This is a genomic window from Pilibacter termitis, from assembly GCF_900167335.1.
In the GTDB taxonomy this organism is placed as follows: domain Bacteria; phylum Bacillota; class Bacilli; order Lactobacillales; family Streptococcaceae; genus Pilibacter; species Pilibacter termitis.
This window is the reverse complement of the sequence record NZ_FUXI01000016.1, coordinates 20,361-67,191: the sequence shown is the minus strand read 5'-3', so window position 1 is coordinate 67,191 and position 46,831 is coordinate 20,361. Positions and strand designations below refer to the sequence as shown.

Below are 46,831 nucleotides of genomic sequence, written 5' to 3'. Positions count from 1 at the left end.
CAGCAACAGTAACTCATCAAGCACAAGTTTGAGTGATTCAATCTCAATGAGTTTGTCAACAAGCACTAGCAACAGCAACTCATCAAGTCTAAGTGCAAGTGACTCAGCATCAACCAGTACTTCAACAAGTGATAGTACTGTGAAGAGCACAAGTGTTTCTGATAGTATGTCAGCAAGTACAAGTGATAGCAACTCAACTTCAACAAGTATTAGTGCAAATGATTCATTATCAACCAGCACTTCGACAAGCGATAGTACTGTAAAGAGTACAAGTGTTTCTGACAGTATGTCTACAAGCACAAGTATTAGCAACTCAGACTCAATTGCAAGCACAAGCACAAGTGTGAGTGAGTCAAGTAGCACAAGTACAAGTGTTTCTGATAGTATGTCCACAAGTACAAGCGATAGCAACTCAGGCTCAACAAGTCTAAGTGCAAGTGATTCCACTTCAACAAGCACTTCGATAAGTGATAGTATTTCAACAAGTACAAGTGTTTCTGACAGTATGTCAATGAGTACAAGTGATAGCAATAGCTCTTCAACAAGTTTGAGTACAAGTATTAGTGATTCTATGTCGCTTAGTTTGAGTGAGTATCAATCAGGAAGTGTTTCAACGAGAGGGGAACTTCCAGTTACTTATGGAAGTGGTACGACTACAACGTCTGGAACAACGAATCAACCGACCACGGTTTACACTCAATCAAGTGGTACAAACTATTTACCTTCAACAGGTGAAGAAACACAAAACACTGCGACTCTCTTAGGAGCAGGATTGACATTAGGTGCAGCAGCGCTTATTGGCAAAAGAAGAAAACAAGAAAAAACACAAGAGGAAGATTAAGAGACTATCTTTTGTGTAAGGAAATGAATAGGAAGAAAACAAGGATTTCCTTGTTTTCTCCTTGTTCTTTTAAAGGGATAGGAAGATGGATAAACAAAAAAAGTATCAAAAAATCGCAAATAAAGTAATGGAATTAGGTACAATGTACTCTTCTCTTACAGATGAAGAATTAAAAGATAAAACCAGTCAATTTCGTCATCGACTAAAATTAGGAGAAAAAATTGATTCACTTGTTCCAGAGGCGTTTGCGACAGTTGTCGAGGCAAATGCTCGCTTATTAGGAATGAAACCTTATTTTGTTCAAATTTTAGGAGCAGTTACCTTGTTTTTTGGCGATATTGCAGAGATGAAAACAGGTGAAGGAAAAACGTTGACTGCTACGATGGCTCTTTATACGAGAGGGTTATTAGGCAAAGGGAATTTTTTGATTACGTCTAATCCTTACCTTGCATGGCGAGATGCAGAAGAAGTGGGGAAAGTCTATGAATTTTTGGGTTTAACCTTTGCGGTAGGGGTTGCCAAAGAAAACAGTGAGGAAGAAATTGACAAAGAAATCGTTTATGCTAGTGACATCGTCTACACAACGCATAGTGCATTAGGCTTTGATTATTTGTTTGACAATTTAGCAACGGAAATTTATGAGCAATATGTCACGAAATTTCAGTATGTCTTGATTGATGAAATTGATTCCATTTTGCTTGACATGGCACAAGTGCCACTTGTGATTTCAGGGGCGCCAAAAGTGCAATCAAATTTATTTGAGTTGTCCAATTTTGTAGTCAATACATTGGTCGAAGATGAGGATTATGAAAAGAGTTTAGATGAAAAAAATGTTTGGTTTTTAGAAAAAGGGATTCTAAAAATGGAAACAGTTTTAGGTGTTGAGGGCTTGCTTACAGAGCAATGGAAAGATTTGTATCGACATCTTACTTTAGCATTAAGAGCGAATCATTTATTGAAAAATGGGAAAGATTATATTGTAGAAGATATTGGTGTGACCTTGCTAGATGAGGCAAATGGTCGAAAACTTGAGGGCAGTAAATTACAAGCAGGTTTCCACCAAGCGATAGAGGCGAAAGAAAATGTGAAAATTTCCGAAGAAACTCGAGCAATGGGGACAATCACGTATCAAAATCTATTCAAAAAATTCCCGATTATTTCTGGTATGAGTGGAACGGCTAAGACAGATGAAGAAGAATTTAAAATGACCTACAATGTGGAAGTGATTGAAATTCCAACCAATCTTCCGAACAATCGTCTCGATCATAAGGACAAAATTTTTTTAACAAACGAAGCGAAAATTCAAGCGTCATTAAATGTCGTAAAAGAGAACATTGAAAAAGGACGCCCGATTTTAATTGGTACTGGATCTGTTTCGATTTCCATGTTGTACTCCATGATTTTATTGCAAGAAAAAATCGCTCACAATGTACTTAATGCGACAAGTGTTTCAAAAGAAAAATTGATTGTTTTAGAGGCTGGAAAAGCTGGAAGTGTAACAGTTGCCACATCTATTGCAGGACGAGGAACAGATATCAAACTAGATGATGTAGCCAAAAGTCGTGGTGGGTTGTTTGTTTTGGGAACAGAGCGAATGACGAGCGAGCGAATTGACAATCAATTGCGTGGTCGTGCAGGTCGACAGGGAGAACCTGGAGAGAGTGAGTTTTTCGTTTCATTTGAGGACAAAATTGTGATTCAAAATGCACCACAATGGGTGAAACGAGCGAAAAAATCACTAGAGAAAAAAGTTGAAAAAGGAAAAATTGACCCAAGTCAACCACTAGGGGAAAAATACCGAAAGGTGATTGAAAAAATTCAGCGGATACGAAAGAATCAAGAAATTCAAGAGAGAAAACAAACACTTGAATTTGATATGACCATTCATTATCAGCGAGAAAAAATTTATGCAGTACGAAATGATATTTTAGTATCATCGGAAAAAGAGTTAGATGCTCTTTTACAACTTTCTACAACGAAAGCAATTCAACAATTTTTATCGAAAAAAGAAAATTTGAGCAGAGAAAAAGTCATTGATTTTATTCATAATTATTTGGATTACAATTTTGACATTGTTCAATTTCAGCGAAATTATGAATACAATGCAAAAGGGCTAAAAACTTTTCTACATCGAATTATTCAAGAGCAGCAACAGATGATTTTATCTAAATTTGACAATGACGTGCAACGAATGTATTACAAACGCACGATAATTTTAAAAGCAGTAGATACTATGTGGATTGAGCAAACAGATAATTTACAACAATTAAAAGCAGTCATTAGTGCAAGAAGTTGGGGACAAAAAAACCCTGTTTTTGAATTTCAAGAGGAGGCACAAAAAAGTTTCCTTGAAATGGAAAAGGAAATTTATTTAAATGTCTTACGCAATTTACTTTTATCAGATTTAACGAAGAATTTTGATGGAAGTTATGACATTGATTTCCCATAGAATGAGGCAGTATGAAAAAGAATAAAATTTTATTTCAGAGAATAATTTATAGTGGTTTGCTTTTGTTTCTACTTCAGCTAGGTCGAAATGTTCTTTTACCAGGAATGAAAGTAGTGCCATTAAGCAATAGTAGCGAGAATCAATTTTTAGAATTTATTACCCGTACAACAGGTGGTGATTTCTTCAATCCTTCTTTTTTTTCACTGGGAATGGGTCCTTATATGACAGCATTGATTATTTGGACGACCTTAACCGTAAGTGAATTTGATTGGATCAAAAATTTGAGCGAGCGTGCAAAAGGTTATTTTCAACGAGGATTGACGTTTGTTTTTGCGGTGATACAGGCGATGATTTTTTTACCAAAACTAAAAGCGGTACAAGATTTTGGACAAGACCCAACCATTTTTCATCTTTCTGCAAGTACGATGACGATTCTCTACCTTATTACAGGTGGAATGTTTTTATCTTGGTTAGCGGATCGAAATTGTGAAAATGGCATTGGAGGACAAAGTCTTTTTATTGTCCCGAGTGTAATGGCGAATATCCCAGCGATGTTGGTTTCAGGAAAAACAGGGAAAGTGAGTTTTCAACCGTCTTTCCTCCTTATTTTAAGCATTGTAACGATAGTGTTCGTTGTTGTCACTATTTTTTTATACAACTCAGAATATCGGATAAACATAGAGAGAATCGGTGTAACGAGTGAATTTACACATTCTTATATACCTATTCGGCTGTTGACATCAGGAGCCATGCCGTTTATGTTTGCGGTCACGTTTTTCTCCTTGCCGAATTTGCTGTTAATGAATGAGAAGGTGAAAGATACGATTTTTTCTTATTGGCTTTCTCGTCTGTTTAGCTATAATACGGTGGAGGGAATTTTCACTTATGGTGTCGTCATTTACTTATTGGCGTTGTCCTTTAGTTTTATCAATGTTCGTCCTTATGACATTGCAAAAAACTTACGTGAGTCAGGTGATTATGTCCTTGGTCTTCCGCCTGGAAATAAAACGCAACGTTTTTTCACTCGAAAAGTTTGGATGATTTCAAGCATTGGTAGTCTCTATTTAGTTTTGGTTTCTATGATTCCACTTTTTATAGGATTGAAAAATGATTTGTACTCCAATTTATCTTTTTACTTTGGCAGTATTTTCATGTTGATTATCATTTTAGAAAACATAACCAAGGAAGTGAAATTTATTTACCAAATGGAAAACTATACAATTTTCCAAAAAAAGCACCATTAAAATTAGGAGGAGTACGATGATTTATTTATTCCCTGCTTGGCAACAGGAAAATTACAATATGGAATACGACCCAATTTTAAAACTGGTGAAGATTTTCCAACATATGAAAGAGGACGCTCAATTACTACTCATGAGCTATATGCCATTTCTTAGGTATAAAATCGAAAATTTTAGTTTACCTTACTGGTCGGCATTTGATACGATTCAAAAAATTGACATTTTAACAGGTGTCCCTCTTATGCTGAGTGATTTGTCATTCCCGGAGGAAAGTGAATTTCTTTACACCCCCAAAGGAGTCGTGATTTTACAGGAAAAAAAGAAGTTTGCCAATGTGCAATACAATGAATATGGTTGTATAGAAAAAATATACTATTATCAAACTTCTCTTTTTAAGGTGGAAAATTTTGATGACCGTGGTTTTCTTTCTTCTGTCGAAGAATACCAAGAGGAAAAATTGAAAAAGCGGAGTTATTATAACGAATTTGGTGAGCATACCTTAACGGAATATTTCTTTCCTATTTCCAAGGTGGTAATAGAAAAGTTTGGTGTAAAAGGATTTTCAAAGGAAGTTTACTCCTCTATCAATGAAGTGTTATTAGAAGCCTTACAGCAAAAACTACAACAAAAAAAAGAAGAAAAACAGAAACTTATAAGCGTTTATCAACCGTATTTGGTTCAAATTCTTCATTCTTTAGTCCAGCAGGAGAAAATTACGTGGTTAATTCAGCAAAATCAGTCGTTCTTTTCACTTGAGGAGAATGAACACTTTAACGTGCTAGAGAAAAGTGAGCGTATTTTATGTGATACGAAATGTATGCGAGAGAAATTTTTGCATTGGGCAAATGAAAATCTTCTCTCTATCGAAGAAAAAGTCGAGAGCATTCCGTTTTACGATTTGGAACTTGATCTTGGAGAAAGTAATTTCGTGCAGGAAATGTTGCTTTATGTAAAAGTAAATAGCTTGAATGCTTTTAAAGAAAGATTTATTGACTTGTTACTAAAGAAACTAATCGAAAATGAAAGCTACTATCTCTTGATTACTACGGATAGTTTGGAACTGGAAGAAATGATTCAACAAAAAGCAATACAGCTTATTGACACTTATTTTGACATAGACAGCACTTCGTCTGATTTCAAAAAGACATTGCGATATGTTGAAACCAAGCGAATGCAGAAATTGTTGAAACAAGATGAAGAGGCAGTGGAACATTTGAGGAAAACGCCTCTTTGGAAGCAATTGGTTGCGGCGATAAATGTATATGAACGTTTGGAATATAGGCGAGTGTTCCATTTGTATCAGATTCGAGAGTTATTTAAGAAAACGAGATTGTATATTGAATTAGATGAGGCGACAAATTTTCAAATGCAGTTGCTTGCACTCAGTGTAGGGATTCCTCAGATGACGAGGAATCAATTTGACTTTGTTTTTCACAAGGAAAACGGGATTTTGTATGATGAGGAATGTGACTTGGAGCAAGAAGTAGATTATTATCTCAAGCATTTGGCAAATTGGAATCAGTCGCTTATAAGGAATATTGAGCTGTTAGAGGAATATGATTTGGAGAAAATTAGTGAAAGGTGGCAGGTGGTGTTAAATGGCGAAAAAAATTAAGGTGTTTCATTTCAGTAATCGAAATTTCACCGAAACACATCAGCTATCCTCAAGTTTTGAGTATTTGTTTATTCCGTTGAATAAAGGTTGGCAAATTCAAAAAGAAAATCGAAAGGATTTTTTTAGCGAGGATGTATTGGCGAAAGAAAAACGGTCTATTTTTATTTTCGATCAGTTGCAAGAAACGGATTTTTTTAGAAAACTTATTGAGCAGTTGCCGAATTATCAAATTCTCTATGATGTCAAACAAACTCTCTCTCCTCTATTTTTAGAAGTCTTGCACCGAAAATTTGCCATTGGTTTGGATTTTGGACAAATGGAGCGAGTTTTCTCGTATATCAACGAAGAATATGCCGTAAAGCAATCAGGGTATAAACTAAGTCATGACTTTCTCCAAGTTTCTCCGTTTTTTAAAGGAGAAGTGAGGAAAATAGGGAATGCGTTTATCGAAATTTCAAGCGAACATGAAGAAACGTTTCAGCAAGCATTTGTTTGGCGAATGACTCATCAATTGCCAAAAGGTGAGCAACACGTTTTTTTTCCAGAAGTCATGAGACTTTCTGGGGCAGTGGAAGTAGTTTTTAAAGTGTTTCTTTTACATGAACAAACACAAGAACTTCTTGATGTCGTTGAGGCAAGTTTAGAAGAAATTCAACAAGAGAAACCGATACTCTTAGAAAGCAAAGAAGAAAATGCGAATATTAGCGTTTCTTTGTACTTAAAAGGAACAGGAGAAGTGCAGATTGGGCAAGTGCATGTGAGACGAGCGATTGCCAGTCGTCAGTCGATGATTTCTGGCGGAGCCAATCTTTTAGACCATGAAGAGAATGGCGATGGCATTTTTTACTATTTCAATCCGGGGGATTTCAAACCACCTCTTGCGATTTATTTCTCTGGTTACCGTCCGTTAGAAGGATTTGAGGGGCTAGGGATGATGAGCAAAATGGGGTGTCCTTTCATGCTTATTGCAGACCCACGACTTGAGGGAGGGAATTTCTATCTTTCAACTGAAAAATTGGAAAAACGTTTGGTAGAAATTATCCAAGAAAAATTAGATTTTCTAGGGTTTACCAATCAAGAATTGGTTCTCTCAGGACTTTCAATGGGGACTTTTGGTGCATTGTATTTTGCGAGTTATTTATCTCCTAAATGCGTCATCATTGGAAAACCCTTAACCAATCTTGGTCTAATCGCAGAAAATGGTCGTATTCATCGCACGCAAGAGTTTGCGACAGCTTATGATATGATGTGCTACAACGTTAAGGGCATTTCAGATGAGAAAATAAAAGAAATGGATGAAATGTTTTGGCAGAGATTTCGTCAAGGAGATTATAACCAGACGATTTTTGCGATTGCCTATATGAAACAAGATGATTATGATGCCATTGCTTTTCCTATGTTATATGACTTTCTAAAAGAACATTCTCCAAACAGTCATCTATTGTATAGAGGATTTATCGGACATCACAATGATAATTCTCCTGCGATTAACAATTGGTTTGTCAAGCAATACCGCAATTTAATGTGGACGAATTATCAACGGATAATCGGGAAGATTGTATAAAGCTATTCTAAAGAAACAATTTACGAGGTGAACAAGGAATGGAAACATTATATTTTATCAAATGGGGACGTGATTATGTGAACAATTATAATTATGGCTCCGAAATTTCTTTTGATAGCAAGGGTGCAGTTTCTTTTTCCTCTCCCTTAATGCCTCCGGGTGAGACAATCAAAACATGGAGTTCTAAAATAGCATTCCACGCCAAACGCACTTCTCCAACTCTGCCGTTATTATCACATGACGAGGAGTATGTTTTTTTTCTTCAAGGAATGAATGACAATGGTTTTACGCTTAAAATCAAAATTGAATTTTTTGATATTCGAGATGAGAAAATTGAGGAAAAATTATTTAGTGAAAAAAAGGGGGGATTTCTTTTTCCAAATGGCACGCATTACTATCAAATTCATTTATTAAATACGAAACACGAACAAATTTATTTTAAATATTTGTTGATCGGTGAAAAGAGAATTTTTGAAAGGTATAAAATAAAGGTGAACAAAGAAGTGAATTTGTTATTTTTACAGCCGAAAACTTTCAACGAACAGGTAAAAATTGTTTTGAATAAAAAACGACCAGTTGTTAATAGTTTTTCGCTTAGAGAAGAAGTGTTATATATAGAAATGCTTTGTGAAAAAAACGAGAAGAAAACATTGAGACAACTCATAGAAATTTTTCGATTTTTACAAAGGAAAATGGGAGGAAATGGAGAAATTTTGATACAAAAAGGGGCTATGTTTCACAATATGGAAATAGCAATGCAAGAGATTTCACAAGTGTTTCCAATTCTTTTGCCAAATTGTCAAGAGCTTGAAAATCAATCAATGATAAGAGAAAATAGAGAAGAAATAAGAAGTAGTGTGAGAGTGAATAAACTTGCTTATGATGTATTAGCAACTATTGTAGGAAACATGAAGGGAAGGAAAAAGGGATGAATTTTTTTATTAACAAAGCAATGGGGCTTGGAAATTCTGGTGTTGAACACGCTCAGTTTTACCGTGCCAAATGTTTTAGGCGAGAAAAACTTCCATATAAATATGTATTTATGGAATTAGTGAAAAATTTACATGAGGCAATGGAAAAATGGAAAATTGGCGAGCAAGAAGTGATCAACATATGGGAGTTTTTTGTCCTAGGAGATGCTTATTTATTTGAGGGAGTAAAAGAGAGGTATGCGTATAAAGAAACATTGATTGTTGACTCAACGAATACGCACCGAGTAAAAGAAACGTATACGTCATCAGGTCTTTTTATTCGAGAGCATTTTGAAAAATCTCCGAATCCTAAAGATGAAAAAACGTTATTGGTGTCGAATTATAAAACGGAAATTTTTGATGCTCGTACACATGAGAAGAAAATTGTTTTTCAGTTTCTTCATCACGCACGTCGCAATCGTACGATTGGCAATATTCATTTGTATAATTTTCAAGGGCAGCACCTTTTTTTCCGTAATGAGATTTTGTTCCAGCGTTTTTTCTTGCACTATTTAGCAGAAAAATTTGAGGGAAGAAAAAATTTCTTTATTGACCGTGGAGAAGAAACGGAAGTGGCATTATTTAATCATCGTCCAAAAAATACGAAAATTATCGAATTGATTCATGCGGATCATCTTTCAGATCGTGAGGTAGTAAGTGCACCGTTGTGGAACAATTATTATGAATATTTACTAACACATTCACAAGCGGTAGATCGCATTGTCGTTGCGACCAAATTACAAAGAGAAGATTTGTTGTTAGATTTCCCAAATGGTAGGGAGAAAATTGTGGCGATTCCTGTCGGTGGCATTGATGATATTGATTTTTCCAATCGGGCGAAAGAAGAAAGAAGAATACGCAAATTCGTGACAGCCTCAAGATTAGCAGCTGAAAAGCATTTGGATCTTATCATTCAAGCAGTCGTTCAAATTTATCAAGAATTTCCTTTTATTTCCTTGGATATTTTTGGGCAAGGTGGCGAAGATGTGAAACTTCGTGCGTTGATTCAAGAATTGAAAGCAGAAGATTACATTCGACTCAAAGGTCATTCTGATAAAATCGAAGAAGAATTTAAACGGTATGATGCCTTTATTTCCGCCTCGTTTTCAGAGGGGTTCGGCTTAACGTATATTGAGGCTTTAAATATGAATTTGCCGATTCTTACATTTAATGCACGTTTTGGTGCATTGGAATTGGTGAAACACAATGAAAATGGGATTATTAAAGAATTTTCAAGAGAAAATGACACGTTTAATATTGAGCAATTAAAATCGGGAATTTATGATTTATTTTTTGCAGAATTTATGAAAGATACTCGTTTTTCAGTTGCAGAATATCAAGAGTCGGTTATCGCAAAGCAATGGAAGGAGCTTGTCAATGGACTATGAGTTGGTTACAGTTATTCACCCAGAAAATGAGAACTGGAAAAAACAGAAAAAAAGGCTAAAAGAGTCGAATGCTCAAGTGTTGTCGATTTCTCCTTTCCCGACATTTCAAAAAGTACTTAAAGAAGAAGGAGTAACAGGAGTAAATCTTTTGGATAGTCTTACTCAGCGGAGCCATGACGAGCAATCTTTCCTATTTTTCAATCAAGTAGATACAGCGGAATATGCAGAAATTTTTATGAATGAAAACTGGAGTATTTCGCTCCTTTTAGACGGAGACGAAATCGGGCAAGTTATCACTTATCCAAATACAAGACGTCATGTGAAAGAAGTTCATTATTTCAATTTGGACGGAACCGTTGATTTTATTGAGGAATATGCAGATGACGGGAAGTTATTTAGCGTACTTTCTTATTACAAAGGGAAAGTGCAAGAAATTGATTTTGTAAACGATCAGAGGCAACCGATTCTAAGCTATTATTTTTACGAAGGGACAATGCCACTCGTAACCGTTCGTAACCCTAAGAGTTTTGAGATAGAAGAAAAGTACGATGATTTGACACAATTTATTTCTAAGGAATTAGCGAAAAAATTAACAAAAGAAGATACTGTGTCATTCACCTATTTGGGCAAAGAATTAAGTGCATTAAGAGATTCAACTTCTCACAATATTTTTTATTTGGAGGAGGAACCACTAGATGAAAACGGTGAAGTCAAAGGGAATTTGAAAAGTATTTTACTAGACGAAATTCAATTTGTCCAAACTGTAAGAGTTTCTAAGAAATATGCAGAGAAACTGCAGGAAAAAGGGTTGTTAACAGAAAAAGTAGAAATTCTTGATTAGCGAGGAGACGTGAGACGAATGAAAATGATGTATCAGCAAATCAAAACGCAATATTCTGCATTTCAAGAAGAAATCAGGGAAATGTTAGAGAACGCTAAACAACAAGAACAGCATAATAGGTATTTGCAATTGTATGAAATTAAAAACAAAGTTTCACAACTTTTCATTGAACTGGAGTCGCTTTTCTTGTTAGAACGGGAAATTCCTTCAGAAGAACGCAAGAAAAAACGGATAACCAAAAGTCAAATTCGGCAATTGATTGGAGAATTTCAAGTCAGTTGCGAAGAAATTACTTCATTTTTTGAGTATTCTCAAGAAGAAAAAAAAGAAACAGGAACTTTTCAAGAGCTGTACGCTCAATTTAAAGAAGAATTTGAGCATTTAGTGAAACAATCAGATGAGCAGGAGCGAAGATTTTTTGCATTAAAAAAAGAATATTTCGAGGAAATGGAATGAATAAACAACTTTCTAAAAAAATTCGTCAGTTATATGAAGAAAATGGACAACAGCATTTTGTAGAAAACGTGGAAAAAAGAGGAAAATGGTTAATGATTTTCCTCTCCTCGCTCATCTCACTCATGATCTTAGGAGCTCTCCTCTATGCGTTGATTCTATCTTTAGGTTAAGGAGTTTTAAGTGGCATTGAAAACGGCGACCAAACTTCTGCCCATCGTAGCTAAAAAAAAGGAGTGTGAGAATATGTCAGGAACTTCTCGAATAGAAAAAGAAATTTTTCTAGAAATAGAAAAAACATTAACAAAGAGACAAGGGAAAATCAAAGAAATTCAAAAGAAGATAAAAGAAATAGAAGAAAATAAAATTTCACTTTCTTTTTGTATCTCTTTTTTCACCAGTTTAAATGATTTACAGGGTGATTATTTGTTAGTTGAGCAAAAACTTCAGTTTTTGACAGGATATATGCAATGTACTAAAAATCTAGCAAATCAAACAAAAGAAGAAGAATTTCCCTCTATTTACGAAGAAATTAATTTGCAAAAGGAACAACTTCATGAATTATCTCTAAAGATTTTTGCTATGGAAAATAAAGAATAAGTTTACTTACGTTTAATTAAGGGGAACTCTAAAAACTCACACTTATCCAAACTTGCTAGTTTTGGCTTAACCGGAGTTTTTAGAGGAGCCCTTAAATTTATATTTTGAGTAAACGTGATTTTTTTTAGATTTCTTTTAATCGTTCGGGTTTCGCTCAAATTACAGCAATTTTTATAACAAGTTGTCAGAATTTTTTTAGCATTTGTGTTCGTTATGAGGTATAATAAGAAAAAAGAAAAACGAAAGTGGTGACTTTATGAAATCAATTGTTACAGTTGTAGGCAAGGATAAAGTTGGAATTATTGCGGGAGTGTCGGCAAAATTGTCGGAGCTTGATTTGAATGTGATTGACGTTAGCCAGACAATTATGGAGGATTATTTTGCCATGATTATGATGGTGGAGGCACTAAAGGAAACCAATATTAAAGAAGTTCGAGCAGTTTTAAAAGAACTAGGAGACAATCTTGGTGTAACGATTCACATACAAAATGAAGAAATTTTTAACGCAATGCACAAATTGAACTTTTAAGAAGGAGTTGAAACCTTGGAAACAACAAATATTATTGAAACAATAAAAATGATTGAAGAAGAAAATCTCGATATTCGTACGATTACAATGGGGATTTCTTTGCTTGATTGTATTGATGCAGATATTGACAAAGCGTGTGAGAAAATTTATCAAAAAATTACTTTGAAAGCAAAAGATTTAGTCAAAGTTGGTGAAGCAATCGAGGAAGAATACGGGATTCCGATTATCAACAAACGTGTTTCTGTTACGCCGATTTCGATTATTGGTGCAGCAACAAGTGCAACAGACTATGTAAAATTCGCTCTGACTTTGGATAAAGCTGCAAAAGCGATTGGAGTGAATTTTATCGGTGGATTTACAGCACTTGCCCAAAAAGGCTACCAAAAAGGTGATGAAATCTTGATAAACTCCATTCCGCAAGCTCTTGCTCAAACGGATTTTGTCTGTTCATCGGTCAATGTCGGTTCAACAAAAACAGGGATTAACATGGACGCAGTGCGTGATATGGGGCTTGTGATAAAACAAGCAGCTGCACTTGATGATATGAGTTGTGCGAAATTGGTCGTATTTGCCAATGCGGTAGAGGACAATCCTTTTATGGCGGGGGCTTTTCATGGTGTCGGTGAACGTGATGTTGTCATTCACGTTGGGGTTTCAGGTCCCGGCGTAGTCAAGCGTGCCTTGGAAAAAGTTCGTGGCGAAAGTTTTGACGTGGTGGCAGAAACGGTTAAGCGTACCGCTTTTAAAATTACACGTATGGGTCAATTTGTCGGGGCAAAAGCAAGTGAGCGTTTAGGTGTTGATTTCGGGATTGTCGATTTGTCTCTAGCACCGACTCCAGCAGTGGGTGACTCTGTTGCTCGAATTTTAGAAGAAATGGGATTAGAGCAAGTTGGCACGCACGGCACAACAGCAGCTCTTGCACTTTTAAATGATGCAGTCAAAAAAGGTGGCGTAATGGCTTGTAATCATGTTGGCGGACTTTCAGGAGCATTTATTCCCGTTTCAGAAGATGAAGGAATGATTGCAGCGGTCAATGACGGAACGCTAAATCTTGAAAAACTAGAGGCGATGACTGCAATTTGTTCAGTTGGGTTGGATATGATTGCTATTCCGGGAGACACGAGTGCAGCTACGATTTCAGCAATGATTGCAGATGAGGCGGCAATTGGTGTGATTAACCAAAAAACGACGGCTGTCAGAATTATTCCGGCGAAAAACTCAAAAGTTGGCGACCAAATTGAATTTGGCGGATTGCTTGGAACAGCACCTGTTATGAAAGTCAATGAGAAAAAATCCGACCTTTTCATTGCTCGTGGTGGGCATATCCCTGCACCGATTCATTCGTTTAAGAATTAAAAGTAAAAGGATTTCTGTTTGTGTTCAAATGGGAATCTTTTTGTGAGTTTGCCAGCCATGACAACTAACGAAGCGGCTGAGATGCTCGCACAAATCAAAGTACCAAAAAAACTTTGGTTAAAATTGTTACTTATCATCTGGAAACAGTGGGAGAACAAAGGGAAAAAAATCGTTCCTTGATTCAGCTAGAACTTCCAGAAGAAGAGGTGAAAGTGCTAACGTATTGTCGAAAAGGATATAGATATATTGAGGCATCAAAAGTAGTACCAAGGGGATTATTCAATAAAAGACAAAAACAAAGAGGAATCCCCTTTGCCCTAGATTATTATCTAAAAGTGCATACTGCAATATAAGTTGAACCGCCGTATGCCATGTGGAACGTACGGTGGTGAGAGAGGAGTGAAAAGTTGTTTAGCTTTTCGCTCTGCTCGATTTATTTTTTCTAATATGGAGCAATGACAACATTGACGCTAAATAACGTGAATGATAAAATGAATTCAGGTATAAGAATAAAACGAATAATGAAAAAATGGAATGGACACACTCATACAGAATATTGCCCGCATGGAATGATTAGGAGCGTTGCTTACAAAATTTAAAAGAGAAGTACAAAAGTGATATAACTTTCACTATTGGCGTTGAATTAGAATATTTAGCAGATTTTGAAGATGAAACACATTATTTTTTAGATGAGCATGGAGCATATTTGGAAAAAATATTTTATCTGTTCATTTTCTAAGTGGCATAAGAAGAATATTTACACACGATGAGGAATCTGCTGGAGTGGTGAAAAAGTACCCTTAATTTTATTTATCCGGAAAAAATTGCGAGGGAATACAAGAAATTAAAAAATAAAAGCGTAATGGTGCGTTTTGAAGTCTGCAACAGTGAATCACAGCATTTACTTGCTGGAAACTAAAGTTTCCAGTGCTGTTGTGAACAGTTGCCAGACTTCAGCACCATGTCGCTAGAAAAAGAAAAGTGTAGAGGGGCGTTCAGGAGTTTGCGACAGCGAACCACGTCGTTTATTTACTACTATACTTCGTTTCGCATACAGTCTTTCTAAGAATCAAAGATTCTTGAAAGACTAGCATCGAAACGCCAGTTTCGAGCGACGTTGTGAGCAGTCGCCAATCTCCTGCCCCTCGTAGCTAGACAAATAAAAGCGTAATGGTGCGTTTTGAAGTCTGCAACAGTGAACCACAGCATTTACTTACTGGAAACTAAAGTTTCCAGTGCTGTTGTGAACAGTTGCCAGACTTCAGCACTATGTAGCTAGAAAAAGGAGCCAATCATGAAAATTACAGGAAAAACAAGATTATCAGGTTTATTCGCTCATCCTGCTAAGCAGTCGCTTTCGCCGATTGTTCATAATGCAGCGTTTGAGCATTTGGGAATTTCAGCAGTGTATCTGGCATTTGATTTTGAAGAAGAAGAGGTGGGAAAATCTGTTGAGATGATTCGCACGTGGGATATGCTTGGTGTGAATGTTTCCATGCCGTATAAAGCCTCTGTTATTCCTTATCTGGACGAACTCTCAGAAGAAGCCGAACTTATGGGAGCGGTCAATACGATTGTGAATAAAAACGGGCGATTAATTGGAAAAAATACAGACGGTTTGGGTTTTCTTCGGGCGGCAGAAGAAATGGGGGTAAAACTTAAAGATGAATGCTTGACCGTGTTAGGAGCAGGCGGAGCAGCACAAGCGATTATTACTCAGGCTGCATTGTTTGGTGTAAAAGAACTTTTCATCGTGGCAAGAAGTGGTAAGAGTTATTCAGAAATGGAGCGTAAAATTGAAAAATTGAGCGAGCGAACAGCCACAAAATTGCGAATTTCCACTTTTTCAGATGAAAATTATTTGAAAAACGCTTTGGATAAAAGTGTTCTGCTTGTAAATGCGACAAGTGTTGGAATGAATGAGGACATTTCACCGATTGACTTACATCATTTTTCACCGAAAAATATTGCAGTAATGGATATTATTTACAAACCCCTTGAAACGACTCTCCTCAAGGCAGCAAGGGAGTTGAATTTGAATGCTGTAAATGGTTTGCCAATGCTTCTTTATCAAGCGGAACGTGCTTTTTATGAATGGACAGGGCAAGAGTTGCCAATTGAATTGGTGAAGGAAAAAATTGAACAGGAAATATAACACACACACACACACTCGCCTTTTCTTACTGGTGAGTGTGTGTTTTTTAGAGGTGCCTTAATAGTATTTATAATAAGTGAACCCTACATATAAACAAAGCAAAACCAAGGCGAGAACGCCAATAGCTGCCAGAGTTCTCATCCAAAGTTTGTAGCGGTGCATATTTCTTGGCATACCGCAAAGTATTGCAAGCAATGCTCCGCCAATTGCACCGCCGAGATGTCCGTGCATATCAACAGATGAGTCAAATACATTCATCACGAGGTTTAGAGCGATGAGGAGGAGAAATTGACTTGCCAGTTGTCTGACCCCGTAATTTTCAGGGAAGAAGAAACGAAGAATGGCAAGAGCTGCAAATAAGCCAAACAAAGAAGTTGACGCTCCAGCAGCAACCACCCCGCCGTTAAAAGCAAAACTGACAAAATTTCCAAGAATACCTGCACCAAGATAGAGAAGTGCAAAACGCAAATGTCCGTAAAGTTCTTCCAATTGTTCGCCGATAAAATAAAGGGTTACGCTATTCAAAACAAAATGTGTCCAACCAATGTGAATAAAAATCGGGGTAATAAATCGCCACCATTCACCCTGTTCAATAATTGCTTGTGGATACATCCCGCCGAGCATCACAACTAATCCCCAACTCTCAGACGGATAACCTGTTGTTAACGGTGCAATAAACTGCATATATGCAAAAATAATTGACTGAATTGCTAGAAACAAATACATCATGTACGGCTTTCGTTTCCAGCGATTGATTTTATATGGATTCATTTTTTTACCTCATCTTTTTTTGTGGTATTTCACGTAATAAATACATTATATCATGTAATTCAATAAATGATGAATGGGAAAACATAGAAAATATAAGAAAATTCATTATGGAATATGGTATGATAGAGGTAAATGAATTTTGAGTAAGAATAATGGAGGCTGACAAATGGGAACAATTCTTGATGGTGCTGGATTAGCGAAGAAAATAAAAGGTGAGTTACACGAAAAAGTGAAAAAATTGAACAAGAAACCCGGTTTGGTTGTTCTTTTACTAGGAGAAAATCCTGCGAGTAAAGTTTATGTGAAACATAAAGAAATGGATGCAGAAGAAATTGGTTTCCTTTCAAAAATTGAGCGTCTTCCAGTAACGACAACAGAGGAAGAATTGCTTGATTGCATTGAACGTTATAATCAAAATGATGATTATCATGGTATTTTGGTGCAACTTCCTTTGCCAGAACATATCAATGAGGAAAAAGTGTTGCTTGCGATTCGACCAGAAAAAGATGTGGACGGTTTTCACCCGATGAATATTGGTCGCCTTGTGAGCGGTAATCCTTTGATGACTCCTTGCACGCCTTATGGCATTATGGAGTTATTGGAGGAGTATAAAATTGAGTTGAGTGGAAAAACGGCTGTTGTGATTGGACGGAGTAATATTGTCGGCAAGCCGATTGCGACTCTTTTAACAGCGAAAAATGCAACGGTGACGATTGCTCATTCTAAAACGAAAAATTTAGCCGAAGTGGCAAAAAGTGCGGATATTTTAGTGGTAGCGATTGGTGTAGCTGAAATGGTGGATAAGAGTTTTGTCAAAAAAGGTGCGGTTGTTATTGATGTCGGGATGAATCGAAATGCTGAAGGGAAATTAGTCGGTGATGTGAAATTTGATGAGGTTGCCCCGCTTGCTAGTTTTATTACACCTGTTCCACGAGGAGTGGGACCAATGACAAGAGCAATGTTGATGAAACAAACACTTGAGGCATTTGAGAGAACATTATGAGTGAAAAATATTTAACGGTAAGTGCTTTAACGAAATATTTAAAGACGAAATTCACACGTGACCCGTATTTACAACGGGTGTATTTGACAGGTGAAATCTCAAATTACCGAGTGCGACCGACACATCAGTATTTTTCTTTGAAGGATGAAAATGCAGTGATAAGTGCAACTATGTTTCAACAAGCGTTTCGCAAGGTGAAATTTGCACTTGAGGACGGACAGCGTGTTTTGGTGATAGGACGTGTAGATCTTTACGAAAAAAGTGGGCAGTACCAAATAATCATTGAACATATCGAGCCTGACGGTATTGGTGCAATGTATCAGGCGTATCGTCAACTACACGAAAAATTGGCGAGTGAGGGGATTTTTGACGAGCAATGGAAGAAAACTTTGCCTAAATATCCTAAAAGAATTGCCGTTGTCACTTCAGAGAGTGGGGCGGTCATTCGAGATATTTTGACAACGGTGAAAAGACGGTATCCGATTGTACAAGTGGTTGTATTTCCAACAGTGGTGCAAGGAAAAGAGGCGAAACACTCGATTGTCGCAAGTATTCGGAAAGTGGAGGCGTGTGGCGATTTTGATGTAATGCTCGTTGCTCGTGGTGGAGGTTCAATCGAAGACTTGTGGAGTTTCAACGAAGAAGAAGTAGTACGTGAAATTTTCCAAGCGAAAACCCCAGTTATTTCATGCGTTGGGCATGAGACGGACACGACTTTGGCTGATTTGGTAAGTGATGTGCGTGCAGCAACGCCTACCGCAGCAGCTGAACTTGCCACCCCGGTTTTGAGTGAGGAATTGCAAAAAATAACACAATTCTCTTTGCGATTAGAACAAGCATTTTCAGCGAAACTCACTTACTATCAGGAACGCATGAAACGAGTGAAGACTTCCTATGTATTTTTAAGCCCAATGCGTTTATACGAAGGAATTGCTCAACGTTTGGATAGAGAAAACGAACGATTGTTGCATTTTTCACCTGAAAAGCGATTGACAGAGTTACAAGTACAACTGCAAATTTGTGAGGAAAAAATGGTTCAAGCGATGAATCGCCTATTGGAGACGAAAGACATTCAAGTGAAATCCTTGATTCAAGCATTAGACTTGCTTTCTCCATTGAAAATTATGACACGAGGTTTCACAGTGGCAACCCTTGAGGAGAAAATCGTTAAAAGCGTAGACGAATTGAGTGAAAACGATGAGTTGTGCTTGCAATTTGCAGACGGTGAAGTACGCTCAAAAGTAGTTGAGGTAAAGAAAAAAACGGAGGATTAAAATGCCAAAAGCAAAATCATTTGAAGAGAAATTACAAGAACTTGAGGAAATAACGCAACGTTTAGAACAAGGAGATGTTCCTTTAGAGGAGGCAATGGAAGTTTTCAAAAAAGGAATGGAACTATCAAAGGAATTGGATAAATCCTTGCGAACGGCAGAAAATACTTTGACCAAAATCATGAAAGATGATAAAGAAGTGGAATTTGAATAGCATGAATGAATTTAAAGCATTTACACAAAAACATAGAGCAATCCTTGAGGAAGTAATGTGCCAAGAGGTACAGGATAGGACAGAAGTTGCGACACTTTGTGAGTCTATGCTGTATTCTCTTAAAGCTGGCGGGAAAAGATTTCGCCCGATGTTGTTTTTGGCAACGTGTGAAAGTATTGGCGTGAGGCTTTCTAAAAAGCATTATCAACTGGCTGCTGCACTTGAAATGGTGCATACTTATTCACTTATTCACGATGATTTGCCTGCAATGGATAATGACGATTTGAGACGTGGGATTCCAACCAATCATGTAGTGTTTGGCGAGGCAATGGCGATTTTAGCAGGTGACGGGCTGTTGAGTTTGGCATTTGAGCTAACTGCTGAGGTAAGTGAGAATGCACAAATAGTGGTTTTGCTTGCAAAATGTTGTGGCGTTGGAGAAAATGGTATGGTGGCAGGGCAAGTGCTAGATATTGAGGGAGAGGGGAAAACTCTTCCTTTAGCAGAATTGCAAAATATTCATGCGAAAAAAACAGGTGGTTTGATTCGCTATGCCATAGAGGCGGCATTGTTGTCAGCTCATAAAAAAAGCGAATGTTTAGTAGAATTTGCCAAGTTTCTAGGTATTTCTTTTCAAATTCGTGACGATATTTTAGACATTACGCAATCAACCGAGGAGTTAGGGAAAACTGCTGGGAAAGATATAAAAATGGCAAAAAGCACTTATCCGCAATTGTTGGGACTTGAAGGTGCAAAAAAAGCACTCGGAGAAAGTTTGATAAAGGCGGAAAACTGTTTGTCACAGGCGGAGAAAGAATTTCCAGAAGGAAATTTTACGACTTTGTATAGTCTTTTAAAGGAGTTTTAGGCGAATAAACACTCGTCTTAAAGGAAGGAGAAGGTTATGCCAAAAGAAAGAGTAGACATTTTAGCAACAAGAAGTGGCTTATTTGAAACACGTGAAAAGGCAAAACGTGCAATTATGGCAGGACTTTTAGTCAATGCAAAAAATGGAGAACGTTTTGACAAGCCGGGAGAAAAAGTGCCTACTGATACGGAATTTCGTGTAAAAGGCGAAGTGTTGCCCTATGTTTCACGAGGAGGACTAAAACTTGCAAAAGCCTTGGAAAAATTTGATTTAGAAATAACCGATAAAATAGTATTGGATATTGGTGCCTCAACGGGCGGATTTACGGACGTTTCGTTGCAAAATGGAGCAAGGCTCGTCTATGCTTTGGATGTTGGAACCAATCAGCTTGCGTGGAAACTTCGTCAAGATTCACGAGTGGTAGTGATGGAGCAAACGAATTTTCGCTATGCGAAATCGACTGATTTTTTAGAGGGATTGCCCAATTTTGCTACGATTGATGTTTCCTTTATCTCACTTTCGCTCATTTTGCCGACACTTTTTGATATTTTGGTGGAAAATGGAGATGTGGTAGCACTGATAAAACCACAATTTGAGGCAGGAAAAGAGAATGTAGGGAAAAACGGCATTGTCCGTGATAAGAAAGTGCATATTGAGGTCATTCAACGTGTCCTAAATCTTGCTTGCGAGCTTGGTTTTGACGTGCGAAACCTTGATTTTTCGCCAATTACAACAGGCGGGCAAGGGAATATTGAGTTTTTGGCACATTTGAAAAAAACATCACATCAGGCAATGATTGCTCCTGAGATTGAAGTGGCAAGTCTTGTGAATATTGCACATGATACATTGTCGTAATTCCCTTAAAACAAAAGGATTTTAGAAGAAAATGAAGAAAACAGAACGTCAACAGCTTATATTGGAATTTATTAGTACGAAAAAAATATCTAGTCAAGAAGAAATCGTTTCTTTACTTGAAAAACGAGGACTTTATGTTGCACAAGCTACGATTTCAAGGGATATTCATGAATTAAACATAGTAAAAGTAGTCTCGAAAACGGGAGGATTATGCTACGAACGAGCCATTCAGCAATCACAAACAGAGCAACAAACCATAGGGAAATCGCCTATTTTGCAAATAGAACGGCTCAATAACCAAATTTTTCTCACCACTCTCCCCGGCAACGCTTATGCCAAAAAACGAGAGTTTCGAGAAATATTAGAGGACATTTTCGCAATGATTTCAGATGACGACTCATTACTCCTCACTTTCCACACGGAAAATTCAGCAAAAAAAGCAGAGCAAATTTTATTGAAAGAGTTATTATAAAATCAACGTAAAAGACTTTGACAAGAGGAGCGTTGCGGAGTTCAAGTTTCAAGAAATCACGAAGTGATTTCGCAGAAAGGAATGATTATAGAAATGTTACAAGAATTATCAATTCAAGATTTTGCGATTATTTCCAAACTTTCCCTCTCCTTTCAAACAGGCATGACAGTATTGACAGGGGAAACTGGGGCAGGGAAATCCATTATTATTGATGCTATGAGCCTTTTAACAGGTAGTCGTGGTGGTGTAGACTACATTCGTGCAGGTGCGAACAAGGCGATTTTAGAAGGGCAATTTGATTTTCCAGAAAACAAAGAACCACTTCTTGAAGTGCTTGAAGAATTAGGCATTGAATGTGAAGAAGGGGTGATTTTAATTCAGCGTGATTTGACATCGGCAGGGAAAAATATTTGTCGTGTGAATGGTCGTTTGGTGAATTTGGCAGGACTTCGGAGCATTGGTGAGCATTTAGTGGATATTCATGGACAGCATGAACATCAAGAATTAATGGATGAAGACAAACATCTAGGGCTTTTAGATGAATTTGGTGGAAAAAAATTGGCAGAGCTAAAAGAACATTATGCTCTTGCATATCAAAAATATACAGAAAAACTGAATTTATACAAAAAACGTAGAAAAAGCGAGAAAGAATTTGCACAACGAGTGGATATGTTGACATTTCAAGTTTCTGAAATTGAAGAGGCAGAGCTTGTGCGTGGTGAGGAAGAACAGCTAGAGGAAGAAGTGAAATTACTTTCCAACTACCAGAGCATTTTAACGGCTCTCGCTGCAAGCTATGAGGCACTCTCAAGCGAGGAAGATTCTACGCTCTCACGTATCCATAGTGCAATGGATAATATGGAAAAAATCGAAGAATACAGCGACAGTTTTGCTCAAATTTCTGAGACTTTGACGAATAGTTACTATATTTTACAAGATGTCGCAAGCGAATTGTCGCAACAACTAGATTTTCAAGAATTTGACGAAGAACGTTTAAATGAAGTCGAAGAACGTCTTGATACAATTTACCAGTTGAAACGAAAATATGGTGAAGATATAGATACAATTTTGGATTATTATGAAGAAATTTCAGAGGAATTAGCTCAAATGTCTACAAGCACAGGCACACTTGAAGAATTAGAGCTTGAGGCAAAGCAACTAAGAAAAAACGCTTGGGCAAAAGGTTTGCTATTAAGAGAGGAAAGAATAGCTCAAGCCAAATTGCTCGAAAAAGAAATTTTGAAAGAACTCAAAGAACTGTACATGGAAAAAGCACAGTTTGAAGTGCGTTTCACTGAAAATGAAAAATTACGGCTTTCTCCTGAAGGGATTGAGCAAGTGGAATTTTACATTACAAGCAATCCGGGTGAGCCTTTGAAACCTCTTGTAAAAGTGGCAAGTGGCGGGGAAATGAGCAGGATTATGCTGGCATTGAAAACCATTTTCACACGTTCAAAAGGGAAAACAAGTATTGTCTTTGACGAAGTAGATACAGGCGTGAGTGGACGTGTGGCTCAAGCGATTGCGGATAAAATTTACCAGATTGCTCAAAGTTCACAAGTTCTATGTATTACACATCTTCCGCAAGTGGCAGCTAAAAGTGACGCTCATTATTTTATCGAAAAAGAAGTCAAAAATGGAAGAACAGAAACAAACGTTCGCATTTTAGACAGCGAAGAAAGAGTGCAAGAAATCGCTCGAATGCTCTCAGGTGAAAAAATCACGGAATTAGCTTTAGAACATGCTCGAGAGTTGTTGGAGTAAGATTTATAAAGACAAAAACGCAGGAGTCCAAATTTCCTGCGTTTTGTGTATCGAAAAATTTGTTATTTCAACCCTTTTTCCACATCATCCAACATCAACTGAGTAGACTCTAAGCCCCCGCCACTTAGGTACCACACGTCAGCTTGCAATTCAATTACTCCACCATTTTTTCCAGCGTTCGTTTCCTTGACAAGTGCATTGTCTGCAATGTTATTTTTTGAACTATCTCCCCCGATTGCTTTTGTGCGGTCAACGATAAACAGAAGGTCTGGATTTTTTTGTGAAATATATTCATAATTCACTCCTTGACCGTGAGTAGAAGATTTGATTTCTTTATCAGCAGGAGCAAAACCAAAAACATCATTGATAATGCCAAAGCGAGAACCACTCCCAAATGCAGAAAGTTGCCCCTCATTTGCCATGACCACAAGAGCTGTTTTCTTACTCGCTTCCGCCTCTTTTTTCACTTTGAGAATATTTTCTTCTAAGCTATCAATTTTTTCTTTTGCCAATTTTTCCTTGTCAAAAATTTTCCCGAGCGTCAAAATATTTTCCTTAGTAGATGCCCAAACGTCTTTTTCGTCTAAACTTAGGAAAAGAGTAGGAGCAATTTTTGAAAGTTTTTCTTGAAAATCTTGTTGACGACCTGAGATGAGAATTAAATCTGGTTTTAATTGATTGATTTTCTCCAAGTCAGGTTCTTTAATTCCGCCAGCATTCTCAACTTTTTTGTATTTTTTGAGGTAAGCAGGTAAATTTTTTACAGGGGCTCCAATGACTTTTTCACCTAATCCTAAAGCATCAAGTGTATCAAGTGCTCCGTTGTCAAAGACAACCACTTTTTTAGGGTTAACCGTTATTTTTATATCACCAACAGTTATTTCTGAAGGCTTTGTTGCCTCCGCTTTTTTCTCTGTTTTCTTTTCTCCACACGCTACTAAAACAACGAGCAGAAGTGCTGGCAATAGGTATTTGAATATTTTTTTAAACATGAAGATTCTCCTTTTTCTAGTTGCATGGTGCTGAAGTCTGGCAACTGCTCGCAACAGCACTGGAAACTTGCGTTTCCAGCAAGTAAATGCTGTGGCTCACTGTTGCCGACTTCAAACCGCACCATTCCGCTTTTATTTTTTTATATAGCTACGAGTGCAGGAGTTTGGTCGCTGTTCGCAATGTCGCTCGCAACTAGTGTTGCGATTAAATGAACGACATGGCTCACTGTTGCAACCTCCTTATCGCCCCGCTCGCTTTTCTTTGTCTAGCTCCGAGGGGCAGGAGTTTGGCGACTGCTCACAACGTCGCTTGAAACTTATGTTTCAAGTAAATAAACGACGTGGTTCGCTGTCGCCAAACTCCTTATCGCCCCTCGGAGCTTTTCTTTGTCTAGCTCCGAGGGGCAGGAGTTTGGCAACTGTTCGCAATGTCGATCGCAACTAGCGTTGCGATTAAATGAACGACATGGCTCACTGTTGCAACCTCCTTATCGCCCCTCGGAGCCTTTCTTTGTCTAGCTATGAGGGGCAGGAGTTTGGCAACTGTTCGCAATGTCGATCGCAACTAGCGTTGCGATTAAATGAACGACATGGCTCACTGTTGCAACCTCCTTATCGCCCCTCTTCGCTTTTCTTTTTAAAAATACAAACAAAATTTTTGTCCGTTGATTTCTTTGATTGGAATGATGCAGCCGAATAGTTCGGTTAGTTTTTTTGATTCTATGACTTCGCTTGTTTTTCCTGTGTCAAAGATTTTCCCGTTTTTCATTGCGACAATTTCATCTGCATAGCAACTGGCGAAATTAATATCGTGTAAAACGATACAAATCGTTTTATCGTGTTCTTTGACTAATTTTTTCAACAAAGTCATGATTTCTTTTGCGTTTGACATATCCAGATTGTTCAATGGTTCATCAAGTAGGATATAAGGTGTGTCTTGAGCTAAAATTAACCCGATATACGCTCGTTGTAATTGTCCGCCAGAGAGCGTTAGAATGGATTTTTCGGCAAATTTTTCCAAATTCACTTGCTTGATTGCTCGAACTACAATTTTTTTATCCTCTTTTGTTAATCGTCCTTTTGAATACGGAAAACGTCCAAACGAGACCAATTCACGAACCGTCAGATTAAGCGTTGTTGTATTCGTTTGTCTCATGCTTGCAAGTCGTTTGGCTAAATCTTTTGAATGCCACGTTTTTAATTCTTGCTCGTCTAAATAAATTTCACCAGTATCTCGGCGTAAAAATTGGCTAATGACGGACAATAGCGTACTTTTTCCTGCACCATTTGGACCGATAAAGGCAATCATTTTATTTTTGCGAAGAGTGAGATGAATCTCTTCGATTCCGTCAGATTGTCCATATTTTTTTGAGACGTTTTTTAGAACAAGCATACAGTTTCCTCCGTTACATTTTTCTTTTGACAAGTATTTTTGACAAAAAATACAATCCACCAACAAACTCAATGACAACACTAAGCGTTGCATTGAATGAAAGAACTTGTTCTACTAGAAATTGCCCAAGCACCAAAAGCGTAAGAGTGATAAGACTACCAAAGAGAAAGAGCTTTTGATGTTGATAGGTTTTGACAAGCTGATACGTGAGATTTGCTACAATAAAACCGAGAAATCCGACAGGTCCCACGAGAGCAGTGCTAATCGCAGTAAGTCCGCTAATTGCTAGTAGTAGAAGAACTTGAAAATGCTGAATTTTCACTCCTAGATTTTGAGCAGCATCCAATCCTAAGTGCAGTACATCAAGCGTTCTTCGCACGTTCCAAAGAAAGACAAGCAACATGAAAATCATAGGAAGTGCAATGTACAAATGTGTTAGCTCAACATTGGAAAAACTTGCATAGAGTTTTCCTTGAAGTTGTAAATATTCATTTGGGTCAAGCAAAACTTGCATAAAACTACTTGCATTTTGAAAAAGCGTGCCACTTATCATGCCAATGAGCAAAATCAAATGTAGATTTCGGACTAATTTTTCCGAGAAAAACAGCCAACTAGCCAAAACTGTGCTAATCGTCATCATCAGAAGAATATTCGCCAGAAATTGTATGCCACTTATCTTTGCAAGAGCTATCTCATTTCCAAAAAAGAAAAAGAGACAGGATTGCAAAAAGACATATAAGGCATCCATACCAAGCAAATTCGGCGTGATAAAGCGATTTTTTGTGAGTGTCTGAAATGAAATCGTGCTAAATGGAATTGCCAAAGAGACAAGTACAAAAGCAATCAATTTCCTACCACGCAATTCAAGAGCAAACGCCCAATTTCCATAAGTATTCCAAGTGAGATACAAAAAAATCGAGGCGGCAAGTAGCAAAAGAAGTGCAAATGTTTTTTTCATCATGACTTCACCACGCTTTCTCGTATGAGTAAAGTGATAAATATCACTCCTCCAATAATTCCAGAGATGATACTGACATTCATCTCGTACGGAGCAATCACCACTCGTGAGAGAATGTCGCAAAACAGCAGAAAAATCGCCCCTGTTATCGCAGTTGGAAGTAAATTTTTCCTAAGATTGTCCCCGAGCCTAAGTAAAATGAGGTTCGGAATGACAACAGATAGAAAAGGAATATTGCCGACACTCACCAAAACTGTTGCATAGGCAAGAGCAATCAACGCCACACCGAGAAAACGAATGACCTCAACAGATACACCCAAACTTTTTGCCTGCATATCACCTAATGCAATCAAAGTGAATTGCTGAGCGAAAAAGTAGAGCAAAAACGCAAGAGGAATCGTTAAGTACAAAAGTTCATAGCTGTTTTTCATCACGAGAGAAAAATTCCCTTGTAGCCATGAAGAAATATTTTGCACAAGATTTAGCTGATAGGCAAAAAATGTCGTAATCGCCCCAATTACATTTCCAAACATCAAGCCGACAAGTGCCATACTTGTCATATCTTGTTCAGGAAATAAGCGTAACAAGAAAAAGAACATAAGTGTGCCACAAAGAGCGAATAGAAACGCAATTGTGGAGCGAAGAAGTACATTTGCTTGTGGGAAAAAGAGCATGACAACAAGCATTCCAACTCTCGCACTATCTGCTGTGCCGATTGTACTAGGTGTAAGAAATTTGTTTTGTGTAAGTTGCTGCATGACCAAACCACTCACGGCTAAAATCCCACCTGCCAAAATCAAGCTAAGCGTTCTAGGCAAACGAACCGTTGAAAATAAAAACCAATTCTCCTCATTCCAAGAAGTAAGACTTAAATCCTTGACGCCTACAAAAATTGAGAAAAGCACAAGGAGTATCAACGTGAAAATGACCAAACATTTTTTCATGAAAATCCCTCTCTATGTTTTTTCTCTTTTAGTAATTGATAATGAGAATCATTATCAATTAGAATTATAGAGGAGTTGTTTTGGGAATGCAAGGAATTTACTTGGGGAATTTTTAGAGGTAGTCTTAAACTGAAAAAACAAGTTTCCTTGACACCTCGCTATTTTCCGCTATAATTAAACTATTAAAGAATAATATCATCTCCTCTACTTCAAAGAAAGTTACGTCTAGGCTGAGAGCGTGATAAGCAAGTGATGATTGGCTCCCTTTATAGAATTGTTATGAAAATAACAGGTATTTCTGCCTTAAAGAATGAAGAGAAGTAATGATGTTCATTGCAAGCAAAGTGGTACAGTGGTAAAACGCCTTTGCATGTAGTGGCTTTTTTATTTGCTTTTTTGTAAAGGGTATCCCTAAAATTGAAAGGAAAAAAGAACATGAAAAAAATGACAAGTGCGGAAGTCCGCAAAATGTTCCTTGACTTTTTTGAGTCAAAAGGACACGCAATTGAACCAAGTGCGAGCTTAGTGCCAGTAAACGATCCAACACTTTTATGGATAAATTCTGGTGTGGCAACACTCAAAAAATACTTTGACGGAAGTGTTGTGCCAGATAATCCACGTATCACGAACGCTCAAAAATCTTTGCGTACCAATGATATTGAAAACGTCGGAAAAACAGCACGTCACCATACGATGTTTGAAATGCTAGGGAATTTTTCAATTGGGGATTATTTTCGTGATGAGGCAATCACTTGGGGATTTGAGCTTTTGACAAGCCCAGAGTGGTTCGATTTTCCAGTAGAAAAACTCTATATGACGTATTATCCAGATGACAAAGATACTTACAACAAATGGATTTCTCTTGGAGTTGCAGCAGAACATTTGATTCCAATTGAGGATAATTTTTGGGAAATCGGTGCAGGACCAAGCGGACCCGATACGGAAATTTTCTTTGATAGAGGAGAAGATTTCGACCCAGAAAAAATCGGACTTCGTTTGCTTGCGGAAGATATTGAAAATGACCGTTATGTCGAAGTTTGGAATATCGTGCTTTCGCAATTTAATGCAGACCCAAGTATTCCACGTAGCGAGTACCCTGAATTGCCACACAAAAACATTGATACCGGCATGGGACTTGAGCGAATGGTTTCCATTATACAAAATGCACCGACCAATTTTGAGACAGATTTGTTCTTGCCGATTATTCGTGAGGTGGAAAGAATTTCTGGAAAAACTTATGAAGTGCATAATTCTTTAAATAATATGAGTTTCAAAGTGATTGCAGACCACGTGCGTGCGTTGACCTTTGCGATTGGTGACGGAGCATTACCCGGAAATGAAGGACGTGGCTACGTTTTACGTCGATTGCTACGCCGAGCAGTAATGCACGGGAAAAAATTAGGGATTCAAGAGGCATTTTTATACAATTTAGTTCAAATTGTTGGTGAAATTATGCAGAGTTACTATCCAGAAGTCTTGGAAAATGCAGAGTTTATTGCCAAACAAATTCGCCGTGAAGAAGATAGTTTCCACCGTACGATTGATGCGGGGAGCAAAATGTTGGATGAATTGCTTGAAAAATTGAAAGCAACAGGTGCAGATACTGTTGACGGACGTGATATTTTCACGCTTTACGATACGTATGGTTTCCCGTTTGAGTTGACAGAGGAATTAGCAGAAGATGAAGGGTTTAAAGTCGACCATGAAGGATTTAAGGTGGCAATGACAGAACGTCAAGAGCTTTCTCGTTCATTTGTTGTCAAAGGTGGTTCTATGGGCGTTCAATCGGAACTTTTGACGAGTATCAAAGTTTCTTCAGAGTTTGATTACACTCGCACAAATCTTGACGGAAAACTTGAGGCGATTGTTGTAGGTGAAGAAGATAAAGCGATGCTTTCAACTGGTATGGCTCAACTTATTTTTGATAAGACACCATTTTATGCAGAAATGGGTGGTCAAGTAGCAGATTATGGAGTGATCCAAACGCTTGAAGGTACACTCATTGCCAATGTAATAGATGTGCAAAAAGCACCAAATGGACAGCCTTTGCATACGGTAGAAATTGTTGGCGAATTGAAAAAAGGTGAAATTTACCACTTGGCAGTTGATGAAGTTCGTCGCAATAAAGTGATGAAAAACCATACAGCAACGCATTTATTGCACGCAGCACTTCACAATGTGCTAGGAAAACACGCAACTCAAGCAGGCTCTCTCAATGAAACGGACTTTTTGCGTTTTGACTTTACACATTTTGAACAAGTAAGTCAAGAAGAACTTGCGAAAATTGAAGAAGAAGTCAACGAAAAAATTTGGCAAGCAATTCCAGTTGTCACGACAGAAACGGATATTGATACAGCGAAAAAAATGGGTGCCATGGCACTTTTCGGTGAAAAATACGGCAAACTTGTACGTGTAGTGCAAATTGGCGATTATTCTGTCGAGCTTTGTGGTGGGACACATATGAAAAACACTTCTGAAATCGGTCTGTTCAAGATTGTCAAAGAAGAAGGAATTGGTTCAGGAACACGTCGCATTTTGGCGGTAACAAGTAAAGAGGCGTATGCGGCATATCGTGATAGCGAAAATGCTTTACGAAAAATTGCACAATCTGTCAAAGCACCAAGACTTGAGGAAGTAGAAGGGAAAGTGGTGGCACTTCAAGAACAACTACGTTTATTGCAAAAAGAAAATGAGCAATTAGCTACAAAACTTGCCAATCAACAAGCAGGAAGTGTTTTCCAAAACGTGAAAGAAGTGAATGGTACAAGCATTATCGCCTCACAAGTGACGGTAAAAGATATGAATCAACTTCGTACACTGCAAGATCAGTGGAAACAAAAAGAACTCTCAGACGTTTTAGTGTTGGCGACAGCGAATGACGGAAAAGTGAGTTTGCTTGTTGCGATGAGTGCAAAAGCTCAAGAAAAAGGCTTGCGAGCGGGAGATTTAATCAAGCACATTGCCTCATTTGTTGGCGGTGGCGGCGGTGGACGTGCGGATATGGCTCAAGCTGGCGGGAAAAATCCAGCGGGCATTCCAGAGGCACTTTCTGAAGCTGAAAAATGGATTGAAACGAAATAGAAACTAGATGAAAAAAACATTATAAAAATAACAAAACACCTACGATTGTGAAACGTTTACAGCTCGTAGGTGTTTTTTCTTTTCATTTTTCTCTAAACGATAAAAATAAAGTATAACATTTGTAATAGCTTGTGGTTATCATACTTCTTTAAAAAAAATAAATTTCTCAAAAAAAAGAGTATTTTTGTCTTAACAACTATTTAATAATGTGTTATCATAAAAGTATATTTTTAATAACTTGCTCATAAATATATCAAAGTGGGTCAGATATAGAGCAGTACATAAGAATATATTGAATGTTTCTATGAAAGAATTTACATAAGTTTATTATGAGTATTCATTTTAAAAAAGAACATAAAGACCCTTATTTAAAAAATCAAACGAAATGGAGGAGAGAAATGGAGAAAAATAACATAGAAACATTGGAAGATGAAGAACGACAACGAGCGATTGATTTCTTCAAAGGAGATTGTGTCGATAGTTGGAAATACTTTGCTCATCACGAAAAGCAAATAAATGGAAAAAAAGGTTACGTTTTTCGAGTGTGGGCACCGAACGCTCAGCAAGTCTATCTTGCAGGTGATTTCACAAAGTGGTGGGAAGAAGAAATTCCAATGCAACGTGTAGAGGGATTTGGTATTTGGGAAGTCTGGACGGATTTGCCAAGAGAAGGTGAACTTTACAAATTCAAAGTTCGTCAAGTCAACGGTGTAGAGGAGATGAAAATTGACCCTTTCGCCCTTCGATTTGAGAAAAGTCCCGGTCTTGCTTGTGTTGTTGGCTGTAATCGAGAAAAAGATTGGACGGATATGGACTATTTATCCCTCAATTTATATGCGGAAAAAAGGCATTCAGCGATGAATATTTACTATCTCAACATCAAAGAATGGCGAAAGAATGCAACGTTTCAGACGTTAAAGGAAGAACTTGTTCCTTATTTGAAAGAAATGCACTATACACACGTGTTATTTCGGTCGCTCATGGAATACAATGAGCAAGCGGAATCGCCTGAGAGTGTGCTTGGATTTTTTGCACTTGAGGAAAGTAGTGGAACGATTTTAGAGTTTCAAGATTTTGTGGAAAGTTGTCATCTAAATGGGATTGGCGTATTTGTTGATATGAATATCAGCCAATTTTCAATGGAAAGTGGTGCGTTGAGTTACTATGACGGCACTCCTCAATTTGAATACTTGGATAGAAACCGTGCGAGAGCTTTTTCGGACAATCGGAAAAATTTTGATTTAGGAAAAGGTGCAGTGCAAAGTTTTCTTCTCTCCAGTGTGATGTATTGGATAGAAACGTTTCATCTTGACGGTGTGCGATTGCCGTTTGTGACGAAAATGATTACACGAGATATGGACGGAGGACCTTGGTCGCCCAATCATGAAGGAGGCAGAAAGAATTTTGAAGGAGTGGAGTTTCTAATCAAACTCAATGAAATGCTGAAACTTCACACGCCACACGTAGAAATGTTTGGCGACGAACTTACCGCTCGCATGAAAACGACCGCTCTTCTTAGTCATGGTGGACTTGGTTTTACAGGAAAAATCAATCAAAAGTGGTCGAGAAATCTCTTGAAATTTTACCAAATTGACCCGATTTATCGAAAATATCATTTCAATTTACTTGTTGAACTGTTTGAAGAAATGTATGACGAGAGTTTTGTCAATCCTTTGATGAATGTTTTCGAGGAAAAAGGTGAGAGGAAAACTCTCGCAACGGCGATTTGGGGCAGGGAAGATTGGAAAAAATTTTCACAAATCCGCAATTTCCTCGTTTTTCATAAAGCCTATCCAGCCAAAAATTTGCAAGAGGCAGGTGTCGAATTTGCCAGTATTCCGCAAGAAGATTGCTTGAACTGGTCGGCGTTAACGGAGAAAAAGTCAAATGAGCTACAAGAATTTACCAAACAGCTCAATCAACTTTATCTTCAATCGCCTGCACTTTGGGAATTAGACGGCACGTTAGACGGATTTGATATGGTAGACAATCACAACCGTGACCAATCCATTTTGAGCTTTATCCGAAAAGGCAAAAAGCCAGATGATTTTATTTTAGTTATTTTAAATATGACCCCAGTAGAACACCCTGAATTTCATATTGGTGTGACACATTGGGGAGAATATGAGGAAATCCTTAATTCAGAAATGAAAGAATTTGGTGGCTCGTGGACGAGTGGAAATGAAAATTTACACACACTTCCGTGGGAATTTCAAGAGCTACCGTTTCAGTTACATCTTTCTCTACCAGCTTTCGGGGCGATTCTCATTCGACCGAAAAAAATTTTTCTCGAACCACCAGAAGAAGTTCTAGAAATGAAACAAGATAGAGAAAAAGCAAATCAATATGTTGAAACTCTCAAGGGTAGTCTTGAACAAACATTTGAGTAGAAAGAATTTATTAGCAGAGATGCTATAAAGATAAGGTGAGATCTAAAGACGGTTTGTTCGTTTTTAGAAAACCCATAAACTCGATTGGAAAAACTTCATTCAATCGAGGTCTTATATAGAAGGGAGGGTTGGCGTTTTTCGCCAATCAGATGAAAACAGATATGTTAGCAATGATTTTAGCAGGTGGGCAAGGAACGAGGCTAGGAAAGCTGACGAAATCCATTGCAAAACCTGCGGTACAATTCGGCGGACGCTACCGCATTATTGATTTTGCACTTTCAAATTGTGCAAACTCAGGAATCCGAAACGTTGGAGTCGTTACACAATACGAGCCACTCGCACTTAATGCACATATTGGAAATGGCTCAAGCTGGGGTCTTGACGGTATAGACACAGGCGTTACGATTCTTCAGCCGTATTCGGCAAAAGAAGGAAACAAATGGTTTGAAGGAACAGCACACGCAATTTACCAAAATATTGATTACATTGACAGCATTAACCCAGAACACGTGTTAATCCTTTCAGGAGATCACATTTATCAAATGGATTATGATGAAATGCTCCAAAATCACATTGAAAATCACGCTTCGCTTTCAGTGGCGGTTATTCCTGTACCAATGGAGGAGGCAAGTCGCTTTGGTATCATGAATACAGACGAAAATGGTCGCATTATTGAGTTTGAAGAAAAACCAAAAATGCCGAAATCCAACAATGCTTCAATGGGAATTTATATTTTCAACTGGAAAAGATTACGTGAATTGCTCGTGAATGCAGACTCAAAAGATGTTGATATGAGCGACTTTGGAAACAATGTCATTCCAGCCTATCTTGAGGCGGGTGAAAATGTTTATTCTTATCGCTTTAATGGTTATTGGAAAGACGTTGGAACGATTGACTCTCTCTGGGAGGCAAATATGGAATTTATCAACCTTGACAACGAGCTAGAAATTCGTGATAGAAATTGGCGAACATTTTCTCGTAATTTAATATCACCACCCAACTTTATTACAGAAGAAGCCAGTGTGTGCGATTCTCTTGTGGTGGACGGCTGTTTCGTTGCAGGTGAGGTTAACCATTCGATTCTTTCGACCAACGTGCAAGTCAAAGAAGGAAGTGTTGTAGAAGATTCATTTGTTATGACAGGTGCAAAAATCGGAAAAAATGTCGTGATTAAACGTGCGATTATTGGAGAAGATGCGGTTATCGGTGACAACGCGGTAATTGACGGAACAGAAGAAATTCAAGTTGTCGGATATTCTGAAGTGATTGGAGAAGAACGTAATGAAGAGTAATAAAGTATGTGCAATCGTTGGGAATATTACAGATTATAAAAATGGTCTGGGCGGTCTCGTTGAAAATCGTCCGCTTGCGACTCTACCATTTGGTGGGAAATATCGCTTAATTGACTTTCAACTTTCTGCTGTTGCCAACGCAGGAATTAGAAGTGTTTATGCTGTATTCAAGCATAATGAAATGCGTTCTGTTTTCGACCATATCGGTAGCGGAAAAGAGTGGGGACTAGATACCCTTTTAAATCGTTATTTCTTAGGCTTTTATGAAGAACTAGAAGAAATGCAATGCAAAGGTGAAAACTACTATGCTGCAATGATTGACTATCTTGTCAAATCAAAATCAGACCAAACGGTTTTCATGTCAAGCAATATTTTGGCAAACGTAGACTTACGTCAAATTTTGCAAGTGCATAAAAATAACGGAAAAAATTTGACCGTAGCGTACAAAAAATTTGCCCCAGCGGATTTGAACGGAAGTAATATCGTCTTAGAACTTGATGAAAGTAACCATGTCAAAAATGCTCACAATTTTAAGCGTGATATAGATACCTCTGAGCGTGTGAACTTGAACATGGGAATTTATATCATTGATACACAATGGTTAATTTCTTCACTTCGTGAGGCTTACAAAACCAATTTGCCACCGACTTTGCAAAGTTGGCTGGCGGAAAAATTGCAAACGGAAGAAACACTTGCCTATGAATATACAGGCTATGTCTCCAATATTTTTGATGTTTCTTCTTATTACAATGCCAACATGGATTTATTGGACCCTGCAACATTTAACGCTTTATTCTTCTCAAGCAATAAAGTCTATACAAAAGTGAAAAATGAAGCACCAACGTATTACGCAAGTAGCTCGAACGTGAAAAATTCACAATCTGGATCTGGTTCAATCATTGAAGGTGACGTGGAAAATTCTGTTTTATCACGGAATATCCGAGTGAAAAAAGGAGCGAAAGTTTCCAACAGTATCTTGATGCCAAGCGTGAAAATTGAAGAAAATGCAATAGTGGAAAATGCGATTATTGACAAAAATGTCATCATCGAATCAGGTGCCGTTGTTAGAGGAACAAATGAAAAACCAGTCGTGATCACAAAAGGTACAGTGGTTTCTGCTCTTGTAGATTCACTGATTGTAGAATAAAATCAGGTGAAAATTCCGAACAAATCGAAGAATTTAGGGTGGTGCTTACCACCCTTTATTTGAGATAGTATAAGGTAAAATGGTAAAATAAGCATATGAATATGAGGAAATAAAGGAGGAAAACCAGAGATGAGAATTTTATTTGCTGCAAGTGAGGCTGCACCATTTTTCAAGACGGGAGGTCTTGGTGATGTTGCAGGTGCTTTACCAAAAGAGTTGGTGCGAAAAGGCGAAGACGTGCGTGTCGTATTGCCACTTTGGTCAAAAATGAAAGAAGAATACAAAAATCAGCTCGTTGATTTGTTTCACTTTGATGTTTATGTTGGCTATCGCAGACAATATTGCGGTGTCAAAGAGTTAAAACTTAACGGTGTGCATTATTATTTTATTGACAATATGTATTATTTTGATCGTGACGGATTATACGGCTATTATGATGACGGCGAACGCTTTGCATTTTTCCAAATGGCAATCATTGAAATGATGGAAAAAGTGCATTTTATTCCAGATTTAATCCATGTGAACGATTATCATACTGCCTTTATCCCTTTTCTCCTAAAGGAAAAATATCGTTGGATTCAAGCGTTTAACAACATTCGCACCGTTCTTACCATTCACAATATAGAGTTTCAAGGAATGTATAACAAATCAATTCTCTGGGAACTTTATGGTATGGGGGCTGAACGTTATGATGATGGAACGGTTGTTTGGGACAATAACCTCAATATGCTAAAGGCGGGCATTCTCTATGCTGATAGAGTTAATACAGTATCGCCAAGCTATGCGAATGAAATTCAAACGGCAGAATTTGGTAGTGGATTAGATCAAGTGTTACGCATGGAAAATGGAAAACTAAGCGGTATTTTAAATGGAATTGATTATGATTCTAACAATCCAGAAGCTGATCCGATGATTGAACATCATTTTTCAGCGAATGATTTGAGTGGAAAAGCAAAAAATAAAGCAGAAGTTCAAAAAATGATGGGCTTGCCAGTCAAAAAAAATGTTCCACTTATCGCCATGGTTTCACGTTTGACTTATCAAAAAGGGTTTCATTTAGTTTTACAAGAGTTGCACTCACTCTTACAGCAAGACGTTCAATTAGTGCTCTTAGGAACAGGGGATACGAAATTTGAAGAAGGTTTCCGTTACTTTGCCCAACGGTATCCAGAAAAAATTTCGGTCAGCATTTCATTCAATGTTAAAATGGCTCAAATGTTTTATGCAGGAGCTGATCTTTTCCTTATGCCAAGTGCATTTGAACCATGCGGGCTTTCGCAAATGATGGCAATGCGTTACGGTACACTCCCTATTGTTCATGAAATTGGTGGTTTAAAAGATAGCGTGATACCATTCAACAAAATGACGAATGAAGGCACGGGTTTTGGTTTCCAAGAATTTCAAGGTTTCGTCTTACGTGAGACAATTGAGCAAGCGATTGAAGTATTTGCTAAGCAGAAAACCGCTTGGGCAAAATTGCAGAAAAATGCCATGACCAGTGACTTTTCATGGGATACTCAAAGCGAACAATACCTTGAGTTGTATAGAGGACTTTTGGGCTAAAAACGCATTACTCATAGTGGTTGTGTGAATAAAAGAATAACGAGAACTTAGGAGAAACCAATGAAACTAACAAAAGAACAATTTCAGAAAGATTTTAAAGACCGTTTGCACCATAAATTTTCGATTGAAACGTGCGATGCAAACAGTGTAGAGCTTTTCCAATCACTCGGCTCTCTTATTAAAACGTATATTTCGGGTGATTGGCGAGAGGATAGACTGGAACAACAGAGAAATCAGCAAAAAATTGCTTTTTACTTCTCTATTGAATTTTTGCCGGGGAAAATGTTAAAAAGTAATTTGCTAAATCTTGGTATTTTAGACCTTGTACGTGACGGTTTAGAAGAATTGGGGCTTGATTTTGAGCAGATTGCTGAGGCAGAAAAGGATATGGCACTTGGAAATGGAGGACTTGGACGTTTGGCAAGTTGTTTCATGGACTCGCTGGCTTCCACAGGACTTCCCGGGTTTGGCAACGGGATTCGCTATAAATATGGTTTGTTCAAACAAGAATTTATTGACGGCTATCAAGTAGAATTGCCGGATGCGTGGCTTACGACAGGAAACATTTGGGAAGTACGCAAAGACCATGAGAAAGTAGATGTTTGTTTTGAAGGTCATGTTTGGTTGAAAGAGGACAAGCAGACAGGTAGACTTATTCCTGTTTATGAAAATCCACGGATTCTTCGTGCGGTGCCGTATGATACAGCAATGGTTGGTTTCCGTAACGAACAAGTAAACAATCTTCGTTTGTGGGATATTGAAATTCCAGAAAGTGAAGAACGCAAATATTATTCAATCAATGAACGTCGTCAAATCCAAGATATTACAGGTGTTCTCTACCCAGATGATTCTACCTACGAAGGACGAAGATTACGTTTAATTCAAGAGTATTTCTTCACCTCAGCAGGACTTCAGACGATTGTTAAACGATTTAAGAAATTGAATTTGCCGATTGAAACAATTCATGAAAAAATTGCCGTGCATATCAATGACACACATCCTTCCCTTGCGGTTGCAGAGTTTATGCGTATTTTGGTCGACGAAGAAGGAATGGAATGGTCTCAAGCATGGCTTGCGACAGTTCGCACAATGAGCTACACCAACCACACGATTATGAGCGAGGCACTCGAAAAATGGCCAGTAGACATGGTAAAACAACTCATTCCACGTGTTTACCAGATTATTGAGGAAATTGACCACCGTTTTGTAACGGAAATGTCAACGAAATTTGACGGTGATTTGGTTGAGCGAACACGCATCCTTCGTGACGGTCAAGTCCACATGGCACACCTTGCGATTATTGGTTCACATTCAACGAATGGTGTGGCAAAAATTCATTCAGATTTGCTTAAAGACGTGGTTTTGCATGATTTCTACGTGCTTTATCCAGAAAGATTTAATAACAAAACAAACGGAATCGCTCTACGTCGTTGGTCGCAAATTTCCAATGAACCATTAAGTCAAGTGCTAGACGAAACGATTGGTGAATCTTGGCGAAGTGATGCAGAAAAAATAGAGTTATTAATGGCGTATAAGGACGATAAAAACGTGCAGGAAAAACTTGCACAGGCGAAAAAACTTAATAAACAACGTCTTGCAGATTACATTTTCAAGACGACAGGTGTAAAAGTTTCAACGAATGCTATTTTTGATGTGCAAGTCAAACGACTTCACGCCTACAAACGTCAACAGTTGAAATTGCTTCACATCATGAAACTCTATCTTGATTTGAAACAAAATCCAGAGTTGGAAATCCCCCCTCGCGTGTTTATCTTTGGTGCCAAGGCTGCTCCAAGTTATTACTATGCAAAAGCAGTAATCAAAGTAATCAACGAGGTCGCAAACCTCATCAACAACGATAAAAAAATCCAAGACAAGCTAAAAGTTGTCTTTTTACCAAACTATAATGTTTCTCTTGCAGAAATAATCGTACCAGCAGCAGATGTTTCTGAGCAAATTTCGCTTGCATCGAAAGAGGCAAGTGGTACAAGCAACATGAAACTCATGTTGAATGGAGCTATTACTGTTGCTACACTTGACGGAGCAAATATTGAAATTAAAGATGCCGTAGGTGAGGAAAATATAGTGATTTTCGGAATGGATAAGGACAGAGTTTATCAATATTATCGTGAACAAAATTATAATGCCTATGAAGTCTACAATTCTGACCTAACGCTCAAGCGTGTGTTGAATACATTTGTAGACGGCACCATTCCAAATATTGTACGCGAAGGGCAAGAATTATTTGATGCATTAATTAAGTACAATGACGAATATTTCACTCTAGCTGACTTCCATAGTTATATCGAGGCACAAGAAAAAATTGATCTTCTCTACCAAGATAAAGCAAAATGGAATAAAATGAGCTTAATCAACACAGCCAACGGCGGACGATTTTCAAGTGATCATACGGTGAAACGGTATGCTGAAGACATTTGGGGAATTGTGGCGATGAAGTAAGAAGAGGAGAACAAAAATACAAGTCAAGGTCTTTTGGGAAATGACAAAGCCTTGACTTGTATTTTTTAGTTATTTATTCTGCAAGAGGAATCTAGCAGGTAATGCTTTTTTGACTGAAATAGCGACAAAAGAAGAAAGAATTGCTTTGCCTATTTCGATTGGAATGAAAACACCTGCACCTGCCCAAAATGCAACAGTCCAGCTCATTCCTGTAAAAAGTTTCAACCAAATGGTTCCGATTGTAAGTAAGATGAGAGAGCCAAGAATGTTGCTCAAAACAAAACGGATAATCGAATGGTGATGTTTTTCTGTAAGAAATCCTACGATAAATGCCATGAGGATAAATGAGAAAAGAAATCCTCCTGTTGCTCCGAATAGCGAGCTTACACCGACTCCTCCATTTGCATAGACAGGAAGGAAAAGCCCGAGGAGAAGGTAAATAGTTGCGGAAATCGTTCCCCATTTTTTCCCTAAAAGGCTTGCGGTAAGACCGACACCAAGTGTTTGAAGTGTAACGGGAACGGGTCCAATTGGTACAGAAATTTGTGCCAACACTGAAATTACACTTGCAAAAATTGCTGCTAAAAGTAAACCATGAATATTTTTGTTTCGCATATTACTTCCTCTTTTCTCTATTTTTTTTGTGAAACTATAATACACCAACAAGTATAGCTTTTTTGAAAGAGGAAGTAAAGAATTTTCTGTTAACATTTTGTTTTACACTTGTTTAAAAAAGCCTTTTTCGATACAATAAAATAAAGAAAATGAGATGTTTTTCAACAAATAGTTGAACTTGCAAAGTGAGTTCGTAGAAAGATGAGGAAATAATATATATGGAAGCAAAAAAAGTGCGTATTCAAGATGATTTGTATGAGGCAGTGAATGGTGAGGTGATTGCCAAACTTGAGATTCCTGCTGATAAAGTAGCAACAGGTGGTTTTCAACAGCTAGTGGACGACAATGAAAAATTATTAATGGAAGAATTTGCTCCAATGCTTGATGGCAGTGTTGAAATTCCAGCGGAGTTGAGTGAGTTTATCAAATTTTACAAGAAAGCTGGGGATTTTGCTACACGTGATGCCTTAGGTTTCGAACCAGTGAAAGAGAATTTGGAGAGAATTGAGCAAGCGACAGATTTTGATAAATGGAAAAAGAATCTTGCGGAGTGGATTTTAAAAGGTTTTGCAACTCCATTTGCCATTGATGTGGATCCTGATTTTAAAAATACAGATAAAAATTGTCTTTGGCTTTCTTCACCACATTTAATTTTGCCAGATAATAGTTATTACTTGGAAGAGAAAAAAGAAGAGCGTGAGCGTTTGTTAGATTCATTTCGTGCAATGATGAGCAAACTTCTTGTAATGTACGGAAAATCTGAAGAAGAAGCGGAAAAAATGATTGCTTTAGCCTTGAAGTTTGACGCAAAAATCGCTCCGTTAGCCAATACGTCAGAGGAAAGTCATCAAGTCGAAAAACTATACAATCCAATTTCTCTAAAGGAAATCGGTGAAAAATGGTCTACGATTCCATTAAAAGAAATGTTGAGCAATCTTGTAGGTGAAGAAATCAAAGATGAGGAAATTGTGATTGATTATACTCTGCGTTTTACAGAAAAATTTACGGAAATCGTCAACGCCGAACATTTTGAAGAAATTTCTGCGTGGATGTTTGTGGAAGAATTGCGGAGCAGCACAAATTATTTGTCAGAAGAAATTCGTCAAATAGGCGGGGAATACTCTCGTGCGTTGAGCGGGATAGCAGAGGCACGCAGTCAAGAGAAACACGCATTTGACCTTGCAACGAATACATTTAGTCAGGTGGTTGGTCTGTATTACGGACATAAGTATTTTGGTGAAGATGCCAAAGCTGACGTGAAACGTATGGTTGAAAAGATGATTGATGTTTACAAATCTCGTTTGCAACAAAATAATTGGTTAACGAAAGAAACAATTGAAAAAGCGATTGTGAAATTGAATAATCTCGGAGTATTTGTCGGTTTTCCAGACAAATTAGAGGAAATTTTTACGAAATTTATCGTGGACGAAGAAAAGAATTTGGTTGAAAATACTTTGTATTTCTCCTCTCTTCTTCGTGCGAAAAAATGGACAGATTATACGCAACCTGTTGACCGAGAAAAATGGCATATGCCAGCACATCAAGTCAATGCGTATTTCAATCCGACAGCAAATCATATCGTGTTCCCAGCTGCGATTTTGCAAGCACCATTTTATTCTACAAAACAAACAAGTTCTCAAAACTACGGTGGAATTGGTGCGGTTATTGCTCATGAAATTTCGCACGCATTTGACAATAATGGTGCTCAATTTGACGAACGTGGGAACATGAACAATTGGTGGAGAGAAGAAGATTTTTCAGCTTTTAAGGAAAAGCAAAAACTGATGATTGCAGAGTTTGACGGTGCAAAAGTTCCAGCTGGAGTAGCAAATGGTGAGTTGACCGTTTCAGAAAATATTGCAGACCTTGGTGGACTTCGTGCGGCTCTTACAGCAGCACTTTCCGAAGAAGACGCTAGTTTAGAAGAATTTTGGAAAAACTGGGCAACTATTTGGTGCAGAAAAGCACGTTTGGAATATGAAACAATGCTCCTAAGCATTGACCCGCACGCCCCTGCTAGATTGCGAGTGAATCTACAAGCACAAAACTTCGCAGAATTTCACGATACTTTCGGCGTGAAATCAGGAGACGGCATGTGGAGAGAAGAAGAGGAACGAGTGAGTATTTGGTAAAATAGGGGAGTTTCTAAAAGTTCTTTGAAAGTTTTTTGTATGAAAAATAAAAATAACACTTCCCTTTTTGACCGTTTTCAGATAAAATGGTTCTTGGTTGTCTGTTAAAAATGGCAACAGCTCTCTAATGCGTAAAATTTTACGCTATAATCAAATTTAATAAAGTAATTTGTAAAAAGAAAAGTTGCGAGGGGTGTTCAGGAGTTGGGGGACAGCGAATCACGTCGTTTATTTACTTGAAACGTAAGTTTCAAGCGACGTTGTGAGCAGTCGCCCAACACCTGCCCCTCACAGCTAGACAAAGAAAAGCTGCGAGGGGTATTCAGATGTTGAGAACAAGTCATCAAATTCTTATCCCTCATAACTAGCCAAAAGAAAGGAGGAAAATAAAATGTTATATGTATTAGTATTTTTAGGTGGAGCTTTAGCGGGTGTTGCAGGAGGGTTCTTCTTAGCTCGTCAACAAATGAAAGATTACTTCAAGAAAAATCCTCCGATTAACGAGGAAATGCTTAGAACAATGATGGCACAAATGGGACAAAAACCAAATGAGGCAAAAATTCGTCAAATGATGCGTTCTATGCAAAAGGCACAAAAATAATTTTGTCTCTCAAAACATCAGTTTATTCTTGAAGAAAAGTAAATCCTTTTAAAAAGAAAAGCTCGACATATTTTTAACAAGTTATTCTAGCTATTAAAAATGTCTATGCTTTAAAAGGATTGCTCTCTTACAAGAATAAACTGATGTTTTTTGGTTTAAAGGCACCTCTAAAAACTCGCACTTATCTTAAATTGCTAGTTTTAAGCGAAGTTTTTAGAGGTGTCCTTAACAAAGAAAAGCTATGAGGGGTGTTTAGGAATTTGTCGCAGTGAGTCATGTTGAAGCAAATCTTCAGGTGTCATTGCGATCAACGACTCATCATCTGCTCTTCACAGCTAAATAAAGAAAGGTAGGAGTTATGCAGATTTTTAAAAAATTATCATGGTTTTTCAAGGAAGAGAAGAAAACTTATTTTTACGGGATAGTAGCACTTTTTATTGTATCCATTCTTCACATTATTCCTCCACGCTTAATTGGTATGGTGATTGATGAAATTGCTAAGAAACAATTGACGGCTCAGATGTTGTTTATTTCTCTTGTGGCGATGTTGATTGTGGCGATATTGGAATATTTATTTCGGATTGTTTGGCGAGTATATATTTTCGGTGGTTCGGTCATGCTTGAGAAGAAAATGCGTAGTAAATTGTTCGATCATTTTCTGAAAATGGATACCTTTTTCTATCAAAAACATCGTACAGGCGACTTGATGGCTCATGCGACAAATGATTTGCAGTCGGTGCAAAATGTGGCAGGAATGGGCGTTTTAACGCTTGCAGATTCGATTATGACGGGGGGAGCGACAATTCTTGCAATGGTGTTATTTGTCGATTGGCGACTAACGATTTTAGCTGTATTGCCATTGCCACTTTTGTCACTTTTTTCAAAAATATTAGGAGAAAGAATCCATAATGCATTCAAATATTCACAAGAAACATTCAGTCATTTGAATGATAAAGTGCAAGAGAGCATTACAGGAATGAAAGCAATTAAGACATTCGGGCAAGAAAAAGAAGATATTGAGGATTTTCAGACGAAAACAAAAGAGATTGAACAAGCATTTGTCAAAGTCAATTTTTACGACTCTCTCTTTGACCCTGCGATTGCGATTATTGTTGGGATAAGTTATTCTCTTGCGATTTTACTTGGTGGGTATTTGGTTGTGCAAAAATCTATTTCTATCGGGCAATTAGTGAGTTTTATGACCTATATTGGTATTTTGGTGTGGCCGATGTTTGCGGTGGGGATGTTATTTAACATTTTCCAGCGTGGTGGAGCAAGTTTGGCACGTATTGAGGAGCTTTTAAGTCACACTTCTCATATTGAGGAAAATGAATTTGCGAAAGTTGCCAAAAAACAAGGAGCTTTTGATTTTCAAATCGAAGAATTTTCGTACGAGCAAGAGCGTGGCGTGCAAGGAAGTCTTAAAAACATTGCCATTCATTTGCCAAAAGGGAAAATGCTCGGTATCGTTGGGAAAACGGGTTCTGGTAAGTCAACGCTGATTCGCTTGCTTTTACGTGAATTTGACACATACAAAGGAACCATTTCTTTTGCAGATGATGATATTCGTTTATTGAAAAAGGATAGTCTTTTAAGTAAAATTGCCTATGTTCCACAAGATCATTTTCTTTTTTCAATGAGTGTTGCTGACAATATTCGTTTTGCCAAACCGTCTGCAACAGAAGAAGAAATTACACTTGCGGCGAAAATGGCGGCGGTTGATAACGATATTCAACAGCTTACAAATGGCTATGACACAATGGTGGGTGAGCGTGGCGTTTCCCTTTCTGGTGGGCAAAAACAACGTCTTTCGATTGCTCGAGCGTTGATTTTAGAAAGCGAGCTTTTGATTTTAGATGATGCACTTTCAGCTGTTGATGCCAAAACGGAAGAAGCGATTTTGACCAATCTTAAACATGAACGAAGTGAACAAACAACAATGATTACTGCTCACAGGCTTTCTAGCGTTATGTTTGCAGATGAGATTATCGTGCTGGATAAAGGTGAAATCATTGAACGAGGGCGACACGAGGAGTTACTGGAGAAAAAAGGGTGGTACGCAGAAATGTGGGAATTACAAAAAATCTCACAAGAGGAGGAACGTCATGGAGCATAAGGATGAAAGCAGGACACTTACTTTCCGTGAGCAATGGAGTGCTTTGCGATTTATTTTTCAATTTACGAAACGACAACGTAGTCTCTTTTTACTAGCACTATTGAGTGGATTCTTTTTGGCGGTTGTAAATGTGGCACAACCCTTTATTTTAAAGCAATTTTTAGACGTTCATTTGGCAAAAGAAGATACGACAATGAAAGTTATTTTCTTTTTTGCAGGTCTGTACTTGATTTCTAGTTTTTTCAAAGCAATCTTTTGGTTTGGGCAATGGTTTTTATTTGAAATGGGAATCGTTCGCACGCAAGTGGATACGAGAAATGCCGTTTATAAAAAAATTCACACGTTAGGTATGCGTTATTTTGACCAGAAATCAACAGGCTGGCTGATTACACGCATTACAAATGACACCAATTTATTTGAGTTTTGGTTTGTGTTTTTAATGTTGGCAACAGGGATTTTCTCCGTGTTTTCAGCATTTGTCGGTTTGTTTGCATTAGACAAACAAATTGCTGCGGTGATGCTGTTATTCTTGCCCGTTTTACTATTGGCAATTTATTTATACCAACATTTTTCTTCTAGTGCTTATCAACAGATGCGTGGAAAATTGAGTGATTTGAATACAAAATTGAATGAATACATTTCAGGTATGAAAATCATTCAGCAGTTCAATCAAGAGGAACGGTTGCAAAAAAGTTTCGAGGAGACGAATGAAGAATATTTAGCAATGAGGAGAAAAGTGATTAAAATCAATTCACTTTTGCTCAATTCTTTTGTCGGTTTGTTGAATAATTTCGGTGTAATTATTGTTTTGGCACTCTTTTCTATTCGCTCGTTTGAACATCTCGTGGTGGCAGGTGTGGTTTATGCTTTTGTTACCAACGTTCAGCAACTTTTTCAACCGATTAGCAATTTAATGGAATTTCTAGCGACTTTTTCAGACGGCTTGGTTGCAAGTCACAGAATCCGCCAAATCATGAATGAAACGGAACTTGCTCCACAGCAAAACGAAAATGCGAGCGAAGAAATAGAATTTGGGAAAATTGAATTTCAAAATGTAAGTTTCAGCTATGACGGGGAGAACAAGATTTTGAAAAATATCTCATTTACCATTCAACCTGGAGAAACGTTTGCATTTGTGGGGCATACAGGAAGCGGAAAATCCTCAATCATCAACGTATTCATGCGTTTCTATGAGTTTTACGAAGGGAAAATTCTCATTGATGACAAGGACATTCGTGATTTCCCAATAGAAGACTTACGAAAGAAAATTGGACTTGTTTTGCAAGATGCTTTCTTGTTTGTAGGGGATATAAAAAGTAATATTCGTTTGATGAATGAAACAATTTCGGATGCAGAAATTATCCGTGCCGCTCAATTTACTCAAGCACATCATTTTATTGAAGGGTTAGAGGAAGGATATAATGCTGAAGTCATTGAGCGAGGTGATAGTTTTTCATCAGGACAAAGGCAATTGCTCAATTTTGCTCGCACGATTGTTACCAATCCGAAAATTTTGGTGCTAGATGAGGCGACAGCTAATATTGACACTGAAACAGAAAGTATGATTCAAAAAGGTTTAGAAAACATGAGAAAAAACCGTACAACGATTGCGATTGCTCATAGACTTTCCACTATTCAAGATGCCAATCAAATTTTGGTAATGGATAAAGGAGAAATCAAAGAACGTGGCACACACGAGGAATTGTTGGCAGTAGGCGGATTGTACGCACAAATGTATCAATTGCAGGTGGAAAAGAAAAGCGAGCGGGGCGTTCTGAAGTCTGCAACAGCGAACACTGTCGTTCATTTACTAGAAACGTAAGTTTCTAGCGACATTGAGAGCAGTTGCCAGACTTCAGCCCCTCGTAGCTAGACAAGAAGAAAAGCAAAGAGGGGCGTTCAGGAGTTTGTCGTAGTGAGCCA

At 37.8% G+C, this 46,831-nt stretch carries 40 protein-coding genes; 32 read left to right on the top strand and 8 right to left on the bottom strand.

All coding sequences use genetic code 11. The annotated features are described in order from the left end of the window. Window positions 1-139: 139 nt before the first annotated feature. The 15 genes from B5D30_RS07660 to aroE all read left to right on the top strand — a co-directional run bounded on the left by B5D30_RS07660 (window position 140) and on the right by aroE (window position 16,006). Entirely contained in the window at window positions 140-841 is a 702-nt protein-coding gene (locus tag B5D30_RS07660; protein WP_144399531.1) for an LPXTG cell wall anchor domain-containing protein, read from the top strand. Between the two features lie 85 nt (window positions 842-926). Continuing rightward, window positions 927-3,290: an accessory Sec system translocase SecA2 gene (secA2, locus tag B5D30_RS07655; RefSeq protein WP_078807478.1), complete on the top strand. Its 2,364-nt coding sequence runs from the start codon at window positions 927-929 to the stop codon at window positions 3,288-3,290. A gap of 11 nt (window positions 3,291-3,301) precedes the next feature. Then, window positions 3,302-4,534, top strand: a complete 1,233-nt coding sequence (locus B5D30_RS07650) for an accessory Sec system protein translocase subunit SecY2 (protein WP_078807477.1) — start codon at window positions 3,302-3,304, stop codon at window positions 4,532-4,534. Window positions 4,535-4,550: 16 nt separating this feature from the next. Next, complete coding sequence (gene asp1, locus B5D30_RS07645; RefSeq protein ID WP_078807476.1) at window positions 4,551-6,146, top strand: accessory Sec system protein Asp1; 1,596 nt, start codon at window positions 4,551-4,553, stop codon at window positions 6,144-6,146. Continuing rightward, a complete protein-coding gene (asp2, locus tag B5D30_RS07640; RefSeq protein ID WP_078807475.1) occupies window positions 6,130-7,710 on the top strand; it encodes an accessory Sec system protein Asp2 in 1,581 nt (526 codons plus the stop codon). The genes asp1 and asp2 overlap by 17 nt, the downstream gene beginning before the upstream one ends. Window positions 7,711-7,748: 38 nt before the next feature. Next, window positions 7,749-8,642, top strand: coding sequence for an accessory Sec system protein Asp3 (gene asp3, locus B5D30_RS07635; protein WP_078807474.1), 894 nt, complete (start codon window positions 7,749-7,751; stop codon window positions 8,640-8,642). Beyond that, window positions 8,639-10,069: a glycosyltransferase gene (locus B5D30_RS07630; RefSeq protein ID WP_078807473.1), complete on the top strand. Its 1,431-nt coding sequence runs from the start codon at window positions 8,639-8,641 to the stop codon at window positions 10,067-10,069. The genes asp3 and B5D30_RS07630 overlap by 4 nt, the downstream gene beginning before the upstream one ends. Then, window positions 10,059-10,910, top strand: a complete 852-nt coding sequence (locus tag B5D30_RS07625) for a hypothetical protein (protein ID WP_078807472.1) — start codon at window positions 10,059-10,061, stop codon at window positions 10,908-10,910. Before B5D30_RS07630 ends, B5D30_RS07625 begins: the two co-directional genes overlap by 11 nt. Window positions 10,911-10,919: 9 nt before the next feature. Next, window positions 10,920-11,366: a hypothetical protein gene (locus tag B5D30_RS07620; RefSeq protein WP_144399530.1), complete on the top strand. Its 447-nt coding sequence runs from the start codon at window positions 10,920-10,922 to the stop codon at window positions 11,364-11,366. After that, the gene (locus tag B5D30_RS13680) at window positions 11,363-11,536 is read left to right on the top strand and encodes a hypothetical protein (protein WP_159443261.1); all 174 of its coding nucleotides are present in this window, start codon (window positions 11,363-11,365) and stop codon (window positions 11,534-11,536) included. Before B5D30_RS07620 ends, B5D30_RS13680 begins: the two co-directional genes overlap by 4 nt. 10 nt (window positions 11,537-11,546) lie before the next feature. Continuing rightward, window positions 11,547-11,963 carry a hypothetical protein gene (locus tag B5D30_RS07615; protein WP_078807470.1) on the top strand — a complete coding sequence of 139 codons (417 nt, stop codon included), beginning with the start codon at window positions 11,547-11,549 and terminating at the stop codon, window positions 11,961-11,963. Window positions 11,964-12,219: 256 nt separating this feature from the next. Beyond that, on the top strand, window positions 12,220-12,492 hold the full coding sequence (locus tag B5D30_RS07610) for an ACT domain-containing protein (protein WP_078807469.1): 273 nt from the start codon (window positions 12,220-12,222) through the stop codon (window positions 12,490-12,492). Between the two features lie 15 nt (window positions 12,493-12,507). Next, window positions 12,508-13,851 (top strand): PFL family protein, encoded by a 1,344-nt coding sequence (locus tag B5D30_RS07605; RefSeq protein WP_078807468.1) that lies wholly within the window; start codon window positions 12,508-12,510, stop codon window positions 13,849-13,851. 113 nt (window positions 13,852-13,964) lie between these two features. Beyond that, window positions 13,965-14,204, top strand: coding sequence for a hypothetical protein (locus tag B5D30_RS13195; RefSeq protein ID WP_144399529.1), 240 nt, complete (start codon window positions 13,965-13,967; stop codon window positions 14,202-14,204). Between the two features lie 941 nt (window positions 14,205-15,145). After that, window positions 15,146-16,006, top strand: a complete 861-nt coding sequence (gene aroE, locus B5D30_RS07600; protein ID WP_078807467.1) for a shikimate dehydrogenase — start codon at window positions 15,146-15,148, stop codon at window positions 16,004-16,006. A 57-nt stretch (window positions 16,007-16,063) separates the two neighbouring features. On the opposite strand, the gene B5D30_RS07595 is transcribed toward aroE, so the two are convergent. Then, window positions 16,064-16,777, bottom strand: a complete 714-nt coding sequence (locus tag B5D30_RS07595) for a rhomboid family intramembrane serine protease (protein ID WP_078807466.1) — start codon at window positions 16,775-16,777, stop codon at window positions 16,064-16,066. Window positions 16,778-16,943: 166 nt separating this feature from the next. On the opposite strand from B5D30_RS07595, the gene B5D30_RS07590 reads away from it, so the two are divergent. The 7 genes from B5D30_RS07590 (at window position 16,944) to recN (ending at window position 23,224) form a co-directional block, all read left to right on the top strand. Next, entirely contained in the window at window positions 16,944-17,780 is an 837-nt protein-coding gene (locus tag B5D30_RS07590) for a bifunctional methylenetetrahydrofolate dehydrogenase/methenyltetrahydrofolate cyclohydrolase (RefSeq protein WP_078807465.1), read from the top strand. Beyond that, on the top strand, window positions 17,777-19,054 hold the full coding sequence (gene xseA, locus B5D30_RS07585) for an exodeoxyribonuclease VII large subunit (protein ID WP_078807464.1): 1,278 nt from the start codon (window positions 17,777-17,779) through the stop codon (window positions 19,052-19,054). Before B5D30_RS07590 ends, xseA begins: the two co-directional genes overlap by 4 nt. A 1-nt stretch (window position 19,055) precedes the next feature. After that, window positions 19,056-19,265 carry an exodeoxyribonuclease VII small subunit gene (locus B5D30_RS07580; protein ID WP_078807463.1) on the top strand — a complete coding sequence of 70 codons (210 nt, stop codon included), beginning with the start codon at window positions 19,056-19,058 and terminating at the stop codon, window positions 19,263-19,265. Between the two features lies 1 nt (window position 19,266). Continuing rightward, on the top strand, window positions 19,267-20,133 hold the full coding sequence (locus tag B5D30_RS07575) for a polyprenyl synthetase family protein (protein ID WP_078807462.1): 867 nt from the start codon (window positions 19,267-19,269) through the stop codon (window positions 20,131-20,133). Between the two features lie 36 nt (window positions 20,134-20,169). Then, complete coding sequence (locus tag B5D30_RS07570) at window positions 20,170-20,988, top strand: TlyA family RNA methyltransferase (protein WP_078807461.1); 819 nt, start codon at window positions 20,170-20,172, stop codon at window positions 20,986-20,988. Between the two features lie 31 nt (window positions 20,989-21,019). Continuing rightward, window positions 21,020-21,460, top strand: coding sequence for an arginine repressor (locus B5D30_RS07565; RefSeq protein ID WP_078807460.1), 441 nt, complete (start codon window positions 21,020-21,022; stop codon window positions 21,458-21,460). Window positions 21,461-21,553: 93 nt separating this feature from the next. Then, window positions 21,554-23,224 (top strand): DNA repair protein RecN, encoded by a 1,671-nt coding sequence (gene recN / locus B5D30_RS07560; RefSeq protein ID WP_078807459.1) that lies wholly within the window; start codon window positions 21,554-21,556, stop codon window positions 23,222-23,224. A 62-nt stretch (window positions 23,225-23,286) separates the two neighbouring features. Here the strand turns inward: recN and B5D30_RS07555 are convergent, their stop codons facing one another. The 6 genes from B5D30_RS07555 to B5D30_RS07540 all read right to left on the bottom strand — a co-directional run bounded on the left by B5D30_RS07555 (window position 23,287) and on the right by B5D30_RS07540 (window position 27,511). Then, the gene (locus tag B5D30_RS07555; RefSeq protein WP_078807458.1) at window positions 23,287-24,216 is read right to left on the bottom strand and encodes a siderophore ABC transporter substrate-binding protein; all 930 of its coding nucleotides are present in this window, start codon (window positions 24,214-24,216) and stop codon (window positions 23,287-23,289) included. A 391-nt stretch (window positions 24,217-24,607) separates the two neighbouring features. Next, the gene (locus B5D30_RS13675) at window positions 24,608-24,781 is read right to left on the bottom strand and encodes a hypothetical protein (RefSeq protein WP_159443260.1); all 174 of its coding nucleotides are present in this window, start codon (window positions 24,779-24,781) and stop codon (window positions 24,608-24,610) included. Then, entirely contained in the window at window positions 24,732-24,869 is a 138-nt protein-coding gene (locus B5D30_RS13670; protein WP_159443259.1) for a hypothetical protein, read from the bottom strand. Before B5D30_RS13670 ends, B5D30_RS13675 begins: the two co-directional genes overlap by 50 nt. Further along, window positions 24,854-25,609 carry an iron ABC transporter ATP-binding protein gene (locus tag B5D30_RS07550; protein WP_078807457.1) on the bottom strand — a complete coding sequence of 252 codons (756 nt, stop codon included), beginning with the start codon at window positions 25,607-25,609 and terminating at the stop codon, window positions 24,854-24,856. Before B5D30_RS07550 ends, B5D30_RS13670 begins: the two co-directional genes overlap by 16 nt. Before the next feature lie 13 nt (window positions 25,610-25,622). Further along, the gene (locus B5D30_RS07545) at window positions 25,623-26,567 is read right to left on the bottom strand and encodes an iron chelate uptake ABC transporter family permease subunit (RefSeq protein WP_078807456.1); all 945 of its coding nucleotides are present in this window, start codon (window positions 26,565-26,567) and stop codon (window positions 25,623-25,625) included. Further along, entirely contained in the window at window positions 26,567-27,511 is a 945-nt protein-coding gene (locus B5D30_RS07540) for an iron chelate uptake ABC transporter family permease subunit (RefSeq protein ID WP_078807455.1), read from the bottom strand. The genes B5D30_RS07545 and B5D30_RS07540 overlap by 1 nt, the downstream gene beginning before the upstream one ends. Window positions 27,512-27,946: 435 nt before the next feature. Between B5D30_RS07540 and alaS the strand changes: the two genes are divergently transcribed. The 6 genes from alaS to B5D30_RS07510 all read left to right on the top strand — a co-directional run bounded on the left by alaS (window position 27,947) and on the right by B5D30_RS07510 (window position 39,444). Further along, window positions 27,947-30,592 (top strand): alanine--tRNA ligase, encoded by a 2,646-nt coding sequence (gene alaS, locus B5D30_RS07535; protein WP_078807454.1) that lies wholly within the window; start codon window positions 27,947-27,949, stop codon window positions 30,590-30,592. A 398-nt stretch (window positions 30,593-30,990) separates the two neighbouring features. Beyond that, window positions 30,991-32,982, top strand: a complete 1,992-nt coding sequence (locus B5D30_RS07530; protein ID WP_159443258.1) for an alpha amylase C-terminal domain-containing protein — start codon at window positions 30,991-30,993, stop codon at window positions 32,980-32,982. Window positions 32,983-33,131: 149 nt separating this feature from the next. After that, entirely contained in the window at window positions 33,132-34,274 is a 1,143-nt protein-coding gene (locus tag B5D30_RS07525; RefSeq protein ID WP_078807452.1) for a glucose-1-phosphate adenylyltransferase, read from the top strand. Beyond that, window positions 34,264-35,421 (top strand): glucose-1-phosphate adenylyltransferase subunit GlgD, encoded by a 1,158-nt coding sequence (gene glgD, locus B5D30_RS07520; protein WP_078807451.1) that lies wholly within the window; start codon window positions 34,264-34,266, stop codon window positions 35,419-35,421. Before B5D30_RS07525 ends, glgD begins: the two co-directional genes overlap by 11 nt. A 129-nt stretch (window positions 35,422-35,550) precedes the next feature. Next, window positions 35,551-36,984 (top strand): glycogen synthase GlgA, encoded by a 1,434-nt coding sequence (glgA, locus tag B5D30_RS07515; RefSeq protein ID WP_078807450.1) that lies wholly within the window; start codon window positions 35,551-35,553, stop codon window positions 36,982-36,984. Between the two features lie 60 nt (window positions 36,985-37,044). Further along, window positions 37,045-39,444: a glycogen/starch/alpha-glucan phosphorylase gene (locus B5D30_RS07510; protein WP_078807449.1), complete on the top strand. Its 2,400-nt coding sequence runs from the start codon at window positions 37,045-37,047 to the stop codon at window positions 39,442-39,444. A gap of 69 nt (window positions 39,445-39,513) precedes the next feature. Here the strand turns inward: B5D30_RS07510 and B5D30_RS07505 are convergent, their stop codons facing one another. After that, on the bottom strand, window positions 39,514-40,059 hold the full coding sequence (locus tag B5D30_RS07505) for a biotin transporter BioY (protein ID WP_159443257.1): 546 nt from the start codon (window positions 40,057-40,059) through the stop codon (window positions 39,514-39,516). A gap of 218 nt (window positions 40,060-40,277) precedes the next feature. On the opposite strand from B5D30_RS07505, the gene B5D30_RS07500 reads away from it, so the two are divergent. From B5D30_RS07500 to B5D30_RS07485, 4 genes are all read left to right on the top strand, one after another. After that, a complete protein-coding gene (locus B5D30_RS07500) occupies window positions 40,278-42,191 on the top strand; it encodes a M13-type metalloendopeptidase (RefSeq protein ID WP_078807447.1) in 1,914 nt (637 codons plus the stop codon). A gap of 391 nt (window positions 42,192-42,582) precedes the next feature. Beyond that, the gene (locus B5D30_RS07495) at window positions 42,583-42,792 is read left to right on the top strand and encodes a YneF family protein (protein WP_078807446.1); all 210 of its coding nucleotides are present in this window, start codon (window positions 42,583-42,585) and stop codon (window positions 42,790-42,792) included. A 358-nt stretch (window positions 42,793-43,150) separates the two neighbouring features. Then, window positions 43,151-44,908, top strand: coding sequence for an ABC transporter ATP-binding protein (locus B5D30_RS07490; RefSeq protein ID WP_078807445.1), 1,758 nt, complete (start codon window positions 43,151-43,153; stop codon window positions 44,906-44,908). Next, entirely contained in the window at window positions 44,898-46,730 is a 1,833-nt protein-coding gene (locus tag B5D30_RS07485; protein WP_078807444.1) for an ABC transporter ATP-binding protein, read from the top strand. Before B5D30_RS07490 ends, B5D30_RS07485 begins: the two co-directional genes overlap by 11 nt. Window positions 46,731-46,831 lie beyond the last annotated feature (101 nt).

Bases quoted from the DNA above. Each gene is read 5' to 3' on its own strand.
- secA2 (WP_078807478.1), top strand. From the start codon at position 927: ATGGATAAACAAAAAAAGTATCAAAAAATCGCAAATAAAGTAATGGAA.
- B5D30_RS07650 (WP_078807477.1), top strand. From the start codon at position 3,302: ATGAAAAAGAATAAAATTTTATTTCAGAGAATAATTTATAGTGGTTTG.
- asp1 (WP_078807476.1), top strand. From the start codon at position 4,551: ATGATTTATTTATTCCCTGCTTGGCAACAGGAAAATTACAATATGGAA.
- asp2 (WP_078807475.1), top strand. From the start codon at position 6,130: ATGGCGAAAAAAATTAAGGTGTTTCATTTCAGTAATCGAAATTTCACC.
- asp3 (WP_078807474.1), top strand. From the start codon at position 7,749: ATGGAAACATTATATTTTATCAAATGGGGACGTGATTATGTGAACAAT.
- B5D30_RS07630 (WP_078807473.1), top strand. From the start codon at position 8,639: ATGAATTTTTTTATTAACAAAGCAATGGGGCTTGGAAATTCTGGTGTT.
- B5D30_RS07625 (WP_078807472.1), top strand. From the start codon at position 10,059: ATGGACTATGAGTTGGTTACAGTTATTCACCCAGAAAATGAGAACTGG.
- B5D30_RS13680 (WP_159443261.1), top strand. From the start codon at position 11,363: ATGAATAAACAACTTTCTAAAAAAATTCGTCAGTTATATGAAGAAAAT.
- B5D30_RS07610 (WP_078807469.1), top strand. From the start codon at position 12,220: ATGAAATCAATTGTTACAGTTGTAGGCAAGGATAAAGTTGGAATTATT.
- aroE (WP_078807467.1), top strand. From the start codon at position 15,146: ATGAAAATTACAGGAAAAACAAGATTATCAGGTTTATTCGCTCATCCT.
- B5D30_RS07595 (WP_078807466.1), bottom strand. From the start codon at position 16,777: ATGAATCCATATAAAATCAATCGCTGGAAACGAAAGCCGTACATGATG.
- B5D30_RS07590 (WP_078807465.1), top strand. From the start codon at position 16,944: ATGGGAACAATTCTTGATGGTGCTGGATTAGCGAAGAAAATAAAAGGT.
- xseA (WP_078807464.1), top strand. From the start codon at position 17,777: ATGAGTGAAAAATATTTAACGGTAAGTGCTTTAACGAAATATTTAAAG.
- B5D30_RS07580 (WP_078807463.1), top strand. From the start codon at position 19,056: ATGCCAAAAGCAAAATCATTTGAAGAGAAATTACAAGAACTTGAGGAA.
- B5D30_RS07575 (WP_078807462.1), top strand. From the start codon at position 19,267: ATGAATGAATTTAAAGCATTTACACAAAAACATAGAGCAATCCTTGAG.
- B5D30_RS07570 (WP_078807461.1), top strand. From the start codon at position 20,170: ATGCCAAAAGAAAGAGTAGACATTTTAGCAACAAGAAGTGGCTTATTT.
- B5D30_RS07565 (WP_078807460.1), top strand. From the start codon at position 21,020: ATGAAGAAAACAGAACGTCAACAGCTTATATTGGAATTTATTAGTACG.
- recN (WP_078807459.1), top strand. From the start codon at position 21,554: ATGTTACAAGAATTATCAATTCAAGATTTTGCGATTATTTCCAAACTT.
- B5D30_RS07555 (WP_078807458.1), bottom strand. From the start codon at position 24,216: ATGTTTAAAAAAATATTCAAATACCTATTGCCAGCACTTCTGCTCGTT.
- B5D30_RS07550 (WP_078807457.1), bottom strand. From the start codon at position 25,609: ATGCTTGTTCTAAAAAACGTCTCAAAAAAATATGGACAATCTGACGGA.
- B5D30_RS07545 (WP_078807456.1), bottom strand. From the start codon at position 26,567: ATGAAAAAAACATTTGCACTTCTTTTGCTACTTGCCGCCTCGATTTTT.
- B5D30_RS07540 (WP_078807455.1), bottom strand. From the start codon at position 27,511: ATGAAAAAATGTTTGGTCATTTTCACGTTGATACTCCTTGTGCTTTTC.
- alaS (WP_078807454.1), top strand. From the start codon at position 27,947: ATGAAAAAAATGACAAGTGCGGAAGTCCGCAAAATGTTCCTTGACTTT.
- B5D30_RS07530 (WP_159443258.1), top strand. From the start codon at position 30,991: ATGGAGAAAAATAACATAGAAACATTGGAAGATGAAGAACGACAACGA.
- B5D30_RS07525 (WP_078807452.1), top strand. From the start codon at position 33,132: ATGAAAACAGATATGTTAGCAATGATTTTAGCAGGTGGGCAAGGAACG.
- glgD (WP_078807451.1), top strand. From the start codon at position 34,264: ATGAAGAGTAATAAAGTATGTGCAATCGTTGGGAATATTACAGATTAT.
- glgA (WP_078807450.1), top strand. From the start codon at position 35,551: ATGAGAATTTTATTTGCTGCAAGTGAGGCTGCACCATTTTTCAAGACG.
- B5D30_RS07510 (WP_078807449.1), top strand. From the start codon at position 37,045: ATGAAACTAACAAAAGAACAATTTCAGAAAGATTTTAAAGACCGTTTG.
- B5D30_RS07505 (WP_159443257.1), bottom strand. From the start codon at position 40,059: ATGCGAAACAAAAATATTCATGGTTTACTTTTAGCAGCAATTTTTGCA.
- B5D30_RS07500 (WP_078807447.1), top strand. From the start codon at position 40,278: ATGGAAGCAAAAAAAGTGCGTATTCAAGATGATTTGTATGAGGCAGTG.
- B5D30_RS07495 (WP_078807446.1), top strand. From the start codon at position 42,583: ATGTTATATGTATTAGTATTTTTAGGTGGAGCTTTAGCGGGTGTTGCA.
- B5D30_RS07490 (WP_078807445.1), top strand. From the start codon at position 43,151: ATGCAGATTTTTAAAAAATTATCATGGTTTTTCAAGGAAGAGAAGAAA.
- B5D30_RS07485 (WP_078807444.1), top strand. From the start codon at position 44,898: ATGGAGCATAAGGATGAAAGCAGGACACTTACTTTCCGTGAGCAATGG.